Consider the following 57,671-nt stretch of genomic DNA (forward strand, 5'->3'; position numbering starts at 1 on the left):
ATTAAGTACTGCTGTTACAACGAGAGATCGCTATGAAAATGTAGAAGAGCTATTAGGAAAAGATATATATGCATTTATGCAACATATTCTTTTTAAAGTAGCGGAAGAACGGAATCTTATTTTTTATTATGATGAAGAATTATTATTTGGATTTGGTATTCATTTAAAAACGTTATTAAATCGTTTGAAGTATAAGTTAAATACGAGAAATCCTCTTTTGGCAGAAGTGAAAAAGAATTATCCGTATGCTTTTGAAATTGCGGTTCTTGTTGGAGATATCATTGGTGAATATACGGGTGAATCGATCCCTGAAAGTGAAATTGGTTATATAGCAATTCACTTCGGCGGAGCGATGAGCCGTTTGCAGGAGCAGAATCAAAAGAAAAGATGCTTATTAGTTTGTGCGACTGGTCAAGGAAGTGCACAACTATTAAAATATAAAATTTTATCACAGTTCCGAGATAAATTAGAGATTGTAGGTATTACAGGCTATTATCAATTGAAAGTAGAAGATCTTTATAAAGAAAAAATAGATTGTATTATTAGTACGATTCATATACCGAGTGGCTTGCCTGTTCCAGTTATAAAAGTGAATTCAATATTTGATGATAAAGAGATTAAATCGATTGGTCAGCGGTTGTTTACGAATGTAAATAATAGTGTGCGGCAATATATTAAGGAAGATTTAATCTTTTTAAATCATAGTGCTTCTACGAAAGAGGATGTTATTCAGTTTTTATGTGAGAAAGCTGCTGAGAAACGCTATGTACCAGAAAACTTTTATGCTTCTGTTATGGAAAGAGAAAATACGTCTCCGACAGCGGTTGGGAATTCAGTTGCAATCCCGCATCCGATGCAGTTATTAAGTGAGGAAACTTTTTTGATGTTTTGCACACTTGAAAAAGCTGTTGATTGGGGAGATAAAAAAGTACAAGTAATTATTTTATTTAGTGTAAAGCGCAATAATAATGAAGATTTGCAAAGGCTTTATGATTTTTTATATGATATTATGTCTAGTCAAACTACGATAGAGAAACTTACTCAGACCGAGGTAATTGAAGATTTTCAAGAGATTTTATTATCATTTTGAAAAAGTATATAAAAACTTCCGTTACATAACGGAAGTTTTTTATGTTTAATTGTATGCGTTTTCATAATAAGATAAAAATATAGAAAACATATAGCTTGGGGGAATTTAAAATGGCTGATATGCAAACTCCATTTGCGTTAATTTTACATGGTGGCAATGCGAGAAGCGCGGCGCTTGAAGCAATTGCTTTTGCAAGACAAGGAGATTTCGGGAATGCCGGTGAAAAGATGAAACTTGCTAGTGAGGAAATTTCAGCAGCGCATCGTATTCAAACGGATTTAATTCAAGAAGAGGCAAGAGGAAATCATGCAGAAATCAGTTTACTGTTAGTGCACGCACAAGACCATTTAATGAATGCAATTACAGTGAAAGAACTAGCTGAAGAATTTATTACTCTTCATAAACGAGTAGAAGAGAAAGTGACAGTATAAGATGTATATTTTATTATGTTGTGCAGCAGGCATGTCAACGAGTATGGTCGTAAGAAAAATGCAAGAAGAGGCAAAGAAACAGGGGAAGAATTATAAAATTAAGGCGGTTGATTCAGAACTTGTGAAACTTGAAATAAAAGAAGCCGATGTCGTTTTAATCGGTCCACAAGTGAAATATTTATTTCCAGCTGTAGAGTTTCTTGCAAACTCATACAACATACCAGTTGCAATTATAGACCAACGAGATTATGGCATGTGTGATGGTTTGAAGGTGCTTAAGCAAGCAGAACAATTAGTTTTAACATAATTATATCTTTTTAAATATAAACATTATAATGTTATAAAGTTTATTTTATTCTTTTATAGTAGAGAGAAAGAGGAGGGCTATTGATGAATGGGTTTATGAGTTTTATGGAACAAAAGATTATGCCAACAACGCAAAAGATTGCAGGACAACGACATTTATTGGCAATTCGAAATGGGGTTATTTCTACATTACCGTTAACGATCGTCGGGTCATTTTTCGTTATCTTTTTAAATTTACCAATTGATGCATATATGGAATGGATTGCACCGTTTCGCCATATTTTAGATATTCCATTCCGATTTACAGTAGGACTAATGGCCTTATACGCAGCGTTTGGTGTAGGGGCTTCGCTCGCGAACTTTTATCAGCTCAATCAATTAAGTGCAGGGCTACTATCTGTACTCGCCTTTTTACTAGCATCAGTTGAACCAATTCAAATTACGAAAGCTGTACCAGGTGTTATTGATGCAGGTCGATATATTTCAGTAGGAACATTAAGTGCAACGTCTTTATTCGGCGCAATTGTTACAGCATTAATTGCAGTAGAAATTTATCATTTTATGATTAAGCATAATATTTCAATAAAATTACCAGACAGTGTACCACCAGCAGTTTCAAATTCGTTTGCAGCATTAATTCCAACATTAGTAGTTATTCTTTTATTCTGGGGCATTCGCTACGGTTTGAAATTCGATGTAAATACAACAATTACATACTTAATCGCACCATTAAAATCAGTACTAGTAGGAAATAACTTATTCGGTGGTTTATTAACAGTATTCTTAATCGTGTTCTTCTGGTCATTTGGTATACATGGACCGGCGATTTTAGGACCAATCATTCGTCCGATGTGGGATTCAGCAATTCTTGAAAATATGGAAGTGTTCACGGCTACAGGAAATGCACATCAGTTACCAAACTTATTTACAGAGCAATTCATTCAATGGTTCGTATGGATTGGCGGATCAGGCTCAACGTTAGCTTTAGTAATTATGTTTATGCTCTCTAAATCTAAGTTCCTAAAAGAGTTAGGTAGATTATCATTCGTACCAGGTTTATTCAATATTAACGAGCCAATTATTTTCGGAGCTCCGATTGTAATGAACCCAATCTTAATTATTCCGTTCGTTATTACACCGCTAGTGACAACGACAGTATCATATTTCGCAGTTGTTTCAGGTATGATTCCACTCATGATGGCGAAACTGCCATTTACGATGTTAGCACCAATTGCAGCGGTAATTAGTACGGACTGGACAATTATGGCTGGTGTACTTGTACTTGTTAACTTTGTTATCTCGTTCGTTATTTACTATCCATTCTTCAAAATGTATGAGAAACAACAATTAGCAGGAGAGGAGAAAACAGAATGCTCGGAGCAATTATCATCTTAATTACATTCGTGGTTGGACAGTGTATTGCCCATTATTCGAAATGGGTACAAAGTAAATCTTTATTAGTGTTACTATTAGTATCAGTTTTATTTATCGGTTGTTCAATGGGTGCATATGTAATGTTAGGTCTACACTCACCGTACGTAATTATTGTACCGACAATTTTATGTGCAACGTGTTTATCTGCAAAATATAGATTTACGAGCATGGCATTAATACAACGTGTGAAGGAGATGCAAAAGCATGGAGCGTAAATTAGGAATTTCACTTTATCCAGAACATTCAACGAAAGAAAAAGATATGGCTTATATTTCCGCAGCGGCACGACACGGTTTTTCAAGAATATTTACTTGTTTGTTATCTGTGAATCGTCCGAAAGAAGAAATTGTAGCTGAATTTAAAGAGATTATTAATCACGCAAAAGATAACAATATGGAAGTTATTCTAGATGTAGCTCCAGCTGTGTTTGATCAGCTTGGTATTAGCTATAGTGATCTATCATTTTTCGCAGAGTTAGGTGCAGATGGTATTCGATTAGATGTAGGCTTTGACGGATTAACGGAAGCGAAAATGACGAATAATCCGTACGGTTTAAAAATTGAGTTAAATGTAAGTAACGATATTGCGTACTTAGAAAATATTCTTTCGCATCAAGCGAATAAATCAGCTTTAATTGGTTGCCATAATTTTTATCCGCAAAAATTCACTGGTCTTCCGTACGATTATTTCATTCGCTGTAGTGAACGCTTTAAAAAGCATGGTATTCGCAGTGCAGCATTTATTACATCACATGCCGCAAACATCGGTCCATGGGATATTAACGACGGATTATGTACGTTAGAAGAGCATCGTAATTTACCAATTGAAGTACAAGCGAAGCATTTATGGGCAACAGGGCTAATCGATGATGTCATTATCGGAAATGCTTATGCGAGTGAGGAAGAGTTAGAGAAACTAGGAAACTTAAATCGCTACATGTTACAGCTAAAAGTGCACTTTGTAGACGAAGTGACTGAAGTAGAGAAGAGAGCGACACTGCAAGAATTACACGTAAGACGCGGCGACATAACAGAGTATATGGTACGTTCTACAGAAGTACGTAAAAAGTACAAAGACTATGACTTCCCAGTGCGTGAAAGTGTGCTACAGGAAAGAGGGCAAGTTGTAATTGGAAATAATTCATTTGGTAAGTATAAAGGTGAACTGCAAATCATTTTAAAAGAAATGCCGATAGATGAACGGAAAAATATCGTCGGTACAATTGCGGAAGAGGAGCTATTCTTACTAAATTATGTAGGAGCTTGGACGCAGTTTACTTGTGTGGAATAGGGAAGATAGGGGGCGTTCCAAATTTTGGACCGCCTTTTTAATATTAAAGTACTTTTAACGTCAAAATTTGTCGGTAAATCGATATCTCTTGTCGAATCGTTGATATATTATAAGTTACGATAGATATATTCGAAAAATCGTTGATATATTGTAGGTTACGATAGATATATTTGAAAAATCGTTGATATAATTTCATTTACTATGTCATTTTTCAGTAGTTTAATAGAGTAAAAAAAGAGCCAGCCTCAATGATGAGACTGACTCTTTTTTATAACTAGTTTAATACTTTAACTGTAACTGTTTTACGTCCCCAGCTACTTGATGTGCCTTTATCTGGCATTAAAACGTCGATTTTATTACCTTTAATAGCTCCACCAGTATCACCAGCGATTGCTACTCCGTAACCTTCAACCCATACTTTTGAACCTAATGGAATGACACTTGGATCAACTGCAATTAGTTTCATGTTTGGATTAGCTGTTAAGTTGTGGCCTAAAGCTGATTTTACTTGGTCGCCTGCTTTATAACCATTTTCAAGTGGATCTGCTGTATAAGCTGTTGCTACAACACGTAACTCACGAGAAGATGATGGTGCACTTGTTTCAGTTTCTTTTGCAGCAGGTTGTTGTGTAGCTGGTTTTTGAGCTTTAGCTGCTTCTTGAGCTTTAGCCGCTTCACGAGCTTCAGCTGCTTCTTGAGCCTTAGCGGCTTGAGCTTCAGCATCTGCTTGAGCTTTAGCCGCTTCACGAGCTTTAGCTGCTTCTTGAGCCTTAGCCGCTGCTTGAGCTTCAGCATCTGCTTGAGCTTTAGCTGCTTCACGAGCTTTAGCCGCCTCTTGAGCTTTAGCTTCTGCTTGAGCTTCAGCATCTGCCTGAGCTTTAGCTGCTTCTTGAGCCTTAGCTGCTTCACGAGCTTTAGCCGCTTCTTGAGCTTTAACTTCTGCTTGAGCTTCAGCTGCTTCGCGAGCTTTAGTTGCTTCCACTGCTTTAGCTTTTGCTTGAGTTTCAGCTACTTCCTGAGCTTTAACAGCTTCACGAACTTTAGCTGTATCTTGAACTGTAGTCGTTTTTTCAACTTTAACTACTGATTGAACTTTAACTGGTGCTTTACCTGTTAAGTAAGGAACATGAACATAAGCTGTTTTTCCGTTATATTCAAATTGAATCCAATCATTCTGTACTTGGTGTGTTGTTTCAATTACATCATCTTTTTTCAACTTACCAAGAATCTCTGAGTCTGTGTTTGCTCCAGCACGTACGTTTAATACGTTTGCTGTTACGTAGTAAGTGTCTTTTGTATAGTCAGCGCTTATGAAAGCTTCTTTACCGCTATTCAATTGAACTTTTGACCAACCATTTTCTGTATGTAAAACATTTACTTTATATCCATCTAATAATTTTCCTACAACTTTTGATTCAGTAGTTGGGTTTTCTCGTACGTTTAGTACGTCAGTCGTTACGATTGTTTCTGCTTTAGCAGATGTTGTGAAAATCCCAAGACCAAAAACCGCTGCTGTTGCTATACCCATAAATTTTTTCATAATAGCCTCCATTGCATTTGTTTTCGTTGACCTCATTATAGCAACCATTATTTTCTTATTTGCGAAAAACATATAATTACAAAGCTTTCGTAACGGGTCATTAATATTCTGTAACAATTCCATAAATATCCTGATAGCGCTTCCTTGTTGTTTTTTGGCGTATTAGGGCATGTAAAACACAAAATGAGTAGTATTTCAATTACTGTAACATTAATAATGTTACAGTAATGTTTCTTGCGGATATCTATAGTGTTACGAAAACAGCTTATTTTACTGTTTAAATGAAAAAATAGTTATGGGATAATAACCTTTTTAGATGTGAAAAGATATAAATGAGGTGAAATTTAATGAAATATCGATATAATTGTTACAAAATCAGTCGAAGCATGGAAAAAATTACGCCTTGATTTTCGTCTGTTACATAGTATTTTTGCAATAATAGGATTAGATAATAGCCTTAGTACCAATAAATAATGAAGAGTATTAGAATGATAGTTGTAACGTGAAACATATATAATAGAAGAAACTCGATTTAATAGGTAAATAAAAAACGTAGGAGTGTAAACTCCTACGTTTTTGTTTATTCATATCGTAAACATTCAATTGGATCAAGTTTTGCAGCTTTGTTAGCTGGTAATAGTCCGAATGCAATACCGATTAGCATTGAAATACCTACTGCAAGAAGTCCAAGTTCTTTTGAGACAACGAGTGGCCATCCAGCAAAGATTGAGACGATCCAAGCGAAGAAAATACCGAGCATGAATCCGATGAAACCACCAAGTCCTGTTAAAATACAAGATTCGATTAAGAATTGTGTTAATACTTTACCACGTGTTGCACCAAGTGCTTTACGAATACCAATCTCGCGTGTACGTTCTGTTACAGATACAAGCATAATGTTCATTACACCGATACCACCAACAAGTAAGGAGATAGCAGCAATACCACCGAATACCATTTTCATCATACCGATTGATTCGTCTAGTTGTTTCGTAAATTCACCTAAATCTTGTGCTTCGAATTTGTGCTCAAATTTAGGAGCTTTCATTTCGTTTAAGACAGAAACAGCTTGTTTTTCTACACTTTTACGTTCTGTCGGAGAGGTCATTGTTAATCTTACAGAGTCATACTCATTTACTCCTGAAATGACAGGCGCGTTTTCAAGTGACGTATAACCTTCAGGCATAGGCATTCCGAAGTCGTTTTTCGTTTCGTATACACCGACTATTTTATAAGGCTTTCCTTTTATATCTGTGTATTGGTTTGATTCCCAACCACTAAATAATTTGTTGAAAGCTTCTTCATTTAATATAACAGCAGGGATTGCTTGGTTTAGTTCACTGTCATTTAATTCACGACCGTGAACTAATTTTATTTTCGAATCTTTCATAAAGGCGCCTGTTCCACCTTTTAAATCAAGATTTACATCTTTTGAACCAGCAGCTGCTTTTACTTTCATACTTACGTCTGGATATACATCTTTAACGCCTGGTACAGTTTGCAGACGGTTTAGCATATCAGGTGTGATTTTGGCACTATCTGTTCCGTAATCAGGGTTGTTGTAGTAAATCGTTACTTCATTATCTTTTCCTTGGCCTAATTCTTTTTTAAACTTTGCGTTTGTACCATCACCCATTGAGATGATAGTAATAATGGCACTAATACCGATAATAATACCTAACATTGTTAAGATAGAACGCATCTTATGAGCAAAGATAGAGGAAAGGGCCATGCGTATATTTTCACTCGTATTCAAAATTAACCCCTCCAATCTTGGACGATATTTCCGTCACGAATTACAATTTGACGTGCTGCAGCTTCCCCGATTTCACGATCATGGGTAATCATAATAATTGTTGAGCCTTGTTTATTTAATTCGTAAAAGAGGTCCATAATTTGTGTGCTTGTTTTCGTATCAAGTGCTCCCGTCGGTTCATCGGCTAAAATGAATTTTGGGTTATTTACGATTGCACGTGCAACAGCGACACGCTGCTTTTGCCCACCGGACAATTCGTTCGGTAAGTGAGTAGCGCGATCAGCTAAGCCTACTTTTGTTAAAGCAGCTAACGAGCGCTCACGTCTTTCTTTTTTATCGACTCCAGCGTAAATAAGAGGTAGCTCTACATTTTGAAGTGCTGTAAGTCTAGGTAATAACATGAAGTTTTGGAATACGAATCCGATTTCTTTATTACGTACGTGTGCAAGTTCTGTTTCAGACATGTTTGAAATGTTTTGACCAGCTAGTTCGTACGTACCTGTCGTCGGTTTATCTAAGCAACCGATAATGTTCATTAATGTTGATTTACCAGAACCAGAAGGTCCCATAATCGAAGTGAATTCTCCTTGGTTCAGTGTTACATCAATTCCGTGTAATATTTGAACGGACTCTGCACCATTTTGGAAGGATTTCGTGATGCCTTTTAAGTTAATCACTGGGCGACAACCTCCATACCATCTTTTAAGTCTTTTTCAGGCTTAGAGATAATTTCCTCTCCTTTTTTCACTCCAGAAACTTTTGCTTCGCTATCAGTCTCGAATTCAACAGTAACTGCTTGTTCTTTCGCTTTACCGTCTTTTACAACGAAGACAACATTTTTGTCACCTTTTTTCACGATACTGCTTTTCGGAATAATTGTACCAGTTGCTTCGCCAGATTTACTTGTTACGTAAACGTGGAAGCCGTTTTGTAGTTCGTCACTATTATCTAATGTGACAGTGAATTGGTAATTAGAAACAGTTTTATTTTCATCCATGCTCTTTAAAGGTGTAGAACCGATTTCTGTTACTTTTCCTGTCCAAGTCTTACCAGCGACAGTTTTTGAGGAAACAGTTACTTCTTGCCCAACTTTCATACTAGCAAGCTCATATTCAGAAAGTTGACCTTTTACTTTAAATTGACCAGCGTGACGAAGAGTAATTCCGCTCATACCTGTTTTTTCGTCAGCAGTTTTTACGATATCATCAATTACGCCATCAGCAGGACTTGTTACAGAAAGATTGTTTGCTTTCTCTTTTGCTACTTTAATCATTTCATCAGCTTTTTCAACTTCAAACTTTTTCATTTCAATTTGTGATTCTAATTGCGCAACTTCGGCTTCTGATGCTTTTAATGCTTCAGCAGGAAGGCCTGCATTTTTATCTTTTTGTAATTTTTGTTTCGCTGCATCAATTTGTTTTTGGAGCAACGTTACTTCTTTTTGTGCGATTTTCTTTTGCATTTCTGCTTCTGTTACACCTTGTTTCGCAGTCGGATCATTGTATTTAAATAGAAGCTGACCCTTTTTCACTTCATCGCCTTTTTTCACAGCTAATTCATATGTTCCTTTTGTTGGATCGAATGAAATAGTTTCAATTCCGTTTGGAATAACTTCGCCACCAAATTTTTGCGCGTTTTGGATTTGTTTTTCAGTTACTTTATATCCGCTATATGCCATCGCTACATCTGAACCGCCCCCAGCAAATGCAAAGTATGATCCAGCTGCAATTCCGATTGCTACTACACTAGTAATTAACACTTTATTTTTCTTCTTCATCTATTTATCACCTTTTCGTTCGTTTTAGTATCTACATTAAGTATAGAAGAGGTGAAGAATCTGACAAATCGTTTTAGCTTACAATAACCTTACAGTTTTGTAAGGTATGAATATGTAAATGTAAGGTAGAGCTTGTCCAAGTGTAAGCAAATGAATTGACTCGTCGTTTCTTTCTTACAATAATATTGTATGAAGGAGAGGAGGAAGGAAGATGGAAGCTTATTTTAGTGCGCATCCATTAAAATCGTTTATTCCATACTCAAGGCAACATGCCATTATATTATTTATTATGTTGGTGGGGATATTTTTTCTGTATCAATACCAAGATGTATTACGTCAAAGTGAGTGGAATATAACGGTTCGATATGCAATTGCATTTTTATTTATAGGTAGTGAAATTGGGCTTCATATGTGGGAGTGGAAAGCGGGGATTTTTGAGCTAGCTACTTCATTACCGTTTGAATTATGTACGATTAGTTTATTATTAGCGTCGATTATGATCGTAACGAAAAGTTACCGCATATATGAGATTGTATTTTTCACGGGAATTATTGGTGCATCACAAGCTATTTTAACGCCAAACTTGCAGTATGCTTTTCCGCATTTTCGTTTCATTGAATATTTTATCGCGCATATATTGCTCATTTGGGCACCACTCTTTATGACTTGGGTGGAAGGATATCGTCCGACAGTACAATCTATTAAACGCACAATGATATTTTTAAACATATTGATTCCAATTGTTTCGTTTGTAAATTACAAAACAGGTGGTAATTATATGTTTTTAGCTCATAAGCCAGAAACAGCTTCATTACTTGATATGTTAGGGCCGCATCCTTACTATATTATTTCATTAGAAATAGCTGCGCTTATTGGATGTTTGGTTTTGTATATGCCGTTTGCGAAAAGAGAAAGGCATGCGCATAAGGAATCACTAGGATCATAACCTAGTGATTTTTTTATATAAACATTTACAATTCAGAAAATTAAGAATAAAATTAGGGGGTAAATTATATAGAGAGAGAAGGGAAAACGTGGTCAAAAAAGTTTTTCTGAATGGGATGGAAGTGACGGTTCAATTTATTATTTCGATTTTGGGTATTATTTGTTTAGGGGCACTGCCGAAATTATTTTATGGATTTGAGCTGCATGCATCAAGGTACATACAGAGTTTAAAAGAAGTGTTTGTGAACTTAATGGATATTTCCAATTTGCAATATGTGAAAGGTAAATTTTTATTTCCGCAGTTGTTCGTCCATTATAAAGAAACGATTATTATTTTTTTAGCTGCTTTTTTTATTTCATTATTTGTAGCATTTTGTATTGTTTATGTAATTATGAGTAGTTCACCGCGTATACAACATCGAATTAAATCATTTCTTATCTTCCTAGAATCCATTCCAGATATCCTTCTTATTTTAGTATCACAAATTTTAGTTGTATGGTTTTTTAAACAAACAGGTTTTTTACCTTTTCAAATTGCTTCAATTGGAGGCGAGTCGATTAGGGGGTTGCCAATATTGTGTTTGAGCATCCCGACTACGATTATGTTTGTAAAAATGGTCGTGCTTCGTTTTGAAAATGAACTAGAAAAAGATTATGTACTATTTGCTAAGGCGAAAGGGCTGGGGCGCTTTCATATTTTAAATCGTCATATTTTACGAAATGTGTTGCTTAGTACATTATTCTTTGCGAAAACGAATATCTTTTTTATGTTATCTAATTTATATATTATAGAATGGATTTTTAATACGGGTGGTATTTTTATGTTTTTGAAATCGTATTTCGGTATTAGAGTTGAGGTTTTCATCGTTAGTGTGCTTCTTATATATATTCCGATTTTTATTTTATTTAAATTGTTTCATTATCTCATTCCGGCTGCGATGAAGGAGAGATTATAATATGTGGACGTATATAAAACGTGATAAAAGATTTTGGATAAGCATTGGGTTTCTTCTCCTATTAGTTCTTTTGAGCATCGGAAATACGTTATGGAATGATGGACATATTAGACAAGTTACATTGCAATATGATGCGGATGAAAATCCACAAGTGCCACCGTTTCCACCTTCATTACAATTTTTACTCGGGACAGATCGGAAAGGGTATGACCTGTTACATTTAGTCATTGAGGGCGCGAAGTGGACGATTGGTATATCTATTTTAATTGCGGCACTTAGAATGGTAATAGGTGTGTTTTTCGGTGTCGTACTCGGAACGTATATAAAAAGAGGATTTTCAAAAATTGAGGCTTTCTTTGATAGTTTTACAGTTATTCCGACAGTTATGATTGCGTATTTTTTTCTTCAATCTGCAAATGCATTTGGAAGCGGAGAGGAGACAACAACCTTTTTTGAAAGGGCTTCGTTTCAAGTGGTATTACTTGTACTGCTTGTAATGCCAGTTATTGCACTGTATGTTGCGAAGGAAGTTCGTAAATTGCGAACGGAAGAATTTGTTGATGCTGCGCGCATATTAGGTGGATCGAGAAGACATATTGTTATAAAACATATTTTTCCGCATCTCTATATGCCGTTTATACTCGTATTTCTTCAGCAGTTTACGCAGACTCTTACTATTTTACTGCACTTAGGATTACTTGAAGTGTTCTTTGGTGGGACTGTAATGTTTGGTGGACAAATAAAAGAGGTGGAATCTTATACGCATGAATGGTCAGGTTTAATTGGAGTATACTTTAGGTCATTAACAGTGAATCCGTGGATCCCTCTCGTTCCGATTACATTTTTTGGACTTACTATTTTTTCAGGAAATATGATTGTAAAAAGTATCGAAGAGGCGATGATGAAAGTAAGGTTAGGAGGAGAGCTAAAGAAGGATCTTGTAGAAGAGGAACAATCTGTTGTGCAGTCGAAAGAAGAGTTATTTACTTTTAAGCATACGATGTGAAAATAAAGAAAAGAAGCAAGCATGTATTTCATGCTTGCTTCTTTTCTTTATTTTGTAGAGACTTCGCCTTCCGCTTCTGTTTGCGGAATAAAGTATCCGATTATACCACCAATTATTGCTGGAACGATCCAGCCGATTCCTAAGTTATAAAAAGGAATCGTGTGTACGATATTAGCGATAAAACTTGGTATCATTCCCACATTATCAAGTGCATGAATACAGCTAATAATAAACGCTGCGATCATCGCTCCAATGTAGACAGAAGGTTTACGTTTCGTATATTTATCGATAAATGATACGAAAACTAAAATAATCGTAATTGGATATAAAATAATTAATACAGGTAAAGTAATTTTGATTAATAAACTTAAACCTAAGTTTGAAATCACGAAGCTAAAGATACAAACGTATAGTACGAGCTTTTTGTAAGAAACGTTCGTTAATACTGTTGCAAAATAGTTGGCGAATGCACTTACAACGCCGATTGCTGTTGTTAAACAAGCGAAGATAATGGCGATACTTAATAAAACATTCCCGCTTGTCCCAAAGAATTGATACATAACAGTAGCTAATAGCTGCCCACCGTTTTCGAATTGTCCTAAGTTTCCGTTTGAAGCTCCAATATAACCGAGTAAGAAGTAAACAATTGTTAAGAATAGAGCAGCGATACTTCCGCAAATGATTGTATATTTTGCGATAGATTTCTTCTCTTGTATACCATTTTGACGAATTGCATTTACAACAATTGTTGATAGTACGAGAGCCCCAATTGCATCTAACGTTAAAAATCCTTCAAGAAATCCTTTGAAAAACGGGATGTCTTTATAGTCACCGATAGGTTCTGCAAACGTCCCTGGTGAAAGAATCGCTTTTGTTGCCATAATTGCAATAATTACAAGTAAAATTGGCGTTAATATTTTACCGATATGATCTACTAGCTTGGATGGATTTAATGATAAGAAGTAAACGACTGTAAAGAAAATCGCACTAAAAACTAACATAGAATACCATTGATCTGGGAAAAGTGGTGCAATCCCGATTTCATAAGATACAGATCCAGTTCGTGGAATAACAAATAGTGGGCCGATTGAAAGATAAATAATGATAGCGAATACTGCTGCGAATTTTGGATGAACACGGCTCGCTAAAGTGTTAAAACTACCACCAGCAAGGGCAACAGCAACGATAGCAAGTAAAGATAAACCGACGTCTGTAATAATAAACCCTGTAATGGAAACCCACATATTTTCTCCGGAAGAAAGACCAAGAAGGGGCGGGAAAATCATATTACCAGCACCGAAGAAAACTGCGAATAGTAATAAACTAATCGAAAGTATTTGCGCTGGTTTTAAAGTTGTATGCATATAAAGAAAATCCTCCTAATGAGTGTTTTTGTCGAAAATTCAAATAATTTGTCGAGTAACTGTTATTATTTTAAAGGTCTGATGACTAGAAAGCAATAGGGAATTTTGAAAATATTAAAAAATAATGCATTAAATCGAATAAATATACTATTTATATGTTTAATAGGAAGGATTTAACTTTTAACATAAAAAAACACATATCGCTAGGATACGTGTTTTAAAAAAATATTTTTTTATCGCGTTCTTCTTTTAAAATTTCAACTGCTTCTCGGAAACGTTGTGAATGGACAATTTCTCGTTCACGTAAGAAGCGTAGGCTGTCATTTATATCTGGATCATCTGATAAGTTAATGAGCCATTGATATGTTGCGCGTGCTTTTTCTTCAGCTGCAATATCCTCGTATAGATCGGCAATTGGATCACCTTTAGCTTGTATATAGGTTGCAGTAAATGGAACACCAGCAGCGTTATGGTAATGAAGAGCACTGTCATGATCAGCGTAATGAGGGTCAAGACCAGCAGCTTTCATTTGTTCAGGGGTCGCATCTTTCGTCAGCTTATAAACCATCGTAGCAATCATTTCAAGGTGAGCAAATTCTTCTGTACCAATATCAGTAAGTAGGCCAATGACTTTATCAGGAATTGTATAACGTTGATTTAAGTAACGTAGTGCAGCAGCTAATTCTCCATCTGCACCACCGTATTGCTCGATTAATAATTTTGCAAGTGCGGGATTACAAGTTCCCACTTTAACTGGGTATTGTAATTTCTTTTCATAAATCCACATAGTTTCTCTCCTTTATATTTGCCATGGCCAAGGACCTTTGCTCCATTCCCAAGGGGCATTAGAATAGCTGTTTCCAAACTGTTGGAGTGGTCCGTATTTTTCTTCCATCTTTTGTTTTAATACTCTCCGCTTATAGGAAAAGTCATTAAATTGATTAATCGCGGCGGTGTCATCTGGATGTGTATCTAAATAAAGAGTGAGTTCAACTAGTACAAAGTCTAATTCTTGAAGCTCCAGTAAAAGCTGATAGTATTCTTCTGGTAGCGATTGATTCACGTCAGTAGTCACCGCCCTTTTTTATAAGGATTTTCATAATAGTCATAAAAAACAGGCCATAAAGTCCCTTTTTGTAGTGCTTCTTTTGGTGTGAATTGAGGCAAGTTTGGCGGTTGAAAGCCTAAAAATAAATTAGGAGGAGTAGAATAATATTTTTTTCCGATAGGAGGACAAGGATCGAGAGGACTATGATAGGGCACGAATGATCTCATATATTTATTCATGAATAAACCTCCTTACATGTTCATTACTACGTATTGTATTCAGACATAATGAGCATTTATGACACATATAAAAAAGTAATAAGTACAGGGGGAATGAATGTGGAGAATGTAAAGAATTTAATCGTGTTAGAAGTAAAGAACTTAAAGGAAACTCTGTATTTTTATGAAGGGATTTTAGGAATCAAGCCTAGTTTAGAAAGACCCCAATTAGATGTAACAGGGGTTTGGTATGATACTGATTCAACGAGAATTAGTTTTGTAATGAATCGTAGTTTGGGTGGGCGTGAGAAGAGTGTTACGGATGCGGTTGATGTTCTAATGTTTTCAATTTCTAACATAGAGAATTTAAAGAAGAGGTTAGTGTTTTATAAAATTGCATATACAGAAAACAAAAGTGAGAAGAGTATTGTAGTACAAGACCCAGATGGATATAAACTTCAAGTGATAGAGAAGGATGAATAAACGGAGGCGATTTAGTGGAGAGGAATTATGAAGAAAGTGCGTTGTTTGAGCATCAATTTTGGCTAAGGGTGCTTACTGATCATTCGCAATTTTTACTTGATGCATTAGCTCCGAAGGAAAAAGAAGATATAAAGAAGGCCACATATTTTCTTGAAACATTTACGAATCTTTTAAATAAAGTTCATAATGTGAATCTCATTGCATTTTCAAAAGAGGCAGAACGAGCCGCAAAGGAAATACGAACGTTTAAATTAAGTATTATACAGAAACAACTCGAGGGAAAAATCACTATTCATTTTACACCAACTTTCATCAATCATATGGTAAACGAAGTAGAAGAATATATAACGGTGTTAGAATTTTTAAAGAAAGGAGAAGTTCCGCCTGTTTTTCATGAATTACATTACCATCTCGTTTGGTTAACGGATGCGGCTGGTCATGCAGGCTCTATTTCTGGTGGATTAGATCTTGTTGAAAAAAGATTGAAAGAGAAAAGTGAAGAATTTACGAAGCACTTTGAACAATTTTACTTAAAGGCAGTTGAGATGACAGGTTATTTACGGACAGAGCTTCATCATTTTCCTGCATTAAAGAAGTTTACAAAAGATGTTTCACTTGAGTTAAAATTATTTTCGCATTTTCTCCATGAGGTTGAAGAGATGGAGTTATCGAATGAAATATTAAGTGCATTATCTGCTAGAATGGCGGATCATATGGCAAGAGAAGAATGTTATTACTTATTAAAATTAGCACAATCTTCTGGACTTGAGATGCCAAAATGTAATCCGCTTTAAAGAAAAAAGAGGTCAATTTTATTTGGCCTCTTTTTCTGTTTTATTGTCTCTTTTTATTTTTGCTTGTTCAATACTTGCCTGTAATGTCTCCATAATATTGATGATGTTTGGAGCAGGAGAGATGGTTTCGGTTTTTTCCTGTTGTTCAATTTTATTTTCGATTAATTCGGTAAGAGCTTCTTTATATTCATCTGTATATAACTCTTGTTCGAAAGGATTTGTAAGATGGTGGATTAAATTGATTGCTGCTGTGAGTTCTTGTTTTTGAATTGGATAATTTTCATTACTTGGTAAGTTAGGTGTATTTGTTATATCGCGAATTTCATTAGGGTAGTGAATAGTTTGTAATATAAGCCCATCTTCAAAGTTACGGATAATAGCTAAATGTTGTTTTTTTCTAATGGAAATATGGATAAGACCAAGTTTATTCGTACGTTCAAGAGCTTCTTTTAATAATAAATATGATTTTTCATGTCCTAGGGTAGGTCCTATAAAATAAGAGCGATCATAGAGAACAGAATCAATTTCGTTATTTTGGACAAAAGATATAATACGAATGGATCGTGGTTCATGAGCTTGTTGTAATTCAGCTAATTCTTTTTCATCCATAATAATATATTTATGAGGTGCGTATTCATAGGCTTTTACAATATCTTTATCATCAATTTCTTCATCCGTACAATCAGGAGCAAATTTTTTATATTTAATAGGTGTTAAGCATTCTTTATGAAGACTTAAAAATTTTATGTCGTTTTCTTCTACGGCACTATATAGTTTGATTCCTATATTTAATAGTCCAAGTGAAAGTGCACCTTTCCATACAGTATGCAAATGAAACATCTCCTTTCGTTCAAAAATGATTATGTATATTATGAGATAGTAAGAAATTTCCTATACGTTTTTTGTTTTTTACGAAAGGGATTGGGATATAAAATATATTGACAAGCCCTCTGAAATATTTTAATGTGAGTGTATAAAATTGTGTATAAAGGGGAGTAACTTATTACAGTAAAGTCGTCATTACAGGGAGAAACCCTCGGCTTTATTGGCAACGTTTCGTTGTTAGTGAGACCTTTACCAGCAATGGTAAAGGCCCCTTTCTGTCTTTTTGAGGACCCTTACCATATTTGGTAGGGTCCTTTTCGTATACAAAGAGAGGAGATATAAAAATGAAAAAACTTATTAGTAGATTAAGAGTTGTATTTCATATTCGCCGATTTGTTCCATTCCTATTTGACTTTTTCACTTCAAAAGAGGTTTCAATAAAGAAGAAAATTTTATCTATTGCGTTTTTAGTTGGTTATGTTGCGATGCCGCTCGATTTAATTCCAGACTTCCTGCCGTTTATCGGTATTTTAGATGATATTGGAATTGTGTTATTTATTTTGAACCGAATTGTAAAAATGGCGCCAGTTCAATTACAAGAAAAGCATAACGTAAATGTAGGATAGGAGTTAAAAATATGGAGCAAATTATTTTAGATATAATCGAGTTTTTAAAGCAGTTTTCTTATTTTGGAGTTGTGTTAGCATTAACGTTTGAATTTATTCCGGCAGAAGTAGTTTTGCCCATGGTTGGGTATTGGGTATACGAGGGTGATATGAATTTTTGGCTTGCTGTACTAGCCGGAACGCTTGGCGGAACGACAGGACCGTTAACGTTATATGCACTCGGTTATTACGGTGGTCGTCCGCTATTAATAAAATACGGAAAATACTTCTTTATTAAAGAAGAACAAATTCAAAAAGCAGATGATTTCTTTGAGAAATATGGACCAGTTGTAGCATTTGTTGGACGCTTTGTACCGGGAGTTAGAACGCTTATTTCTGTTCCATGCGGTATGGCGAAAATGAACATATGGAAATTCAGCATATATACATTTGTAGCAATGTTCCCGTTAACGACTTTGTATGTTTATTTTGGAATGAAATTAGGTCCGCATTGGGAAAAAGCAGCAGATGTTGTTGGGCAATATATGCTACCAATATTAGGAGGCGTTATTCTTATCGTTGCTAGTATCTTTGTCTATAAATATATGAAGAAAAGAAATAAAACGGAATCTATTTAGTCATTTGAATATTTTTTGAAAATAGATGAATAGTACAGGCAAAAGACTCTGAGGGACATACACATATAGGGAATATAAAAGAGAGAGGGGAAACAGCTATGTCTTGTGAGTGCTCAGGGTCAGCATTAACTTGTTGTCCAGATAAAAATTATGTGCAAGATAAAGTGTGTAGTCCGTGGTCTGCTACTGTAGTTGCAACAGCAATTGATAATGTTCTCTATACAAATAATATTAACCAAAACGTAATTGGTACTGGTTTTGTTAAATATGATGTTGGACCAGGCCCAATTACTGTAGAAGCGCTTGATTCTGCTGGGGGTACAATTGATACACAAACATTAAACCCAGGAACGAGTATTGCTTTTACGTATCGTCGCTTTGATAGTATACAAGTTGTGTTACCTGCAACACCTGCTGGAACGTATCAGGGAGAATTTTGTATTACAACACGTTATCCACTTTCATAGCAGAATAGGAGAGGATCGAAATGGGAATGAGAAGTTCCAGTTTGTCTTGTTGTTCTAATAAAACACTTGTGCAAGACCAAGTATGTACAGACTGGTCTATTACAGGTGCTGGTACTCAAATTGTATATACAAATAATATCACGCAAGAAGTATATGGTTCAGGTTACGTGAAATATGATGTAGGTGCGAACCCGATTACAGTTGATTTTTTAGTTGGTGCTACAGTAATTGATACAATTACTGTACAGCCGCAAAGTAGTGGTACTTTCACTGTACGATATTTTACGACTGTTCGAATTACTACGACAGGAACAACTGTTAATCAAGGAGAGTTTTGTATTACTGTACGTTATCCGATTTCATAAAAAAAGCATACCGTAAATGGTATGCTTTTTTTATTGAGAAAGTAATGAAATTGGTATTCTATAAGCAACATGTAAATTCGCAACAGTACTTGCCTTCTAAATATAGTGAAGGATTACTTGTTATATTGATAATATTGACCGACTGTAGGTTTTTTCCTGTGTACGATATTGTATTACCAGGAAACACAGTGAAAATATTGGTTACTGTTCCAACGATTTGAATTGTAATTGCTTCGGTGCTGCTAGTACTATTGTAAACCGAGACAGTACCTGATATAAGTAGTATCCCATCACTTTGCCATAGTATCATTGATTGTGATGCATCTTTGGCAGAGGGGATGGTGTTATTAGTTATGAGGAAATTCCCTGCAAATTCATTTGTTACTCGCTCGCAATTTGGATTTGGAGGAGGGGGCGGTGGACAAGGGTCTGGACAAATAATAGATAAAGGAGCGAAACAGCCGATATTTTTTTTATTCTTCAATACAACCCCTCCTTTTAAGTTGTTTTTTACTACTATTAAATGTAAAAGCATGGCCGATGTGTTAAAAAAAGAAGGAAATATTAAAAATTAAGATTGTCTAATAGGCTTAAACCTTAACTTATCATTAGCGTTATAGAAAAGATTATATGTGAATAGTCATAGGAAAAGAATGATCAGACTCTTTTAGACAAAAGGTGGTTGTATACAATAGTACGAGGAATGTTGGACTTAATTTCTAATTAACTGTATATTTACAAAAATCTAATAAAATTCATTTGTTATTTAAACGACATTAACATGTATTAGATAAAATAGCCCTTGTAATGAATCAATTATTATGAGGAGGATTCACGTGGACAGAAATGCTTTAAGAAAAGTAAAAGGCCTTATTGGATTATTAATGGTTTTTGTATTAGCGTTCGTATCATTTCCGTGGAGTACATCAGTCAAGGCGGAAGAGAAAAAGCAAGAAAAGGCATCAAGTGAGAAGAAGATAGTTTTTCCAGTTGTAAGTGATGTGCATATTAAAAATAGTGGAACAGATGATACGTTTCGCTGGAAAAGAGCGATCGAACAGTTTAATACATTAGCACCGAAGCAAGATGCATTTGTTATTGTAGGTGATTTCACGGATACAGGATCGGTGCAGCAATATGATCGTTTCATGCAAGTGTACAATGAAAATGCAAATAAAGATGCTGTGCGAATGAATTCTCTTGGTAACCATGATTATTGGAACGGTTTATCTGTAGAAGGTGCGCAGAAGCGTTTCTTAGAAAAAACAGGTATGGAATCAATTTATTATCATAAAGTGGTAAAAGGTTATCACTTCCTTGTTATGTCTCCAGAGAATGGAACAACTCATGGCTATTATTCGGACAAGCAAATTAATTGGTTAAAAGAAGAAATGGCAAAAGCGCAAAAAGATGATCCAGAAAAACCGATTTTTGTATTTTTACATCAACACATTAAAGAGACAGTATACGGTAGTCATGAATGGGGAACACAAGATAGCGCAAAAATTAATGCGGTATTAAAAGAATACCCACAAGTTATTACGTTTTCAGGTCATTCACATTATCCATTAGATGATCCGAGATCGATACATCAAAAAGACTTTACATCAGTTGGTACATCTTCAGTAAGTTATATGGAAGTTGAAGGTGGTAAAGTACAAGGGAATATCCCGCCAGGAGCTAGTACGTTAAGCCAAGGTTTATTAGTAGAAGTAGATGATAAAGAAGTAACGATTAATCGTCGTGATTTCCATACGAATTCTTGGACAGGCGAGCCTTGGAAAATTAAATTACCAGCAAAGAAAGAAACATTTACACATGTAGAAGATCGTGATAAAGAAAAGCCTTACTTTGCTAAGGATGCAAAGCTTGCTGTATCAAATGTAACAGAAAATGCGGCAACAGTAACATTCCCGCAAGCATTGGACAACCTCCTTGTTCACTCTTACCGTGTACAAGCTAGAGATAAGCAAACGGGTGAAATAAAAAATAAATTGTTAGCATTCTCAGAGTTTTATCGTGATCCAGTGCCGAAAGATCTTACGTTTACGCTTGCAGGGTTAGATGGCGGGAAAACATATACACTTGAAGTAGTTGCGATTGATTCATTTGGCAATGAAACCGCGCAGCCGTTAACTGCGGAAATTACTACGAAAAAAGATAATATTGACCCGAATGTGAAAGTACCAAAAGCTGATGTTTTCGATGTAAACTTTGCAGATGGTACATTTAAAGACAATTCACCATTTGGTACAAAAGGTGATATGAAGGGCAATGTGACTATTGAATATGATAAAACATTGAAGAAGAATGTTATGAAGTTAAACGGAAAAGCAAATACATTTGGATACCTTCCATTTTCAGCAGCACAAAAAGAGAAAATAGCAAATACGTTTACGTTAGAAACTGTATTTTCAATGAATGAAATTCGCGGACAAGGTATTTTGCAAAATACAGAAGGCGGCGGAATTGGATTTGAGTCTACAGGGAGTGGATATGTTGAATTATGGGCTCACATTGGTGGTAGCTATAAACGTGTTGGCGTTCAATTAGAAGCAAACAAAACATATCACTTAACAGGAACGTATAACGGAAGCGAAGTGGCAATTTACGTAGATGGTAAAAAAGTAAATAGTCAGCCAGCTACTGGGAAAGTGTATCATCCAAACGTACCATTTGCATTTGGAGCGGATCCTGATAGTAACGGAAATGGTGGTATTCCGTTAAATGGACAAATCGCGCTTGCGAAATTATATAGTAAAGCGTTAAGTTCTTCAGAAGTATTAGCGGCGTACAATGAGTTTTCTAACCGCACAAAGTTAGAGCAAGTGAACGCGTTATATGAAGAGCTTGGAAAAGTGAAAGAAGTGTTAGCTGGTACGTATGAGTTTGGTGATAAGCCAGGTCAATATTCAAAGGAAGCATTTCAAGAACTAGAGAAAAGCTATAACATTGCAAAGCAAGCATTTGAAAATGTAGGAAGTACTGGGGAACAAATTATTCAAACATATAACGAATTAAAAACAGCTAATGTAACATTTGTACAATCTAAAGTAGTAGAACAACCGAAAACACCGAAAGAAAAATTACAAATCAATATTGAATCTGCAAAAGTAGTAGTGAAAAAAGCGCAAGATGCAAATGTAACGGACGGTTCAATGAAAGCACTGATTCAAAAAATTACAGTGGCCGAAGCTGTAGTGAAAGATGTAAAAGTAAAAGATGCACAGGTAGAAACGATGAATCGTACATTAGAGTATACGATTTCACTTGTTGAAAAAAGCATAAACAAATAAGAGAGAAGAAAAGAAGCTTATCATGATAGGCTTCTTTTTTGTTATACTAAAAGTAGTATAGAATGAAGGAGCGAATAATTTGGAACAGAAAAAGCTAAAAAGAATTCTTGAATATGTATGGATTGCGGTTGTGCTCCTTGTAGGATATTATTTCTTAAAAGAGAAAAGTATTTGGGTTCTATTTTTAATGACGTTTTTATTAGCGGGTTTAGGCACGTTATTTATTAATTTCTTCTTTGATAGTTTAAATGCATGGAAGAAGAAAAAGAAGGGAACGAAGTAAAGGAGGGAATATATGCAAAAGTGGAAGCTCATATATCAGGTGATTATTTTCCTATTACTTGTAGGTATTGGAATTATTAAATACGCAACGCCAATAGGAAATTGGGCATGGTTTACAGCTTGCATCGGCATATTTTTCATTTTACAGTCGTTAACGAAAAAATATAATAGTACAGAAAAATAGCTCGCCGCTAAAACGGCGAGCTATTTTGTTATGCTTTTTTCTTTTCATCATTCGTTTTTTCGGTAGCTAAATGACTATGTTTCCTAGAGTAGAAGAAATAGAAGCATAAGCCGACTATAAGCCAAACTGCAAAGCTAATCCATGTTGTTTTAGACAAATTGATCATTAAATATAAGCAGCAAAGAATCGCGACAACTGGTAATACAGGTACGAAAGGTGTACGGAATCCACGTTTTAAATCAGGATGTGTTTTTCGTAAAATAAGTACTGCGCAGCAAACGAATGTAAAGGCTGTTAACGTGCCGATGTTTACTAAATTCGCTAGCAAATGTAAATCTAAAAGTCCTGCTAATAAAGCGGCAACAACGCCAGTAATCCACGTATTTAATAAAGGGATTTTTACTCTTTTATTTACACGTGCTAACGCTTTTGGAAGTAGACCGTCACGGCTCATTGCATACGAAACGCGAACTTGTCCATACATAACGACTAAGAGAACGGTTGTCATTCCAGTCATCGCTCCGACAGCGAGTAGTCCTGCAATTGTATCCTCACCAACGAAATGCAATGCAAATGCAACTGGATCAGAGACGTCTAATTGCGTATAAGGAACCATACCTGTTAAAACGAAAGATACAATCATATATAAAACAGTACAAATAAGAAGAGAACCGATAATACCAATTGGTAAGTCACGCTGCGGTTTTTTCGTTTCTTCTGCAGCGGTTGCGATTGCATCAAAACCTAAAAAGGCGAAGAACACAGTGGCAGCCCCAGTAATAATACCGTCGTATCCGAATGGGATGAACGGTGTCCAATTTTCAGGTTTTACATATTTTGCACCTGCTACGATAAAGGCAATGATAACAGCTAGTTTAATAAGAACCATAATATTATTAATGCGTGCACTTTCACGTATACCAAAACTTAAAAGGCCAGTAATAAGAAGTAAAATGCAGACAGCTGGTAAATCGATGAGACCACCTTTTCCTACGCCGGGGGCCGAGGCGATTATGGCGGGCAGGTGTATATTGAACCCTTGTAGTAATGATTGCAAATAACCAGACCAACCGACAGCTACTGCTGCAACGGCAAGTAAATATTCGAGCATTAAACACCATCCGACGATGAAGGCGACGACTTCTCCGACTGTCATGTATGCGTAAGTATACACACTTCCTGAGACAGGAATAGAAGAAGCAAATTCAGCATAACAAAAGGCTACACAAGCACAAGTAAATGCAGCAATAAGAAATGATAGCATAATACCAGGACCAGAATGTTTTGCTGCAACAATACCTGTTAATACAAAGATCCCTGTCCCAATTACGGCGCCGATCCCTAAAAACGTTAAATCAAGTGCAGTTAATGTTCTATCTAGCTGCTTTGGTGATTCAGTACTAAGCGCTTTTTTTCGTAATAATGACTTCACTTTGGACTCTCCCCCCGTTTTTTCATTTCCATAACTGCGACTATAGTATGAGCCCATTAAAAAAGAGTAAGTAAGTGGAGGTGCAGTTATGGTATGTAGTTTTTTAAAATTGCTGGATTAATCTTAATATAATTCAGAATATTTTGTCAAATAAAAATATGACAAATAAAATGCGGATCAATAGGGGAAACTACTTGCAGAAATGGACGGGGGTTAACGACCCACTGATTAAAGTTAAAGTAGGAGCAGATGCTATGTTATTTTATTTTGAACTTGTCGTCATTTTACTTTGTACGAAATTAGCTGGTGACATTAGTGTGAGACTGGGTCAGCCTTCTGTACTTGGTAAGTTAATTGTTGGTATTATTATCGGTCCGGCTGTACTCGGTATTATTAATAGTTCTGAACTAATTGATGAACTGAGTGAGATTGGTGTTTTGCTACTTATGTTTATGGCAGGACTTGAAACAGATTTAGAAGAGTTAAACCGGAATTTGAAATCTTCATTTGCAGTAGCGGCTGGTGGAATTATTTTTCCTTTCATCGGTGGTTATGTAACAGGATTGCTGTTTGGATTAATACAGTCCCATGCCATTTTTTTAGGGTTATTACTTTGCGCAACATCGGTTAGTATTACGGTCCAGACGCTACGTGATCTAGGAAAAATGAATACGAGAGAAAGTACAACAATTTTAGGTGCTGCCGTATTTGATGATGTCATTGTCGTTATTTTATTGGCATTTGTAATGAGTTTTTTAGGAACACAAGATGTGAATATAACACTTGTCATTGCAAAGAAAATTATTTTCTTTGTAAGTATTGTTTTTATTGCTTGGAAAGTCGTTCCTTGGATTATGAAAATGCTTGTACCGCTTCGTGTAACAGAAGCGTTAATTAGCGCGGCTCTTATTATTTGCTTTTCTTTTTCTTATTACAGTGAAATGATGGGAATTGCAGGTATTATTGGAGCATTTGCCGCGGGAATTGCTATTTCTCAAACAGAGTATAAGCATGAAGTGGAACATAAAATTGAACCGATCGCTTATGCAATATTTGTTCCAGTATTCTTCGTAAGTATCGGAATGGAAATTACATTTCAAGGCATTGGAAGCCAGCTTTGGTTCATTATTATTATGACTCTCATTGCGATTTTCACAAAGTTAATCGGATCTGGTTTAGGAGCAAGGCTGACAGGGTTTAACCTCCAATCTTCTATTAGTATTGGCGCGGGGATGGTATCACGTGGTGAAGTAGCGCTTATCATCGCTGCAAATGGACTTACGGCGAATTTATTAGCGAAAGAAAATTTCACAGCGATTGTTATTGTTGTTATATTGACGACGATTATTACACCGCCACTTTTGAAGAAATATTTTGTATAGAGAGGAAGGGCTTATCTGATGTAGGTAAGCCCTTTTTTTATTCCTAAAAGCAATAGTCATATAGCATGAAGGGTTTGTAATTATGGTAAAATCTATGTATGTGATATGACAAGGAGAGGGAAGTGTGAAGATTACGAAGGAGAAGGTTATCGGTGTAATTGTACTTATTGCAGTATGTATACCATTTACTGCATGGAAAGAATCAAAAGTGAAAGATTTTCCGGTTTCTATTTTTTCGAAAGAAGCAGATGGTGAGTACGATCAGAAGCTGAAATATACTGCTTTTTTACCTGATGTTACGATTTGGATGAACGGTTGGAAAGAGAAGTGGACAGAAGGAGAAAGAACTGTTTATCAAAAAGGGAACCGCATTGTAAATGTGTTTCATCCTCCTGGCGATGATGGTTTTTACCTTCTTGAAGCAAGAGAAAATAAGTGAACGCAACCGTAAGAAGTGGAGGTTAAATAGTGAAAGCTTCAACGTTACTATTTAAAATTGAAAGTAATATGGATCAATTTTCACCAGCTGAGAAGAAGGTTGCCATGTACATAATGGAGAATGCAGAGATTGTACCGAATTTAACGACGAAAGAAGTGTCAACGAATGCAGGCGCAAGTGAAGCGAGTGTCGTTCGCTTTTGTAAATCGATTGGAATCGGAAGTTTTAAAGCATTTAAGATAGCACTCGTTCGTGAATTAACGATTGCTGATTATAATATAAATGATTTTTCAGTGATGAATACGGAAGATGGACCGTACGATTTGTTTAATAAAGTTACTTATGTGAATAAAGCTGCAATTGAGGCGAGCGTTACTGCGATAGATAAGAAGGAACTTGAGAAAGCTGCAGATCGTATTGTCAATGCGGATAAAATTATATTTTACGGAGTAGGCGGATCAGCTACGCCAGCAATGGACGGGGCTTATAAATTTACGCGGCTCGGATTTACAGCGATGATGCTATCTGATTTTCATATGATGTTGCCGCTTGTGACAAATTTAAAAGAGGGCGATATATTTGTTGCGATTTCAACATCTGGTCGAACGAGAGATGTGCTTGAAATGGCGCAGTATGCAAAGAGACAAGGTGCAACTGTTATTGGAATTACGAAGCTAGATCAATCATCCCCCTTATATAAAGAAGCGGACATTCGTCTTTGTATGCCAGATGTAGAACAAGATCATCGTATTGCAAGTATTGCGTCGAGAATGACGCAACTGAATATGATTGATGCTTTATATGTGATTACTTTCAACCGAATTGGCAATAAAGTATTGGATCAATTTATGGAGACGCGAGAAGAAGCGTTGCGGTTACGGAAGTTAAAGTAGAAGAAAAGATGAGGAGACTCATCTTTTTTATTATCTTTGACACAAATATGTCATGTTGTGAAATTTTATTTCATAAAATAAGAAAGAGTTATTGATTTTTAGTTTCTTAAAGTTATAATAAAAGTGTGAAATATAATTTCAAGGAGGGTGGCAATATGTTAGAAAATTTATCGACAGAACATCGTAATGAGAAAACAATGAATTTGGATGAGATGAGCATAAAAGAAGTGTTGCAAAGTATGAATGAAGAAGATCGAACTGTTGCGTTAGCAGTTGAAAAAGAGATAGAACAAATTGAAAAGGTTGTACAGACTGTTATTAAATCTTTTGAAGAAGAGGGACGTTTAATTTACATTGGTGCTGGTACGAGTGGTCGTTTAGGTATTCTAGATGCAGTGGAATGTCCGCCGACATTTGGCACGGATGATAAAATGGTGCAAGGATTTATAGCAGGTGGATTGAAAGCGTTTACTAAAGCGGTGGAAGGTGCCGAAGATCGCGAAGAGTTAGCAGAAGAAGATTTAAAAAGTATTGGATTAAATGAGAAAGATACAGTGATTGGAATTGCTGCAAGTGGCAGAACTCCTTACGTAATTGGCGGCTTGAAATACGCACAGAGCGTAGGAGCGAGTACAGCGAGTATTTCTTGTAATAAAAATGCTGAAATAAGTAAATATGCAAAGTTAAATGTGGAAGTAGAGACAGGTGCAGAAATATTAACAGGATCAACGCGTTTAAAAGCTGGTACAGCACAAAAATTAGTGTTGAATATGATTTCAACAGCTTCGATGATTGGTGTAGGAAAAGTATATAAAAACTTAATGGTAGATGTTCAATCCACAAATGAAAAGTTAGTAGAACGGTCAAAACGAATTATTGTGGAAGCAACAGGCGCCAGTTATGAAGTAGCGACAGAGTATTATGAAAAGGCAGAACGTAACGTAAAAGCTGCCATTGTTATGGTGTTGTTGCAGTGCGAATATGGGGAAGCACTGGAGAAACTAAAATGCGCAAAAGGGTTTGTGAAGAAAGCACTATAAAATAATAGGGAGGGGGATTCTATTATGAAGAAAGAAGAGAGAATGGCCAAGGAAATTTCGGAGCAACTTGGAGGAATAAAAAATATTCGTAGTATTGCTCATTGTATGACGAGACTACGTTTAACGCTTCATGATGAAAGTAAAGTAAATATGGACCTTTTGAAAAAAGTTGAAGGCGTTATGGGTGTTATAGAAGATGAGACGCTTCAAGTTGTCGTTGGTCCAGGAACAGTAAATAAAGTAGCAGCTGAAATGGAAGGCTTAACAGGACTACGAATTGGTGAGGTAGCAGATCATCACCTTGAAGATATTGGGCAAGAGATGAAATCAGAGATTAAGAAGAAAAATAATACACCGGTGAAAAACTTTTTACGAAAAATAGGAAGTATTTTCATCCCATTAATTCCGGGGCTTGTTGCGTCAGGAATTATAAACGGGGTTGCTAACTTTGCGAAAAATGCTGGTGCTGATCCAAATGCAACGTGGTTACAAATGTTACTACTCATTGGCGGCGGTATCTTTACATTCTTAGGAATTTTAGTCGGCTGGAATACAGCGAAAGAATTTGGCGGGACACCGGTTCTTGGGGCAATTGCTGGTATTTTAATTTTCAACCCGGCGATGGCAAACGTAAAATTGTTTGGTGAAGCATTAGTGCCCGGACGGGGCGGATTGTTTGCAGTTATTTTTGCAGCATGGCTTATGGTTGTAGTGGAAAGACAAGTTCGAAAAGCAGTGCCAAATGCAGTTGATATTATCGTGACACCACTCATTACTGTATTAGTTGTAAGTATCGTAACGATGTTAGCCATTCAGCCATTAGCAGGTTTCTTATCAGATGGTATTACGAGCGGAATTAATACTATTTTAAATATTGGCGGAGCATTTGCTGGCGCAGTACTTGCGGGAACATTTTTACCTCTCGTTATGGTCGGATTGCATCATGGTTTAACACCAATTCATATGGAATTTATTAATCAAACACACGTAACACCTTTATTACCAGTACTCGCAATGGCTGGTGCTGGCCAAGTGGGCGCAGCAATTGCGATTTATGTGAAAACAAAAAACAAACGACTTCGAAATGTAATTAAAGGTGGATTGCCAGTTGGCTTTTTAGGAATTGGTGAGCCGCTATTATACGGGGTTACATTACCACTTGGGAAACCGTTTATTACTGCTTGTTTAGGAGCAGCTGTCGGTGGTGCATTCCAAGCAGTTATGCAAACAGCTTCTCTTGGGATTGGCGTATCAGGGCTATCTTTAATTCCGTTAATTGCTGACAATAAATATTTACTATATTTCTTAGGTTTAGTAATTGCATATGCTTTCGGATTTATCTTTACGTACTTCTTCGGATTTAAAGAAGAAATGGCAGAAAACATATAGAGAAAGGGATTCCTTTCTCTTTTTCTATTAATAGAAAGGGAGATTTATATGATCGGAGTTTCCATTTATCTTTCAAAAGAACGAGTAGAGAAACAAAAAGAGTGGCTAAAAGTAGCGAAGGAAAATGGGTTTACATCTATTTTTACATCACTGCACATTCCAGAAGATGATCCAAATACGTATAAAGAGTTAATTCAAATATTAGGGAAACAAGCTCTTGCACATGAAATGGAGTTAATGGTTGATGTTTCTCCAAAATCGTTACATCATTTAGGGCTAACATATGAAAATGTGGAAGAACTATTGGACTGGGGCATTACCGGTTTAAGAATGGATTACGGCATTGCGCCAAAAGAAATTGCAAGCGTATCTCATAAGATGAAAGTAGCTTTAAATGCGAGTACGATTACAAAGTCATTTTGGAAAGAGTTACTTACAGAACATATACGAGTAGAGAATGTAGAAGCGTGGCATAATTTTTACCCACGTCCAGAGACAGGACTAGCAAGGTCCTTCTTACAAAAGCAAAATCAATATTTACAGGAGTGCGGAATAAAAACGATGGCATTTATTCCAGGAGATGCGGAAAAACGTGGTCCGTTATATGAAGGTTTACCGACGTTAGAGAAACACCGCAATATGCGCCCGCTTGAAGCGTATTTAGAACTGGTTCAAGATTGTGGCGTCGATAAAGTGTTGATTGGGGATATAAGCGCAGGTTTGGAAAGCATGCAAGAAGTAGCTAGTGCGAGTAGAGGGATTATTCCATTGCGTTACAAATCATTTATAACTGATAAAGAAGTATTAAAAGTGGTGGAGCAAGTGCATACAAATAGACTAGATCCGGCTCGTGATGTTATTCGATCTGTAGAATCAAGGGAAGGAAATAGAGTGGTGTTACAGCCGATGCATACAATTGTAAGAAAGAAGGGCAGTATTACAATTGATAATGAATTGTACGGTAGATATGCAGGGGAGATGCAAGTTGCCACACATGATTTACCTGTAGATGAGAAAGTGAATGTTGTTGGAATGGTTGTGGAAGAGGACGTTTCTTTACTGCCTTATATTGGCGCTGGAAAAATGTTTCAACTTTTTTTATGCGATAGAATAAAAGCTTGAATTAGCGCTATTTTGTAAGAAAACATTATCCGTAAAACGGATAATGTTTTTTGTTTTCTTTAAAAAAGTATTTGACGAATGAAATAAAATACCGTATTGTTTTGACTTGTAAATAAAAGTTCACCATAACAAAACAAAAAGGAGAGTTCAAAATGAATCAATATATTGGGAATTTAATTATTCGTATCGTGTTAGGAGTTACGTTCTTTGCACACGGTTTAGCAAAATTTCAATCAGGTATCGATAATGTAGCAGGATGGTTTACAAGCATCGGTTTACCAGGTGGCCTTGCATACGGCGTAGCAACTGTAGAATTAGTTGGTGGTATATTATTAATTATCGGTTTAGGTGTACGATATGTAGGATTGTTATTCGCTCTTATTTTAGCTGGAGCTATCGTAAAGGTAAATGGAGCAGCAGGTTTATTAGGAGATGGAAAGAATCCAGGATATGAATTAGATCTTGCATTATTATCAATGGGTGCGTATTTATTCGTAGTAAAAGCAGAAGGATATGTAGATCGTTTCTTAAAAGAGAAAGTAATGAAAACGAAGTAAATTTTATTTATAAATTGTTGACTTGAAGAATTATTGTAACTATAATGATTACAACTGATGAATTACGAATGAAATAATTTAAATATTTTTTTACACAAGATGTAACTGCATTGGTTACGTCTTGTGTAAAAATAAATAAACGGGAGGAAGTAATATGCCTAAATCAAATTTAGAAATTATTCAAAGCACGTATGAAGGATCAGCTTCTTCGAATGCAAAGCATTTAGCAGAAGCCCTCTCTGAAAAAGTGGAATGGACAGAGGCAGAAGGTTTCCCGTATGGCGGAACATATACAGGCGTAGAAGCTATAATGGAAAATGTATTTAGCCGTTTAGGATCAGAATGGGATGATTATAAAGCAAGTGTAAATACATATCATGAAGTAAACGGAAAAGATGTAATTATTGCTGAAGGTATGTATTCTGGAGTTTATAAAGAAACAGGAAAATCATTTGAAGCAGAATTTGTTCATGTATGGCAGCTTGAAAATGGAAAAATCGTGAAGTTTAAGCAGTATGTAGATAGTCATATTGTTAGGGAAGCGATGAAGAGCTAATGCTTTTTAAATGGATTGTAGGTATATGTATTACCATTATGGTAATCATCTCTTCTATAGTTGGCGGAAAGAAATTGCTTGCATATGTGGAAAAAGAAAATACAAATATTCAAACCGAGCGAGCGGCAAACGAAAAAGAGAAAAAAGCTGCAGAAGAAGCCCCGCAAATTAGTGAAGGTGAAATTATTTCTACTATGCATAAAATGGTGCATCAAAAGGTAAAATCCTCTGAAAAATGGGGATTTGTAGAGATGACAAAAAAGGAAATTTCTAATGTAAAAAGAGATATTGAAAATAGTACAGGTTTTCAATATAAAATGAAGTTATTTTCTATTATAAATAGATGGGAAAAAGGAGATTTTTCTCAAACTGTTGAGGAGCATAACTTTTTATGGAGCCTTCAAGGTGGAGATACTGGCAAGGCGACGGAACGTTTATCGCCAGAAGAGGAAAAGCAGTATATAAAAGAAATGAAGAGTAAATAAAAACATCGCCAACCTAGATGACGATGTTTTTTTATTAAGAATGTTTTCGCATTAAAGGTCTAACAGGCTGAACGGCAACAGTTTTGAAATGAGAAAATAAATAACATCCTGTTACAACGACAATTGTCCCTAAAATTTGTATCCACGTTAATTCTTCTCCGAGGAATATGAATGCTAAAATGGCTGTGAAGATTGGATTGAAGTTTAGAAAAATACCTGATGTAGTTGCGCCTAATTTTTGTACACCAATATTCCAAAATACCATACAAAGAACTGTCGAAATAAGCCCAGTATATAAAAGTGATGTGATGAAAGAAGTATTTATATTTGAAACAGTGAAGCTACCTATGTTAAACGGTAGTAATAAAATAACGCCGAAAATACCAGAGTACAACGTTGCCATAAGTGGTGTAGTTGTTTTTGTTGCCCATTTACTGCAAACAGAATAGATTCCCCAAATACAAACTGCTGCAATCATCCATAAATCACCGCTATTAAAATGTAGTGAAAATAAAAGCGAGAAATCACCTTTTAATAGGACGAGGATAACCCCGAAGAATGAAAGAATCATGGATAGGATTTGAAGTGTATTTACTTTTTCTTTTAGAAATAATACTGAAAATAATGCGATTGAAATTGCATTCAAAGTAGAGATAAGACCTACATTCGTAGCGGATGTTTTTTCTAATGCTAAAAATTGAAAGATGTTAAAAAGAGCGACCCCTGAAATTCCCATCAATATTAACGGAAGTATTGCGGTACGTGGTGGAAGGATTTTCTTTTCTTTAAACCATACCATTGGTAATAAACAAACAATCGCAATCATCCATCTTAAATTTGTCAGTGTCATCGGCGATGCATGATCGACGAGTGATTTTCCAACGACAAAATTTCCTCCCCATAATAAGCTCGTTAGTAATAGTAAAAAGACGTAAAAATAAGGCATGCTAAAATCCCCTTTTTTGTAATCAATACGAATTGTAAATAATTTTAGCATTTTTCTTTATTGTGTAATATATTCTTTTGTATAATGGTGAAAACTCGATAAAATATTTAGTTATGAATGATATTTAAGGAATGATATTCAGTTTTGTGTAAGGTATAAGGTGTTTTTTCGAATAATCATCGGTAAGAAAAAAGGGGGAATTGTAATGGAGTCGTCTGTTATTAAAGTGTTGGATGATTTGGATGTACAAATTTTAGATATATTGCAGAAGGAGTCACAAGTAAGTAATGCAGAGCTGGCACGTCGCGTTAATTTATCACCGGCTGCGATGCATGCAAGAATAAAAAGGTTAGATGGGGAAGGGTTCATCGATAAGCAAGTTGCGATTTTAAATCAAGAAAAGCTTGGGTTTGATTTATTATGCTTTATTTTTATGAGTACAAATATTCATCAATTTGACAAGCTGGAAGTGTTGGAGAAAGAATTAGAATCGATGCCGGAAGTGTTAGAATGTCACTGTTTAACAGGAGAGTACGATTATTTATTAAAGGTTGCAAATCGTGATCGTAAAGAACTGGAGCAGTTTATTAGAAAGCTGAATAAGCTTGGTATTACAAGGATACAGACAAGTTTAGCACTTCGTGAAATTAAATATTCGACGGTATTGCCGATACGAGATGAGGAACCGAGCATCAATTAGATTGCTTGGTTTTTTGTTTGCATAAAGTGATTGACGAGGAGAAAAGAGAGCTGTATTATTATATAAAATTATGAATTTAAATTCATTTAAAGTTATAAATATTAATATCGAGGGCAAGGGGATGTAATATGAAAATCTTTAATGCGGTGACGAGTGATGTGAAAGAAATTTATAGTCTTATTGAGGTTTATGCAAAAGAGGGAGTGGTTTTACCACGTTCTCTTTTGTCTCTTTATCAATATTTGCAATGTTTATATGTTATGAAAGAAGACGAGAGAATTGTTGGAGTTGCTGGATTGCATGTATTAGGAGAAGATCTTGCAGAAATACGATCGTTAGTAGTTTCGCATACATATGCAGGGAAAGGGATAGGGCGTATGCTCGTAAATCATGTAATGGAGGAAGCTACGAAAATAAATGTAAGAAGAGTAATTTCCTTAACATATGAAACAGTATTTTTTCAAAAGTGTGGATTTGATTTTATAAACAAAGAAGCGTTGCCAGAGAAAGTATGGATTGATTGTAGACATTGTCCAAAGGTGGATTATTGTGATGAAGTGGCGATGGTGCGGTATGTTGGATGAAAAATTTATAGGGAAAAAGTTCCCACTATTATTTACATATATAGTGGGAATATATATTTCCATAAGAAATGGACAGGTTATTAAGAATTTGAATTCTTTTGTCTCACGGCAAAATTATAAAGTGGATCTTTAAGTTCATAGTTATACGTTAAACCGTCGACAATTCCTACAACTTTATCATTATCATAAAGGTCGAGCATAAATTGTGCCATTTGTTTTGCAGTGTGGAATTTTGGTACAACATTATCGTATTGGAATTCATCAATATCAAATGAACGCTTCGCAAATTCTGTTTCAGTTGCAGCAGGAGCTAAAACTTTTGCTTGCAGTTTTGCGCCTTGTTCTTTCAGTTCGTGAGACAGCCCTTCTGTAAATGCACTTACATAGAATTTCGTAGCGCAATACGTAACAGCATCAGCAATAATCGTGTATCCGCCGCCCGATGAAACGTTAATAAGCTGTGTTCCATCAACCATTGAATAATCTCGAACGAAAAGAGAAGAGAGTATTGTTAGTGCTTCTATATTTACATGTAACATCGTTTCGATTTTATTTAAATTTTGTTCAGCAATTGAGGCGAAATTACCAAAACCTGCGTTGTTAATCCACGTTTCAATTTGAAAAGCTTGTAGGCTTTCATAAAGTTTATAAACATCTTCAGTAACAGATAAATCAGTTCTTCGAATGACAACATCCAACTCCGGATGCATTTCGTTAATTTTCAATTTTAATCCGTTTAATTCTTCTTGTCTTCGAGCTACAAGTACTAAATTTTTTCCGCGAGATGCAAATGCTAAAGCTGCTTCATAACCAATTCCGGAACTTGCGCCAGTAATAACCGTGTATTTCATATAAAATCCCCCTAAATTCAAATTCATTTATGGTTAGATTGTATTTGTTAGAGTATACTCTAAGTCAAATGTTTTTTATAAATTTGATACGGTTATAAAATATATGAGGGTAAGCCTGTGAAGGGAGTTTTAGTATGTACACAATTAGCCAGGTAGCAAAATTATTAGGCGTGAGCACACATACACTACGTTATTATGAAAAGGAAAATATATTAATTGCAAATCGTGATACAAATGGAAATCGACTTTACGAAGAGTCACATATAAAGTGGTTGCAGTTTGTAATGAAATTAAAACAAACGCAAATGCCAATAGCGAAAATAAGAGAATACGCTAGATTATATACAGAAGGGGTGCATACAACAGAAGCTCGTTTACAGCTCCTAGAAGATCATAGGAAATCTATTCAGATTCAAAGAGAAAACTTAGAGGTTACAGAGAAGATGCTTGAGAATAAAATTATTGCATACAAAGGCTCATTGGAAAATAAATAGATGTTGTTATGTGATGAAAAATGGATTTGATCTATGAGTATTTCATCATAGTGTGCGGATAAATAAAAAAGAGCAGCTAGCAAAAGCTAACTGCTCCATTCAAGGGATCTCTCCAAGGGGGAGTGGAGAAAATATTATGTTACTAGCATTATTGACAGATTATTAGGAAATATACAAATCGGATGAAAGAAATTTTAAATAAACTTTCGGTATTGACAATTTTTAAAATGTTCATGTACAATACATATGAATGACATTCAGTCATTTTTTATGGCAGGATGCAGTTAGCTTAGAAATGGAACAAATACAATGATAAATGAGGATGATATTTGTTTTTATATAGTATTGATGAAAGAGTATATTTTTTTAAAACAAAAATGACTGATAGTCAGTCATAAGAGGTGAGAGGTATGAAAAATAGAGCTTGGTTATATGTCATATTAACATGTATCTTTGAAATTTTTTGGGTGTTTGGTTTTAATACGGCTAATACTTGGTGGCATTGGATTATTATTTTAGGAGTTATCGCTGTTGATTTTCACTTCCTTTCTAAAGCGTGTGAACATCTTGCAACAGGAACTGTATATGCTATTTTCGCTGGAGCTGGTACGGTAGGTACTTTCTTAATGGATGTATTTCTTTTCGGTGGAAGTTTCAGCGCAGGCAAACTATTCTTCATTCTTATGGTAGTAGCCGGCGTTATCGGTTTAAAGTTAGCTGACAATAAAGAAGAAACTGTGGAAGGAGCTGCTTAAAAATGGGTTGGTTTTTCGTATTTTGTGCTGCAATTAGTGAAATAGTCGGTGTGATAGGACTTAAAATGTATAGTAAAGATAAGACATTAGCCAATGGTGCGATTTATATAGGTGGGTTTGCTACATCCTTCGCATTTTTGTATACTTCCTTCTTATTTTTACAAGTAAGTGTCGCGTATGCGGTTTGGATTGGTATCGGAACAGCAGGTGCAGTTTTGTTAAACATGTTCTTGTTTGGTGAGTCGAAAAGTAAAGCGCGTATCATTAGTGTGTTTCTTATTGTATGTGGAGTGACAGGATTAAAGGCACTTTCTTAAAGGTATATTGTATTTTTATCTCCTAATTGTTTATTAGGAGATTTTATTATAAAAAAATGATTTCCTCTTAGAGTTCACTATCATTGACAGTACAATCGATTATCTTATAAAATGAGTGACAGTCATTCAATATGCGTGTGAAAGGGTTTAGATGATGAATAAAAAAGAGAAAATTGTCTATGCAGCTATTGAAGTGTTTCAGGAAAAGGGCGTCGAAAAAACGAAGATTTCTGATATCGTGAAATTAGCTGGCATTGCGCAAGGAACTTTCTATTTATATTTTCCTTCTAAGTTATCTGTTATGCCTGCAATAGCAGAAGTGATGGTTGAAAAGATGATACTTGCAGTGAAAGAAAAAGTGCAAAACGATGCGCCTTTCTCAAGTAAAGTGACGCAAGTAATAGATGCGGTGTTTCACTTTATAGCTGAATATCGTGAAATACAAGCTTTAATGTATGCTGGTCTTGCATCTACAGAACATATAAAAGAATGGGAAGCTGTGTATGAGCCCCTTTATATGTGGCTAAGTGAATTTTTAAATGAGGCAAAAGAAGCTGGTGAAATTCGTGATTCGGTTCACGCAGAGCGAACAGCGAAGTTATTTATCGCTCTAGTTGAATCAGCAGCGGAACAAGTGTATCTATATGATCATAAAGATGATGAGCAAGTCGAGCTACAAAAGGCAGAAGTACTAGATTTTTTAACACATGCACTACATATAAAGAAATAGTGAGATGAACCTGTCTGAAAAGGTAGGTTCATTTTTGAGGAAAACTGAATGATAGTCATTCACCTAATGCGTATGTATGTGTGGAAGGATAGTGTGAAATTCTAACGAGTAGGGGGCATCTCTACTCATGACTAGCCCACAAATAGAAGGATAGAGAAAAAGCTTCTTGGGCATTATTTTTTGAGAGGAACTTACGGGAAGAGGTGTTAAAAAGTGAAGAAACCGATAAAAGAACAAAAGATGGTATTGGTCATTCTTTTGAGTAATATATTTATCGCTTTTTTAGGGATTGGATTAATCATTCCGGTTATGCCGTCCTTTATGAATGATATGGGTTTAACAGGGAAGACGATGGGATATCTCGTTGCAGTGTTTGCAATGGCACAGCTCATTACTTCACCTATTACAGGCCGGTGGGTTGATCTTTACGGTAGAAAGAAAATGATAATCATTGGATTATTTATTTTTGGTGTTTCAGAGCTTCTTTTTGGATTAGGAAAAGATGTATGGATGCTTTATGTAGCAAGGGTATTAGGCGGAATTAGTGCTGCTTTTATTATGCCTGGTGTTACGGCATATGTTGCGGATATTACATCTATTCAGGAACGTCCAAAGGCGATGGGATACTTATCTGCGGCTATTAGTACTGGATTCATTATAGGGCCTGGAATCGGCGGATTTATTGCAGAATACGGTATACGTGTGCCGTTTTTCGTTGCAGCAGTAATTGCTTTTATAGCATGTGTGATTTCGATCTTTATTTTAAAAGAACCGTTAACGAAAGAAGAACTTGCAGAGATTTCTTCTAATACGAAAGAATCAAGTTTTATTGGGGATTTAAAGAAATCATTACATCCAATGTATGCAATTGCATTTATTATCGTATTTGTACTCGCATTCGGATTATCAGCGTATGAAACAGTGTTTAGCTTATTCTCTGATCATAAATTTGGTTTCTCGCCGAAAGATATTGCGGCAATTATTACAATTAGTTCAATCTTTGGGGTAGTTGTGCAAGTATTTATGTTTGGCAAATTGGTAGACATGTTCGGTGAGAAAGTGTTAATTCAAATATGTTTAATTGTAGGTGCAGTATTAGCATTCGTCTCAACTGTAGTCTTTAATTATTGGATTGTACTTCTCGTTACTTGCTTCATTTTCTTAGCATTTGATTTACTTCGTCCAGCTTTAACGACATTTTTATCAAAAGCAGCCGGAAAAGAGCAAGGATTCGTCGCTGGTATGAACTCGACTTATACGAGTTTAGGAAATATCGCAGGACCAGCGATGGGCGGAATATTATTTGATATGAATATTCATTATCCATATGCATTTTCAGGCGTTGTTTTAATAGTTGGTCTCGGCATTACATTTATGTGGAGAGAGAAACAGTTGGCTGAAAGTTTTGCGAAGTAATAAAACCCCTTACGACGTGAGGTAAAGTGACCCCCGACAACGGGACACATATCAAAACACCTAAACCATCTGTTCCTTAAATTCTTTAGGGGATAGGTGGTTTGATTTTCATTGAATTTTCACATAATTGTAGTAATGAATGTATTCTAGCACAATCTTTCGCACAGTTTGGATACTTTTGTTATCTTTTGTGAATCGAAAGCTTCACTTTTTAAATGGCCAAAGAAGCTTTCCATGACGGCATTATCATGGCAATTTCTTTTACGGGACATGCTGGTGATGATGCCGTTTTGTTTGGCATACGCTTGAAATTCCTTCGCAGTATAAATACTTCCTTGATATGAGTGAAGGATGACATTTTTTACTTTTCACCCTCTCATTGCTTGTTTCAATGTCTTCGTCGCTAATGTCAGTGTTTGTAATTCGTTGATGACACAACTAATAATTTCGCGATTAAGGGCATCCATGATCGTTGATAAATACAAGGTACGCTCTCCAAATAAGAGATACGTCACATCCGTAAACCTGGATGTATTGAATTGGCACTCCAATCGATGAGGGGCTACCATTGGTTCCGCACCATTGATATATTTCTTTTTTTCGACGTCCTTTACTTTCTCTTCTAAATGGGATACCACCCGCATTTTAACGAAAGTATACGCTAAGCAAATTTTGACATAAAAAAAGCCGATTATTCTACTCTAAGAAATTTTCGGCTCTAATTCGTTATAGGTTAGTTGTTACTTTGTGTGCTTCATATTCTTTCACTATTTTATAAAATTATTTTTCTTCAGTTTTAATAATTTCATAAACTTAACTCCTGTTATTTCTCTATTTTTCTACCTTGGATAAATTTCTTCTGTAAATATTTTGCATATAAAATTATCTCTTTACATTTGCTACCATAATTATACCGCTACAAACTAATGTTGATTTCCCAATAATCTGTTTTAATATTAAAATCTTAAAAGTAATTAATCTTTTATAGGAAGATATTTTTAAGCACATTTATTTTGCTTAAAGGTATCTTTAAATAGCATAAGTGAACAAGACTTGCTGGAAGTAATGAAATAAGAGCAATATTTAAAATAAGATTGCAAAATGCAGAGAGTTTAAAAATTTAATGAAAAATTTATATTTGCCCTACATTTTATTTAATTAATTTTCTCTATCTTATATATGTTGGAATTCATATAATACCTTTCTGTTAAAGAAGGAATTGTACTAAGTTACGCATTAGATAAAAAGTGATAATGAAAGGTAAATGTATAATGAAAAAAATAAAAAAGTTAATTGTTCCAATTAGCTTCAGTTTATTGCTAATTGGATGTAGCGGTAAAGAATTGAATGGGAATTGGAGATTAGAGGATAATGACACTACTTGTCCGGTTTCTTACCAGTTTGATAAAAAAATCGAAGTTAATCCAGAAAATAAAAAAAAGAAAACTATATGGTTAATAGAGATGCATACTCAAAAAATATCAAATGAATATAAAAATGCAGGGACATACACTTGGCTTGATAATGAATGGATAAATATTGATTACGGCAACAATTTTACTCAAAAACAAAAAATGGTACAAAATAAAGACAAATTGACAATTTATTTTCCATGGGTAGAAAAAGTATGTACGTATAAAAAAACAAATTAAGATGCCTTCAAAATTATAGAAGAAACTATGGATTGATAAAGAAACTTTAGATGGATGGCTAAAAAGTAATCTAGATATTATATATATTTGATATGTATGTAATGGAATACGAGCTGGTTTTGCTTGTTATCTATTCAATGATACTTTATTCCAAACTTGACTGTATGCGATAAGTTCTATTTATAATGGAGCTACATTTTCAATGAAGGAAAATATTAGAATGACGCTAGTAAGGTATTTAAAAATATTCTTTATTAGAGACATTCTGCGCTTTCCTCCTGAAAATGATAAGATTTCAATGTAGAGACGTGGAATTTTATAGCCATTCAAAAAATACTAAAAGAATTTGTCTTTTTAAGGGAATGATAGGAATTCAAACTATTTTCAAAAAGAATGAATTACACATTAGTAATTTTGCAGATGAAATTAATAGAGTGATCAATTTTTTTATTTGAATATAAGGAAGAAAAAGAAGAGGTAGGATAAAATGAAGCCGATTACAATTCTAATAGCTGATGATGACTTGAAGATTGCTGAATTAATTGAAATACATTTAAAAAAAGAAGGATACCAGGTTGTAAAAGCAACTGATGGAGAAGCCGCAATTGAAATTATTCAATCGCAGGCAATTGATTTAGTGGTTTTAGACATCATGATGCCAAAAATGGATGGTTATGAGGTGACGCGTCAAATCCGTACTAAACAAAATATGCCAATTATTTTCTTAAGCGCGAAAACATCTGATTTTGATAAAGTGACGGGTCTTGTACTAGGTGCAGATGATTATATGACGAAACCTTTTACACCAATTGAATTAGTTGCACGTGTGAATGCTCAACTTCGCCGATTTTTTACGTTAAATCAGCCGAAAGTAGAAGAAACATCTGTTTTAGAGGCTGGAGGCATTGTTATTGATTTTGAGAAAAGAACGGTACATGTATACGGAGAACGAATTGATTTGACACCAAAAGAGTTTGATATTTTATATTTATTGGCAAGTCATCCGAAAAAAGTATATAGCCTTGAAAATATTTTTCAGCAGATATGGACAAATGATTATTATGATGATAACAATAATACAGTTACGGTGCATATTCGTACTTTACGAAAGAAACTTGGAGAAGATAAAAGGAAGAACAAGTTAATAAAAACGATATGGGGAGTAGGTTATACTTTCAATGGCTAAAATAGTAAAAAGTTTTAGGTTTAAAATGATTGCCTTGTTTGCACTAAGTATGATGTTAGCAGCTTTCGGAACATATATAATTTATAAAACATTAGGGTTCTCTTTTAGAATGATGGTTAGTCATGAAGACTATGTAGCAAATAGAGTGGTTGGGGGAAGTATTTATTTCTCTTTCCTTTCCTTCACTTTGCTATCTATTTTATTCTTTTTCTTTTTAACGAAACCTTATTTAAAGTATTTTGATGAAATTTCTAATGGCATTCATCATCTCTCTAAAGGAGATTTCACACATAAAGTTTATATTTCATCAAATGATGAATTCAGCGATATTGCACGCGCAATTAATATTGCAAGTGAAAAATTAAAAGAGGCGGTTGAACGAGGAGACTTTGCAGAAAGTAGTAAAGATCAACTTGTTGTTAACTTAGCTCATGATTTAAGAACACCATTAACATCTGTCCTAGGTTATTTAGATTTAATTCTCAATGAGAAAAACTTAACTGCGGAACAAATTAAATATTATTCTACAATTGCATTCGCAAAATCACAACGACTTGAAAGTTTAATTGATGAGTTATTTGAAATTACACGAATGAACTATGGTGTACAACAAATAGATAAAAAAAATATTAATATAAGTGAATTGCTCGTGCAATTAGATTTGGAATTATATCCATTATTAGAGAAAAATCAATTAGAGGCTAGATTACATGTTGCACCAAATTTAACTATCAACGGTGACGGGAATTTGTTAGCACGAGTATTTGAAAATCTTCTAACAAATGCGGTTCGATATGGAAATAATGGGAAGTTTGTTGATATGAATGGATACATTGAAGATGGAGACGTTGTTGTACAGATTATTAATTATGGAGAAAGTATACCAGAAGAAGAGTTACCTTATCTTTTTGATATGTTTTATACAGGTGATAAAGCAAGAACAGTACAGAAAAATAGTACGGGTCTTGGATTATTTATTGCTAAAAATATTGTTGAGAAACATAATGGGAAGATTTCTGCAGAAAGTAATGTAGTGAGAACAATTTTTGAAGTGAGATTACCAAAAGAAGAGAATTGAAAAATTTAATAAATATTTAATTATTACCCCACTTTTTATTTAATTAATTTCTTCTATCCTATTTATAGGTTAGGCCAAAGAGAAATTACTAATAAAAGGTGGGGCTTTTTATATTGCGAAAAGTATACGCCTAGATTTTTATCACAATTTGATTTTAAAAGAGATATGTTAATACTTTGAAATCTAATTTATATATAATTTCTAAAAATGTTAACTAATTATACAAACGGAAATAATGGTCTCCAAAAATAAAGTACAAGAAATAGTGAGGATAATATGAAGACAGTAAATAAGGTAGTCATTGTTGGTGTATTAACAGTTGGTATAGGAGCTGGGGCTTATATGAATTTTGCCGGAAGTTCTGAACCAGTTATGACCTATAAAACATCTGAAGTACTAGAAAAACAAATCGAAAATCAGCAAAAGTTTGCTGGTGAAGTGATTCCAAATGGAATGGAGATCATTTCATTTGATCCAACAAAAGGTACGAATGAACTAGCTGTTAAAAAAGGCGATGAAGTAAAGAAAGGACAGCTTCTGTTTAAATACAATGATCCAACTGTTAAACAAGGTGTAACAGAAGTGGAAATGCAAAAGAAAATTGCACAAAAAGAAGTAACATTACAACAAAAACAAATTGATGCAGCAAAACAAAAGCTACAAAAAGATAAAAATGCTGGTCTTTCTGCAGAAGCAGTAAAAGCGTCAGAGATTGAAATTCAACAATTAGAATCACAGCTTGAAATGAAGAAGTTTGAAGTAGAAAAAGCGGATGAAATGATTAAAGTAGCAAAAGAGAAAGTAAACACACTTTCTGTTATGAGTCCTGCTGACGGTGTAATTGATGATATTATTACAGCTTCTAATGAAAGAAACGGTATGAGCGGAATTACACTTCGCCATGCAGGTCCATTTAAAGTAGCAGGTCAAATGTCTGAATTTGAACTTGCTAATGTAAAAATTGGACAAGAAATAACAGTTTCATCAAAAACTGTAGCGGGTAAAACATGGACAGGAAAAGTAACAGAAATTGGTTCTACACCATTAAAAAGTATGGATGAAAACAAAACAGTTTCTAGTTATCCATTTACTGTGACGTTAGACAATAGTGAAGGCTTACAAAATGGTTTCCACGTATACGTAGAAACTAAATCAGGCGAAGCAAAGGGTACAGTCATTCCAAAGACCAGTATTTTAAAAAAAGGTGATAAAAACGTTGTCTTTGTTGTAAAAGACGGAAAAGCAAAAGAACAAGTTGTTACGGTTGAATTTGAAACAAGTAATGAAGCAAAAATTTCCGGAGTGAAAAAAGGAGAAAAAATTATCTCTAGACCTACTGTAAATCTAAAAGATGGTATGGAGGTTGCCACGCAATGATTAATTTACAAGGCATTACAAAATCTTTTCAAAATGGTGAAGAATCCATTCAAATATTGCACGGAATTGATGTAACGCTAAATCAGGGAGATTTCACTTCTATCATGGGGCCTTCTGGTTCTGGTAAATCAACATTAATGAATATTATTGGGTGTTTAGATAAGCCTACGACAGGTTCCTATGAATTAGCTGGACAAAATATTTCAAACATGTCTGAAACCGAGCTTGCGCATGTTCGTAATAAAGAGATTGGATTCGTATTTCAAAACTTCATGTTACTGCCACGACTTACAGCGTTGCAAAACATTGAATTACCACTTATTTATGCGGGAGTCGATAAAAAGGAAAGACAAGAGCGTTCATTAGCAGCCTTAACAAAAGTTGGTTTAGCTGATCGCGCTACCCACTTTCCAAATGAATTGTCAGGTGGACAAAAACAACGCGTTGCAGTTGCACGCGCAATTGTAAATAACCCGAAATTTATTTTGGCAGATGAACCAACAGGTGCACTAGATACGAAAACAAGTGAACAAATTGTAAATCTATTTTATGAATTAAACAAGCAAGGTTCAACGATTATTATGATTACTCACGATCGTGAAATCGGGGAAGCCGCAGCACGTCAAATCGTTATTCGTGACGGAAACATTGTTCAGGATTGGAGAGAATAAAATTGAATATACATGAAAATATACGTATGGCTATCTCTTCTATCTTTGCCCATAAAATGAGATCTATTTTAACGATGCTGGGAATTATTATTGGAATCAGTGCGATTATTACAATTCTCGCAACGGGGGATGGAAATACTGCAAAGATGCAAAAAGAGATTGAAGAGAGCCGCCATATGGATGAAATTAATATAGAGTATATCAACCCAGATTTTCCGCTGGAAATAGCAAAGATTACACCAGATATGGTAAAGCAATTAGAAGTAATACCAGGTGTAAAGGATGTGTACCCACATGTGAATATGGACGTAAAAGCATATGTAGGTTCAAAAGAAGCTTCTCTTAATTTAAATGTGGGAACAGGTAATTTTATGCAGGATCACAAACTACGAATGATACACGGGCGTGAGTTAACAGAGACTGAGCTGGAAAAACCAATTCCTGTTTTGATTATCAGTGAAGCTCTATTTAAAAAACTATATGATACATGGGAAAATGATTTATATATAGATATAAAAGGAAAACCATATAATATTGTCGGGGTGTACAAATATGATAATATATGGCAATCAAATGTGTATGCAGGATATACCTCGGTTGACAATGCACCGTTGATCTCAGGTGTTGAGGAATATAATGCAGTGACCATTAAGTTATCTTCTTCTAGCGAGCGAGAAATTGTAGGGAAACAAGCTGTATCTGTATTAAATGGATTGAAACCACCAGAATTTGAGCATCTATTTACAGTAGAGGATGAGACAAAAAACGATTTGGTCGTAGAAGAATCATTAGATACGATGAAAATGGTATTCACTGGTGTTGCTGGAATCTCTTTAATCGTAGGTGGTATTGGTGTGATGAATATCATGCTTGTATCTGTTACAGAGCGTACACGTGAAATAGGTGTTCGAAAAGCACTTGGTGCAACGAGAAGGGAAATATTAATGCAATTTCTTATTGAAGCTTGTATTTTAACAGCATTAGGTGGAGTAATTGGTTTTGTGTTAGGTATTTTCTTTGCTTGGGTATCGGCAATCGTAGGTGGATGGCCACTTGTTATTTCAGTAAATCTAGGTCTACTATCTGTTGGAATATCTATATTGATTGGCATTGTCTCTGGTATACTTCCAGCAAATAAAGCAGCTAAACTAGACCCAATTGATTGTCTACGATATGAATAATAGTTGTAGGTGAAAGATAAGATATTCTAGAAAAGAGTAAATACCCATATGGGTATTTACTCTTTTTGAAAATAAGGATTTTCATGGTATAAGCAAAAATCTAAACAATCTTAACTCTAATTTTATATAGATTTCTTGGCTGTAAATACTAAGAGGAGAGAGGAATATAAAATGAAAACAGTGCTAGAAGCAAAAAATATTAAAAAAGTATATGACACAGGTGGAAATACATTTGAAGCGTTAAAAGGAATTAACTTACAAGTACAAGAAGGAGAATTTGTTGGGATTATGGGCCCTTCTGGTTCAGGTAAGACAACTCTATTAAATGTTCTTTCGACAATTGATCATGTGACGAGTGGTGAGATTTTAATAGATGGAAAAGATATTGTAAAAATGAGTGATGATACGTTGGCATTATTTCGGCGCAATCATTTAGGTTTTATTTTTCAAGATTATAACTTATTAGATACGTTAACGTTCAAAGAAAATATCGCATTGCCTCTCGCTTTATCAAAGGTGAAGGTTAGTGAAATTGATCGGCTTGTTCTTGAAATCTCTAAGAAGTTTGGCATGGATCATATCTTAAGTCAATACCCATATCAAGTATCTGGGGGACAGAAACAACGCTGCGCAGCATCACGTGCCATGGTTACGAATCCGAGTATGATTTTTGGGGATGAGCCAACTGGGGCGCTTGACTCTAAATCAGCAACGGATTTATTAGAAAGTATGAAGTCATTAAATGAATATGATAACTCAACCATATTAATGGTAACGCATGATGCGTTTGCGGCAAGTTATTGTAAACGAGTGATTATGATTAAAGATGGTGAATTATATAAAGAATTACACCGTGGAGAATTAACACGTAAGCAATTCTTCCAACAAGTCATTGATGTAATGTCTTCCATTTCTGAAGATAAGGCTGATGATCTTATCTAATATGGCCATTTATAACATAATGTGTGATTAAAACAATGTATATTTTGTAGAAATAGTTTTTAGGAGGTTAAAATAAATGACTTTAATTGAAATCGTTCAACGAAATATAAGGCGAAATTTTAAGGAGTATATACTTTATTTTGTATCTTTAGCTTCGAGTATGCTGATTTATTTTATATTTGCGTCACTTCGATATAGTACGCAAATAAAAAAAGAAATGCTTAATAATGTAATGATTAATAGTGTTCTTCAGTCTTCAAAAGTGATACTTATTATTTTTATAGCCATATTTATTATTTACTCTACTAATTTTTTTATAAGAAAACGTAAAAAAGAGATAGGGTTATATTCTTTACTAGGTATTACTAAAAAACAAATTGGTACGATGTTATTTTGTGAAACATTAATAATGGGGGGCGTAGCTTTAATAGTTGGGATATTGATTGGCAGTATAAGTTTTAAGTTATTTTTAGAACTTCTAATGAGTTTGATGAAATTAAATGTGCCAATTACGTTCGAGTTATCTATAAAGGCCATAATAGACACAATTATTGTTTTTTTATCGATTCTATTATATACAGCTTGGAAAAACTCGCGCTTAATTTATCAATTTCCATTAATTGAAATGTTCCAAGCGAATCATAAAGGAGAGAGTATGCCAAAAGGATCTAAATATTTGGCATATATAGGTCTTATTTTAATTGGCTTTGGTTATGTTTTAGCATTCTTTTTTCGCGAAGTCGTAAAATTTGTGCAGAACCCTGAGGACCCTATGCGTCCGCTAATGGATCCTAAAATAATCCCGTTATGTATTTTGATTGCGATTGTTCTTGCAACCTACTGTCTATTCACTTCTTATACAGTTATTGTATTAAAGAAAATTAAAAGTAAGAGCAATATCTATTTTAACGGTATGAATATACTAAATATTTCACAGTTGTTATATCGAGTAAAAGGAAATGCCAAATTACTTGCGACTATTGCTATCTTAAGTGCCACAGCTTTAACGGCAGTTAGTACAGTTGTATCAGGATATTATGTAGGGCAATCTGAAACAAATGAAGATTTTATGCAACTGTATGGAGTTACATTATTTATTGGAAGCTTTTTGGGAATTATATTTGTACTAGCAACTGGTTCTATTATTTATTATAAACAACTATCTGAAGCACATGCTAATCAGAAATACTATGAGGTTCTTCGTAAGATAGGTGTTACGAAAAAAGAAGTAAGAAAGTCAATTTCGAAACAAGTTAGCTTTAGTTTTATTTCACCTATAATAGTCGGACTTACTCATAGCTTATTTGCTTTACCAATAATAAACAACATGCCTATATACAGTATTATGATTCCTATTTCCATTAGTTCTATTGCATATTGCATAATCTATTTTGGATATTATATATTAACTGTTAATTCGTATTTTAGAATTGTGTATAAATAATAAATTCTTTTGATATTGCGTAATAAAATTAGGAAATACAACCTATCAAGTTCTAAAGAATAATGAAATGAACAAAAGCCGATACCCTTAACGTGTAGGGAATCGGTTTTTTCTATATGGGGTACCGCCACATCGCTATCAAGCTAAGAAAACAAAATTCCTCCTAAAATGAAAAAATAAGCTATTCTTTCTGTAGAATCGTAGGAAAGGATGGCGTTTTTTAATTTTTATAGATACTTTGTGGTAACCTCAAGTAGGAGGATTTAGCACAGTCAAATAATAATATCTTTTGTCTAGAAAGGAGAATGTTTTTTGAAATATAAATTAAGAAAAAAATTAAGCGTGTTTTTTATAGGGTTACTAGTACTAGTACTAATCGCTTCTATTTTCGTTTATTATAAGTTTCTAACACCTTCAGCAGATATTCAACAATACAAGGCATATTATGCTCCAAAAACAACACAAAAAGTATTGAATCACGGTGAGGTAAAGGTCACATTCTTAGGAACATCATCTTTACTATTTGATGATGGAAATACGCAATTAATGATTGATGGTTTTATTTCTAGGCCATCCTTACCAAAAATATTGTTCAGCAATATAAAAACAGATGAAGATACTGTGGATAAAATTTTTAATCAAATAGGGGCTGATAATAATAAACTTAAGGGATTATTTATTGCACATACACATTATGATCATGCGTTTGATTTAGCTTACATAGCTAAACGAACTGGAACACATGTATATGGTTCAGAGTCAGCAATTAACATAGGTATTGGTGGTGATATAAATAAGAACCAGATGTCTGTATATGAAGTAAATAAGGCTATGAAGTTTGGTGATTTTACTGTTACTGTCCTTCCATCGAAACATTCACCAACCTTTGATGAAGGAGAAAAAATAAAAAAGCCACTTAAACAACCAACTAAAGCACTAGATTATCATGAAGACTCTTCATATGATTACTTGATTACGTATAATAATAAAACTTTCCTTGTTAAACCAAGTGCTAACTATATAGAAGGTGTATTAGATGATATTCGAGCTGATGTCCTGTTTTTAGGAATAGGGGGATTAGGAAAGCAGGAAAGTAATTTCCAAAATATGTATTACGAGCAAGCTGTACGAAAAGTACAACCGAAGCTTGTTATTCCAATACACTGGGACGATTTCACCAAACCATTGACAGATACACTTGAAGCAATGCCTAAATATGCGGACAATACTAAAAATGGATTAGATTTTATAATTCAAAGGACAAAAGCAGATAAAATTGATCTTCAAATACTACAAGGTGTTAGAAGTATTTACTTCTAAAAAAGGGATCCACCACACCTCTATCAAGTTAAGAAACATAAAAAACGATAATAATGAACTTCCGTGCTAAAAAAGCTACAAAATTTTCGTTTAGGGACAATCTGTTCTGTTAGCTTGATGGCGATGTGTCTGTACCCCTATATCATCTTTCAGATCTTCCGTTCGTTGTAATCAACGATAAAATGTGGAAGGGGTAATTCTAATACGTTACGCAATTCTTTTACCGTTATTTTTGTTTTTAAATTTTTCCATAAAGTAACTACAGTTTCTGATTTCAGCCCCTTTCGATTTCCAGATAATTTCTCCATACAAGTAATTTTGTTTTTAGGTGTTTATTTTCTATACGTAGCTATTCTAATTCACTGAGCTCTTTTGGTCTTTTTCCATAAGAATATTGTTTTCCTACAGGTTGTTGAAACTGATACGTTCGATCTGTACGATACCATTTCATCTATATCTTAATTTGGGAAACATTTTTAATCCCGAGTTTCTCCATAATGGTCCAATTGGAATACCCATCCTTTTTCATTTCAATCACTTTCCACTTTACTTCTTCTGGGTAATGAACTCTTATTTTTTTCATGTACCACTATTCGGGTTCACTTCACTTTAACGGTAAGGCTTTTTTGTTTTATAAGCTTAATCCAAACCGTTTTAATTCAATAAAAATCCCCTCTAATTGCTTTCCTTTATCCGTTAATGTGTACTCTACACGAGGCGGAACTTCTGGATATACTTTTCTCGTTATAATGCCTTGAGACTCTAATTCTTTTAGTCGAAGCGATAATGTTTTTGGACTAATACCATCCATTGATTTTTGTAAATCACTAAAGCGTAATGTTCCTTCGATAAGAAGATCACGAATGATTAAAAACGTCCATTTTGTACTAATTACATCAAGCGTTTTAGCGATGGGACAAGGTATGCCAGGTAAACCTTTCGTTAATTCAACTGGATTTATATCGTTCATGGAACTAGCCTCCATAAAATTTTTTTGGATGAATTTGCTTTATAGTATCACAAAACTATACTTTTGGTAACTATATGAAAAAAATATCACTACTTCCATAAAGGAAGTTAGTGCATATACAATAGCAATACGAAACAAAAAGGATTTATATAAGGAGGTGGTGATTTCCATGGGGATAAAAAAGTTATTTAGATTTCTTAGTTTGTTTGTTATTTGTATTGTGCTTGTAGCATGTGGTGTGGAACAAAAAACTGAAGTTCAGTTATTAAAAGAAATGCCAAAGCCAAAAGCAATGACAATTGATCCCTCACTAAGTAAAAAAGAAGCGACAGAAATGGTTCATGTGGCGCAGCGTTTTTATGCATTTTGGGATACAGGTAAGGAGGAACTTATTCCGCAGACTGTTACTAAAGATTTCTTCGATAATACATTGCCGAAAGGGCGACCACAAGGCATTGAAGGATTAAAGTTTGCAGCGCAAAATTTTCGTAAAGTTGTGCCTGATATACATTGCGAGATTGAAGACTTATTAGTTGTTGGTGATAAAGTAACGGCCCGTCTTTCTTTTACAGGAACGCATAATGGTAAGAAAATTAATTTTTTTGCAATTGATATTTTACATGTGAAAGACGGAAAGATAACAGAAGATTGGCATTTAGAAGATAATCTTACACTACAGCAGCAACTCGGCTTAATAGCTGAAGAGTAGATCATATAAGGGAGAGGAAAGCGATGAAAAATATATTTATTATAAATGGACATGAAAAATACGGTACAAAGGAAGGACGATTAAATAAAACGTTAGTAGATTATATGGTTACTGTATTAGGCGAGAATCATTATGTGAAAACAACAACGATTCAAGATGGTTACAATATTAAAGAAGAACAGGATAAATTTTTATGGGCCGATGTTATTATTTATCAAACACCAATTTACTGGTTTAGTGTTCCAGGCTTATTTAAAACGTATATGGATGAAGTATATGAATACGGTTTGTTCTTTAAAGGTGCAGATGAATATGGAACAGGTGGTTTATTAAAAGAGAAAGAGTATATGTTCTCTACAACTTGGAATGCACCTGAAAAAGCATTTGGAGATAAGACGAAGTTCTTTGAAGGAGAAAGTTTAGAATCAGCGCTTAGTCATTTACACCGCGTGCAAAAGTTTCTCGGTATGAGTCCGTTAAAGAGTTTTGCTTGTTATGATGTGGTGAAGAATCCGGATATAGAGAAGTTTTTAGTGAACTTGAAAGATCACTTAGATGGAGTAATTAAATAATAGTATGTGAAGAAGGTACTGCTAAGGATGTAGTACCTTCTCCTTTTATAATGACTCACATTTTAAGACATGGATGGCTGTATCCATAACTTCGCAAAATTTGCCCAACCGAATGAATCAATTGTTACGTTTTTTAAAGAAGAAGGGTATGTTTTTCTTTTTAGAACGTGATAGTTAAATAAAATGATGTGTTCTGCTTGTAAAAACTCTTCAATCTCATACATGAGTTCATAGCGCTTTTCTTTATTTTCTTCTAGTAAAAATGTATCTAGTAAACAGTTAATTTGTTTTTCGTAGTGCGGGTCCATGAACCGATTTACGAAGCAACTTTTATTTTTAAATACATTTAAGAATGCAATTTCATGATTGGCAGCAAATACTTCTCCCATGAAAATAATATCAGCATGTTTATCAATAGAGCGATTCATATAATCTGAAACGGGAAATGGGTGAAGCTCTACTTGTATACCTAAACTTTCACATCGTTCTTTTAAGAAATATGCATCATTTGCACTATCTTTAAATGCGAAGAAGTAAATATGTATCGTTTCTCCATTATATGTACTCTTTTTCAAATACTCTTTTGCCTTTTCTAAAGAGTAGGATCTTCTTGTTGCAAGGCGGCTTCTATCAGGGAAAAAGCTTGATGCAGCAATTGTCCGTCTACCCTCTATGTTACGAAGTATCATTTCAACATCATATAGTTCTCTCCAAGCTTTTCGAAAGTAAATGTCGTGATGAGGACCAGTTTTTTTAAAGTTGAAGCTAGCATAAATACAACCTATTTCTTCTATTTGTATATCATGCCTTTCATTTTCCTCTTCGTTTGGTAGTTCATAATCAGCATTTATTTGCACATGGTCAGGAATACCCCAAAATTCAATACGGTCTAATAACGCGCGCTCTTTAAAATAATGGGTGAACGCTTCGAGTATGATATTATCTTCAGAGCAATGAGCAAGTTTGAAAGGTCCAGTACCTATATAATGATGATTTTGAATACTCGTATCACGCGGTAAAATTGCGAGCTGCATTGAACTTACATAGTGTAAGAAAAATAAATTTGGTTTCGCTAAATGGAATCGAATTTGTAGTGGTGATGGCGTTTCAATTTGAACGATTTCTTCTGTTAACCATTCGAAAGGAGAGTAAACTTCTTTTAGTCTTTCAAATGAAAATTGTACATCTTTAGAAGTTAAAACTGTTTCGTTATGAAAATATACATCCTTTCGTAAATAAAAAGTCCACGTAAGCCCGTCTTCACTTAATTCCCACGTATGCGCAATGTGAGGCTCCATTTTTTCAGTAACATCGTTATAGACGACTAATGTATCAAAAATTTGACTCGTAAGATGGCTCTCTGTAGTTACAGCCACAAAAGCCGGATCTAATGGGAATATCTTTCTCGATATAGGAATCTTTAATACGTCGTACATATCATTTGAAGGTTCGTATCCAAAATGATGATGTAGTTTATTTTCTATCTTTTTTTGAAGTGCGAGGGGGAGGGGTTCTTTTAAAAGAAGAAAGATATCTTTTAATTTTTCTTGCGCTAACAGTTCATCTGTATAGGACTCAATCGCTTCTACGAAATTATGTATAAATAGAATTTCCGTTTTATTTCCGCGGCCTCGCCCTGGAGTCCAGCTAATTAATTGCTCCTCGCTCATTTTCTTTAATAAAATCTTTACGTTTTTCGTACTGCAATATAAAACATCCGCTAATTCTTGTAAGCTATTTCGCATATGTTGTTGATCTTGTACATGTAGTCTTAGTCTAATGTAATAGTCCATAATTTTCATATATACACTTCCTTCTATCATAAAAGGGGAAACTCTTTAGAATATTCTAACCTTTTTCTTCCTTTTTTTCAAAGTAAAATAAGTAAGCATAAGGAGGGGAAACAATGGGATTTTGGAGTATGCATCGAAATATAAAAATTAGAATTATAACATCGTTTTTAACACGTACTGTGTCCACGATGATTTTTCCATTTATGGCGATTTATTTTTCCGTAAAGTTAGGTAGCGCGATTGCTGGTGCGTTACTACTTATTAATGTCATAGCTTCATTAGTAATTGGTTTATACGGTGGATATGTTGGAGACCGGCTTGGGCGTAAAAAGGTTATGATTATCGGTCAAAGTATACAAGTCATTTCCATTGCTTGTATGGGAGTTGCGAATTCGGATTACGTTGACTCACCGTGGTTAACATTTATCTTTATGCTAGTGAATAGTTTAGGATCGGGACTTATGAATCCTGCGACAGAAGCGATGTTAATTGATGTGAGTACACCTGAAAATCGAAAAGTGATGTACAGCATTAATTACTGGGCTATTAACTTATCCATTGCGATTGGAGCGATATTTGGAGGATTACTATTTGAAAACTATAGACTACAATTGTTTATCGTATTAACGCTTGTTGCCATTATGACTTTATATGTGATGGCTGTGTATATGGAAGAAGTGTATGTAGCACGAAAAACGATGGAGAAGAAAAATGTATTAAAAGATATGGCAGATAGTTATAAAGTCGTGATGAAAGATAAAGCATTTTTAATTTTTTGTGCAGCGAGTATATGTACATTATCGTTAGAGTTTCAAATTAATAATTATTTAGGGGTACGTTTGCAGAAGGAATTTGAAGCGGTGCACTTTTTATTCGGGAATGGTTTTACGTTTGATTTAACAGGTATTCGCATGCTGAGCTGGATTTCTGCAGAGAATACAATTTTAGTTGTGTTATGTTCAGCACTTCTTATTAAAATGCTGAAAAGCTTCAACGATTTGAAAATCTTATATGTAGGCTTATTTATTTACACGATTGGATTTACAATACTCGGAACGAGCAATAGCTTATGGATTTTATTAATTGCAGGGCTTTTCCAAACAGTAGGCGAGATGATGTATGTGCCAGTGCGTCAATCTATTATGGCAGATATGGTGCCAAATGAGGCAAGAGGTTCTTATATGGCGATTAACGGAATGGTCTTTCAAGTGGCAAAAATGAACGGGGCATTAGGTGTTATGCTAGGTTCATTTATTGCATCTTGGGGTATGAGTGCTCTGTACTTTATCGTTGGTATGAGCAGTATTTTATTATTTATGAAGGCGATAGGGAAAGAGAAGTATGAGGGGGAGGTTTCTCAGATTGGATAAAACGATATGAAAAGCGATGCTAGAAATCGCTTTTCATATGGCTTTTAAAACGGATCAACTTCAGCTAAATCAGGATTGCTATTTGGGTTTGTTAATAAGACTTTCAGCTCACCTACTTCAGAGAGCGCAACGAGGATATAACCACTAATAAGGACGACGAGTCCGATGACCCTTAATGTTTGCAGTGTAATATCACGGCTATTGTTTTCGGAGTTGTCTTGGGGCGTTGAAGGTGGATTGTTATTCATAAATAAGGCTCCCATCTTTTGTATTTATATATGTGCGAAATCATTATTTAACTTATGGATAGGAATTATATAGTCATTTTCACTATATGAGAACTGCCTATGAAAAGTGATAAGGAATTTTGGGGCGAGAAAAGGGGGGAATCCAAAAGATTATTAAAACTGAACTTTTGGATTCCCCCCTTTTTTATTTATCCTGCTATTTGTGGTGGTCGGATTTCCTGCAAACGACCAGTTGGTGAGGGATAATTAATCAGTGGTGGATGAATAAAACCCCACTGATTAATTATTTTCATGTAAATAAAAGGAGGTTAGTTAACCGAAGTAGTTATCCTAATATACGCAACGATTCTTCAATAAACGCTGGGATGTCCTCTGGCTGTCTACTTGTTACTAGCTGATTTTGACATACGACAACCTCTTTGTCATGAAAGTTCCCGCCGGCATTTTTCAAATCGACTTCAATAGATTTATATCCAGTTACATCGCGTCCTTCAAGTGTTTGTGCAGTGATGAGTAGCTGAGGTCCGTGACAAATAGCGAAAACAGGTTTTTCCGCATCCATAAATGCTTTACTAAAGCGAACAAAACGTTCATCGGCACGAAGTATATCTGGAGAAAATCCACCCGGTATGAAGAGGGCATCAAAGTTCTCTGGAGAAACATCATCAATACTTTTATCAATCACGACTTCACTTTTTCCTTGCTTACCGTGTACCGTTTTACCTTTTTCTGCTTCAATAGTTGTTAATTCATATCCCTTTTGTTTAAAAGCTTCTGCTGGCTCTGTGTATTCTGTGTCCTCGAAATAATCCGTTATTAAAATAGCAATTTTTTTACTCATTCTAATCCGCTCCTTATATTATATTATCGGCTCCAGAATCTTCCTTGGGCAATGCCTTCTATAAATGATTCAATTGAAGTATTTGTTAAGTTGTAAACTCCTGCTCCATCCAGTTTAATCTTACTATGGTCCAAAGCATGAGGATTACTAAGGACATGAGCTATCGGTTTAAAATGTTTAAAAGTAGTTTCTGCAAATTCTAAAACAGGGGGTTGAATGACAGACTCACTACTAAACACTAATACTGCATCAAAAAGGGAGGAGTCTGTTGTTGTATAAGTATCAGTTACTTTAATGGAATCATTGAACTGATAAATTTTATTATCTATGATGCTATAGTTAATTCGGTGTTGTACAAAAGCTTGAATCCATTCGGACAGAAGTGAGACGCTTGGGTCACCATTTAATAGAATTGCAACATTTTTGGAATCAGATTTAAAAATAGTATTGGACATACTTAGTGCAGGTGATTTTGCATCTGAATTTACTTCGTGATTTACCTTAGGTAAAGGAGCTCCAATAATGTTAGCGACTTCTTGTGCTAATTGACGATCGACGTGGTTTAGAAGAGCAATTACATTTGCCTTCACCATGTCTGATTTACACTTCCCAACTTCAAAGCAAAAAGCTTCTTTTATGTGCTGCTTTTCAATAGGGCTCATACTATTGTAGAAAAGTTTAGCCTGAGAATAGAAGTTAAGAAAGCTTTTACTGCGACCTCTAATTTTATGCCCATCAATCTTTTCTTGATAATGTTCATATCCTCCTTGTTCGGCTTGGACGGTTGCAGGTTGATTGTTATTTAATCCATTAGGATGATAGCTTGTTTGACCGCGATGAATCTGCATTTGATGCATACCATCACGTTGATTATTATGAAAAGGACATACAGGCTGATTAATAGGAATTTGATGGAAATTAGGGCCCCCTAAACGAGATAATTGTGTATCTGTATAGGAGAATAATCTTCCTTGCAGAAGAGGGTCATTTGAAAAATCAATACCTGGTACGACATGACCAGGGTGAAAAGCTACCTGCTCTGTTTCAGCAAAGAAGTTATCAACATTTTTGTTCAGTGTCATTTTACCAACTAATTTTACGGGAACTTCTTCTTCTGGCCATAATTTCG

Annotated in this window: 65 protein-coding genes and 2 pseudogenes (2 of these 67 cut by a window edge); 47 read left to right on the forward strand and 20 right to left on the reverse strand. The window is 34.9% G+C overall.

The features are described from left to right. The 6 genes from DN400_RS09750 to DN400_RS09775 all read left to right on the forward strand — a co-directional run. Positions 1-1,090, forward strand: partial view of a BglG family transcription antiterminator gene (locus tag DN400_RS09750; protein ID WP_065228337.1) — the 3' portion only. The gene continues 851 nt to the left of window position 1, outside the view; 1,090 of the gene's 1,941 nt are visible here — the last part of the coding sequence; its start codon lies off the left edge, out of view; it ends in the stop codon at positions 1,088-1,090. A gap of 110 nt (positions 1,091-1,200) precedes the next feature. Further along, positions 1,201-1,521, forward strand: coding sequence for a PTS lactose/cellobiose transporter subunit IIA (locus DN400_RS09755; RefSeq protein ID WP_048564417.1), 321 nt, complete (start codon positions 1,201-1,203; stop codon positions 1,519-1,521). Between the two features lies 1 nt (position 1,522). Further along, complete coding sequence (locus DN400_RS09760; RefSeq protein ID WP_000275643.1) at positions 1,523-1,828, forward strand: PTS sugar transporter subunit IIB; 306 nt, start codon at positions 1,523-1,525, stop codon at positions 1,826-1,828. 83 nt (positions 1,829-1,911) lie between these two features. After that, positions 1,912-3,222, forward strand: coding sequence for a PTS sugar transporter subunit IIC (locus DN400_RS09765; RefSeq protein ID WP_147801654.1), 1,311 nt, complete (start codon positions 1,912-1,914; stop codon positions 3,220-3,222). Then, on the forward strand, positions 3,198-3,476 hold the full coding sequence (locus tag DN400_RS09770; RefSeq protein ID WP_000900046.1) for a hypothetical protein: 279 nt from the start codon (positions 3,198-3,200) through the stop codon (positions 3,474-3,476). Before DN400_RS09765 ends, DN400_RS09770 begins: the two co-directional genes overlap by 25 nt. Further along, positions 3,466-4,551, forward strand: coding sequence for a DUF871 domain-containing protein (locus DN400_RS09775; protein ID WP_025118403.1), 1,086 nt, complete (start codon positions 3,466-3,468; stop codon positions 4,549-4,551). Before DN400_RS09770 ends, DN400_RS09775 begins: the two co-directional genes overlap by 11 nt. Positions 4,552-4,825: 274 nt before the next feature. Here the strand turns inward: DN400_RS09775 and entC are convergent, their stop codons facing one another. The 4 genes from entC to DN400_RS09795 form a co-directional block, all read right to left on the reverse strand. Beyond that, positions 4,826-6,214 (reverse strand): cell wall-binding protein EntC, encoded by a 1,389-nt coding sequence (gene entC / locus DN400_RS09780; RefSeq protein WP_065228338.1) that lies wholly within the window; start codon positions 6,212-6,214, stop codon positions 4,826-4,828. A 457-nt stretch (positions 6,215-6,671) separates the two neighbouring features. Next, a complete protein-coding gene (locus tag DN400_RS09785; protein ID WP_404978291.1) occupies positions 6,672-7,823 on the reverse strand; it encodes an ABC transporter permease in 1,152 nt (383 codons plus the stop codon). Between the two features lie 26 nt (positions 7,824-7,849). Continuing rightward, complete coding sequence (locus DN400_RS09790) at positions 7,850-8,524, reverse strand: ABC transporter ATP-binding protein (RefSeq protein WP_000609100.1); 675 nt, start codon at positions 8,522-8,524, stop codon at positions 7,850-7,852. Then, positions 8,521-9,624, reverse strand: coding sequence for an efflux RND transporter periplasmic adaptor subunit (locus tag DN400_RS09795; RefSeq protein WP_065228339.1), 1,104 nt, complete (start codon positions 9,622-9,624; stop codon positions 8,521-8,523). The genes DN400_RS09790 and DN400_RS09795 overlap by 4 nt, the downstream gene beginning before the upstream one ends. 211 nt (positions 9,625-9,835) lie before the next feature. Here DN400_RS09795 and DN400_RS09800 point away from each other — a divergent pair, with 211 nt between their 5' ends. The 3 genes from DN400_RS09800 (at position 9,836) to DN400_RS09810 (ending at position 12,531) form a co-directional block, all read left to right on the forward strand. Then, a complete protein-coding gene (locus DN400_RS09800) occupies positions 9,836-10,570 on the forward strand; it encodes a YwaF family protein (protein WP_000388713.1) in 735 nt (244 codons plus the stop codon). A gap of 88 nt (positions 10,571-10,658) precedes the next feature. Continuing rightward, complete coding sequence (locus DN400_RS09805; protein ID WP_016082747.1) at positions 10,659-11,525, forward strand: ABC transporter permease subunit; 867 nt, start codon at positions 10,659-10,661, stop codon at positions 11,523-11,525. A 1-nt stretch (position 11,526) separates the two neighbouring features. Then, positions 11,527-12,531: an ABC transporter permease gene (locus DN400_RS09810; protein ID WP_065228340.1), complete on the forward strand. Its 1,005-nt coding sequence runs from the start codon at positions 11,527-11,529 to the stop codon at positions 12,529-12,531. 47 nt (positions 12,532-12,578) lie between these two features. On the opposite strand, the gene brnQ2 is transcribed toward DN400_RS09810, so the two are convergent. From brnQ2 to DN400_RS09830, 4 genes are all read right to left on the reverse strand, one after another. Further along, positions 12,579-13,895: a branched-chain amino acid transport system II carrier protein BrnQ2 gene (gene brnQ2, locus DN400_RS09815; protein ID WP_065228341.1), complete on the reverse strand. Its 1,317-nt coding sequence runs from the start codon at positions 13,893-13,895 to the stop codon at positions 12,579-12,581. A gap of 217 nt (positions 13,896-14,112) precedes the next feature. Then, complete coding sequence (cotJC, locus tag DN400_RS09820) at positions 14,113-14,682, reverse strand: spore coat protein CotJC (RefSeq protein WP_000265273.1); 570 nt, start codon at positions 14,680-14,682, stop codon at positions 14,113-14,115. 12 nt (positions 14,683-14,694) lie between these two features. Further along, positions 14,695-14,958: a spore coat protein CotJB gene (locus DN400_RS09825; RefSeq protein ID WP_001076510.1), complete on the reverse strand. Its 264-nt coding sequence runs from the start codon at positions 14,956-14,958 to the stop codon at positions 14,695-14,697. 8 nt (positions 14,959-14,966) lie between these two features. Continuing rightward, positions 14,967-15,182, reverse strand: a complete 216-nt coding sequence (locus tag DN400_RS09830) for a spore coat associated protein CotJA (RefSeq protein ID WP_001046257.1) — start codon at positions 15,180-15,182, stop codon at positions 14,967-14,969. 48 nt (positions 15,183-15,230) lie between these two features. Between DN400_RS09830 and DN400_RS09835 the strand changes: the two genes are divergently transcribed. Both DN400_RS09835 and DN400_RS09840 read left to right on the forward strand, forming a co-directional pair. Further along, complete coding sequence (locus tag DN400_RS09835) at positions 15,231-15,644, forward strand: VOC family protein (RefSeq protein WP_072939912.1); 414 nt, start codon at positions 15,231-15,233, stop codon at positions 15,642-15,644. 14 nt (positions 15,645-15,658) lie between these two features. Then, on the forward strand, positions 15,659-16,438 hold the full coding sequence (locus DN400_RS09840) for a DUF2935 domain-containing protein (RefSeq protein ID WP_000440991.1): 780 nt from the start codon (positions 15,659-15,661) through the stop codon (positions 16,436-16,438). Positions 16,439-16,456: 18 nt separating this feature from the next. On the opposite strand, the gene ku is transcribed toward DN400_RS09840, so the two are convergent. Further along, positions 16,457-17,269, reverse strand: a complete 813-nt coding sequence (ku, locus tag DN400_RS09845; RefSeq protein WP_065228343.1) for a non-homologous end joining protein Ku — start codon at positions 17,267-17,269, stop codon at positions 16,457-16,459. Between the two features lie 338 nt (positions 17,270-17,607). Here ku and DN400_RS09850 point away from each other — a divergent pair, with 338 nt between their 5' ends. The 4 genes from DN400_RS09850 to DN400_RS09865 all read left to right on the forward strand — a co-directional run bounded on the left by DN400_RS09850 (position 17,608) and on the right by DN400_RS09865 (position 19,338). Beyond that, positions 17,608-17,889, forward strand: a complete 282-nt coding sequence (locus DN400_RS09850) for a YkvA family protein (RefSeq protein WP_000733837.1) — start codon at positions 17,608-17,610, stop codon at positions 17,887-17,889. Positions 17,890-17,900: 11 nt separating this feature from the next. Next, the gene (locus DN400_RS09855; RefSeq protein WP_000435017.1) at positions 17,901-18,506 is read left to right on the forward strand and encodes a DedA family protein; all 606 of its coding nucleotides are present in this window, start codon (positions 17,901-17,903) and stop codon (positions 18,504-18,506) included. 98 nt (positions 18,507-18,604) lie between these two features. Then, complete coding sequence (locus DN400_RS09860; RefSeq protein ID WP_065228344.1) at positions 18,605-18,973, forward strand: DUF3992 domain-containing protein; 369 nt, start codon at positions 18,605-18,607, stop codon at positions 18,971-18,973. A 20-nt stretch (positions 18,974-18,993) separates the two neighbouring features. Then, on the forward strand, positions 18,994-19,338 hold the full coding sequence (locus DN400_RS09865) for a DUF3992 domain-containing protein (protein WP_000525814.1): 345 nt from the start codon (positions 18,994-18,996) through the stop codon (positions 19,336-19,338). 58 nt (positions 19,339-19,396) lie between these two features. Here the strand turns inward: DN400_RS09865 and DN400_RS09870 are convergent, their stop codons facing one another. Next, positions 19,397-19,780, reverse strand: a complete 384-nt coding sequence (locus DN400_RS09870) for an S-Ena type endospore appendage (protein ID WP_232292655.1) — start codon at positions 19,778-19,780, stop codon at positions 19,397-19,399. On the opposite strand from DN400_RS09870, the gene DN400_RS29830 reads away from it, so the two are divergent. The 4 genes from DN400_RS29830 (at position 19,665) to DN400_RS29370 (ending at position 23,100) form a co-directional block, all read left to right on the forward strand. Continuing rightward, on the forward strand, positions 19,665-19,913 hold the full coding sequence (locus DN400_RS29830) for a hypothetical protein (RefSeq protein WP_033657453.1): 249 nt from the start codon (positions 19,665-19,667) through the stop codon (positions 19,911-19,913). The two genes, DN400_RS09870 and DN400_RS29830, sit on opposite strands and share 116 nt — an antisense overlap. Positions 19,914-20,174: 261 nt before the next feature. Then, the gene (locus tag DN400_RS09875; protein WP_065228345.1) at positions 20,175-22,634 is read left to right on the forward strand and encodes a LamG-like jellyroll fold domain-containing protein; all 2,460 of its coding nucleotides are present in this window, start codon (positions 20,175-20,177) and stop codon (positions 22,632-22,634) included. A 79-nt stretch (positions 22,635-22,713) separates the two neighbouring features. Further along, a complete protein-coding gene (locus DN400_RS09880; RefSeq protein WP_000435796.1) occupies positions 22,714-22,917 on the forward strand; it encodes a hypothetical protein in 204 nt (67 codons plus the stop codon). Between the two features lie 12 nt (positions 22,918-22,929). After that, complete coding sequence (locus tag DN400_RS29370; RefSeq protein WP_001174835.1) at positions 22,930-23,100, forward strand: hypothetical protein; 171 nt, start codon at positions 22,930-22,932, stop codon at positions 23,098-23,100. Between the two features lie 28 nt (positions 23,101-23,128). Here DN400_RS29370 and bcaP read toward each other — a convergent pair whose 3' ends face one another. Next, positions 23,129-24,589, reverse strand: coding sequence for a branched-chain amino acid transporter BcaP (gene bcaP / locus DN400_RS09885; RefSeq protein ID WP_153592908.1), 1,461 nt, complete (start codon positions 24,587-24,589; stop codon positions 23,129-23,131). 101 nt (positions 24,590-24,690) lie between these two features. Here bcaP and DN400_RS09890 point away from each other — a divergent pair, with 101 nt between their 5' ends. The 9 genes from DN400_RS09890 (at position 24,691) to DN400_RS09930 (ending at position 32,395) form a co-directional block, all read left to right on the forward strand. Beyond that, complete coding sequence (locus DN400_RS09890) at positions 24,691-25,914, forward strand: cation:proton antiporter (RefSeq protein WP_043936780.1); 1,224 nt, start codon at positions 24,691-24,693, stop codon at positions 25,912-25,914. A gap of 124 nt (positions 25,915-26,038) precedes the next feature. Further along, on the forward strand, positions 26,039-26,353 hold the full coding sequence (locus DN400_RS09895) for an outer surface protein (protein WP_098907959.1): 315 nt from the start codon (positions 26,039-26,041) through the stop codon (positions 26,351-26,353). Between the two features lie 29 nt (positions 26,354-26,382). Further along, entirely contained in the window at positions 26,383-27,246 is an 864-nt protein-coding gene (locus tag DN400_RS09900) for a MurR/RpiR family transcriptional regulator (protein ID WP_000648167.1), read from the forward strand. 155 nt (positions 27,247-27,401) lie between these two features. Further along, on the forward strand, positions 27,402-28,286 hold the full coding sequence (gene murQ, locus DN400_RS09905; RefSeq protein ID WP_000892347.1) for an N-acetylmuramic acid 6-phosphate etherase: 885 nt from the start codon (positions 27,402-27,404) through the stop codon (positions 28,284-28,286). 24 nt (positions 28,287-28,310) lie between these two features. Further along, positions 28,311-29,675 carry a PTS transporter subunit EIIC gene (locus DN400_RS09910; RefSeq protein WP_072939902.1) on the forward strand — a complete coding sequence of 455 codons (1,365 nt, stop codon included), beginning with the start codon at positions 28,311-28,313 and terminating at the stop codon, positions 29,673-29,675. A gap of 48 nt (positions 29,676-29,723) precedes the next feature. After that, positions 29,724-30,797: a DUF871 domain-containing protein gene (locus DN400_RS09915; protein WP_097997695.1), complete on the forward strand. Its 1,074-nt coding sequence runs from the start codon at positions 29,724-29,726 to the stop codon at positions 30,795-30,797. 152 nt (positions 30,798-30,949) lie between these two features. Then, positions 30,950-31,354 (forward strand): DoxX family protein, encoded by a 405-nt coding sequence (locus tag DN400_RS09920; RefSeq protein WP_001077751.1) that lies wholly within the window; start codon positions 30,950-30,952, stop codon positions 31,352-31,354. A gap of 154 nt (positions 31,355-31,508) precedes the next feature. Then, positions 31,509-31,910 carry a nuclear transport factor 2 family protein gene (locus DN400_RS09925; protein WP_059304115.1) on the forward strand — a complete coding sequence of 134 codons (402 nt, stop codon included), beginning with the start codon at positions 31,509-31,511 and terminating at the stop codon, positions 31,908-31,910. Next, entirely contained in the window at positions 31,910-32,395 is a 486-nt protein-coding gene (locus tag DN400_RS09930; protein WP_000897996.1) for a PRK06770 family protein, read from the forward strand. Before DN400_RS09925 ends, DN400_RS09930 begins: the two co-directional genes overlap by 1 nt. A gap of 34 nt (positions 32,396-32,429) precedes the next feature. Here DN400_RS09930 and DN400_RS09935 read toward each other — a convergent pair whose 3' ends face one another. Next, positions 32,430-33,341 (reverse strand): DMT family transporter, encoded by a 912-nt coding sequence (locus DN400_RS09935; protein WP_001146242.1) that lies wholly within the window; start codon positions 33,339-33,341, stop codon positions 32,430-32,432. A gap of 205 nt (positions 33,342-33,546) precedes the next feature. On the opposite strand from DN400_RS09935, the gene DN400_RS09940 reads away from it, so the two are divergent. Together DN400_RS09940 and DN400_RS09945 are read left to right on the forward strand one after the other, a co-directional pair. Further along, a complete protein-coding gene (locus tag DN400_RS09940) occupies positions 33,547-34,041 on the forward strand; it encodes an Lrp/AsnC family transcriptional regulator (RefSeq protein WP_000446096.1) in 495 nt (164 codons plus the stop codon). A gap of 128 nt (positions 34,042-34,169) precedes the next feature. Beyond that, on the forward strand, positions 34,170-34,625 hold the full coding sequence (locus DN400_RS09945; RefSeq protein WP_000689151.1) for an N-acetyltransferase: 456 nt from the start codon (positions 34,170-34,172) through the stop codon (positions 34,623-34,625). 80 nt (positions 34,626-34,705) lie between these two features. Here DN400_RS09945 and DN400_RS09950 read toward each other — a convergent pair whose 3' ends face one another. Beyond that, the gene (locus tag DN400_RS09950; protein WP_147801655.1) at positions 34,706-35,476 is read right to left on the reverse strand and encodes an SDR family NAD(P)-dependent oxidoreductase; all 771 of its coding nucleotides are present in this window, start codon (positions 35,474-35,476) and stop codon (positions 34,706-34,708) included. Between the two features lie 134 nt (positions 35,477-35,610). On the opposite strand from DN400_RS09950, the gene DN400_RS09955 reads away from it, so the two are divergent. From DN400_RS09955 to DN400_RS09975, 5 genes are all read left to right on the forward strand, one after another. Further along, positions 35,611-35,970 (forward strand): MerR family transcriptional regulator, encoded by a 360-nt coding sequence (locus DN400_RS09955; RefSeq protein WP_065228353.1) that lies wholly within the window; start codon positions 35,611-35,613, stop codon positions 35,968-35,970. A gap of 410 nt (positions 35,971-36,380) precedes the next feature. Then, positions 36,381-36,725, forward strand: a complete 345-nt coding sequence (locus DN400_RS09960) for a DMT family transporter (RefSeq protein WP_000796018.1) — start codon at positions 36,381-36,383, stop codon at positions 36,723-36,725. A 2-nt stretch (positions 36,726-36,727) separates the two neighbouring features. Beyond that, positions 36,728-37,042 carry a DMT family transporter gene (locus DN400_RS09965; protein ID WP_000539671.1) on the forward strand — a complete coding sequence of 105 codons (315 nt, stop codon included), beginning with the start codon at positions 36,728-36,730 and terminating at the stop codon, positions 37,040-37,042. 151 nt (positions 37,043-37,193) lie between these two features. Then, on the forward strand, positions 37,194-37,772 hold the full coding sequence (locus DN400_RS09970) for a TetR/AcrR family transcriptional regulator (RefSeq protein ID WP_001996782.1): 579 nt from the start codon (positions 37,194-37,196) through the stop codon (positions 37,770-37,772). 213 nt (positions 37,773-37,985) lie between these two features. Further along, positions 37,986-39,188, forward strand: coding sequence for an MFS transporter (locus DN400_RS09975; RefSeq protein ID WP_000742945.1), 1,203 nt, complete (start codon positions 37,986-37,988; stop codon positions 39,186-39,188). Positions 39,189-39,296: 108 nt separating this feature from the next. Here DN400_RS09975 and DN400_RS09980 read toward each other — a convergent pair. Then, positions 39,297-39,790: pseudogene (locus tag DN400_RS09980) on the reverse strand (DDE-type integrase/transposase/recombinase); the annotation flags it as partial. Between the two features lie 669 nt (positions 39,791-40,459). On the opposite strand from DN400_RS09980, the gene DN400_RS09990 reads away from it, so the two are divergent. The 9 genes from DN400_RS09990 (at position 40,460) to DN400_RS10030 (ending at position 50,039) form a co-directional block, all read left to right on the forward strand. Then, the gene (locus DN400_RS09990) at positions 40,460-40,840 is read left to right on the forward strand and encodes a hypothetical protein (RefSeq protein WP_065228354.1); all 381 of its coding nucleotides are present in this window, start codon (positions 40,460-40,462) and stop codon (positions 40,838-40,840) included. Between the two features lie 487 nt (positions 40,841-41,327). Further along, on the forward strand, positions 41,328-42,026 hold the full coding sequence (locus tag DN400_RS09995; protein WP_065228355.1) for a response regulator transcription factor: 699 nt from the start codon (positions 41,328-41,330) through the stop codon (positions 42,024-42,026). Continuing rightward, the gene (locus tag DN400_RS10000) at positions 42,019-43,104 is read left to right on the forward strand and encodes a HAMP domain-containing sensor histidine kinase (protein ID WP_001074331.1); all 1,086 of its coding nucleotides are present in this window, start codon (positions 42,019-42,021) and stop codon (positions 43,102-43,104) included. Before DN400_RS09995 ends, DN400_RS10000 begins: the two co-directional genes overlap by 8 nt. 276 nt (positions 43,105-43,380) lie before the next feature. Beyond that, positions 43,381-44,481 (forward strand): efflux RND transporter periplasmic adaptor subunit, encoded by a 1,101-nt coding sequence (locus DN400_RS10005; RefSeq protein ID WP_065228356.1) that lies wholly within the window; start codon positions 43,381-43,383, stop codon positions 44,479-44,481. After that, positions 44,478-45,152 (forward strand): ABC transporter ATP-binding protein, encoded by a 675-nt coding sequence (locus DN400_RS10010; protein ID WP_000609180.1) that lies wholly within the window; start codon positions 44,478-44,480, stop codon positions 45,150-45,152. Before DN400_RS10005 ends, DN400_RS10010 begins: the two co-directional genes overlap by 4 nt. 2 nt (positions 45,153-45,154) lie before the next feature. Beyond that, positions 45,155-46,333: an ABC transporter permease gene (locus DN400_RS10015; RefSeq protein WP_001020777.1), complete on the forward strand. Its 1,179-nt coding sequence runs from the start codon at positions 45,155-45,157 to the stop codon at positions 46,331-46,333. 171 nt (positions 46,334-46,504) lie between these two features. Beyond that, a complete protein-coding gene (locus tag DN400_RS10020; protein ID WP_000859666.1) occupies positions 46,505-47,275 on the forward strand; it encodes an ABC transporter ATP-binding protein in 771 nt (256 codons plus the stop codon). Positions 47,276-47,351: 76 nt separating this feature from the next. Then, on the forward strand, positions 47,352-48,719 hold the full coding sequence (locus tag DN400_RS10025; protein ID WP_065228357.1) for an FtsX-like permease family protein: 1,368 nt from the start codon (positions 47,352-47,354) through the stop codon (positions 48,717-48,719). Positions 48,720-49,031: 312 nt separating this feature from the next. Further along, entirely contained in the window at positions 49,032-50,039 is a 1,008-nt protein-coding gene (locus tag DN400_RS10030) for an MBL fold metallo-hydrolase (RefSeq protein ID WP_000875674.1), read from the forward strand. Between the two features lie 174 nt (positions 50,040-50,213). On the opposite strand, the pseudogene DN400_RS10035 reads toward DN400_RS10030, so the two are convergent. After that, a pseudogene (locus tag DN400_RS10035) lies at positions 50,214-50,622 on the reverse strand (IS3-like element ISBt2 family transposase); the annotation flags it as partial. Positions 50,623-50,670: 48 nt separating this feature from the next. Continuing rightward, positions 50,671-51,009, reverse strand: coding sequence for a winged helix-turn-helix transcriptional regulator (locus DN400_RS10040; protein ID WP_000997917.1), 339 nt, complete (start codon positions 51,007-51,009; stop codon positions 50,671-50,673). Positions 51,010-51,178: 169 nt separating this feature from the next. Here DN400_RS10040 and DN400_RS10045 point away from each other — a divergent pair, with 169 nt between their 5' ends. Next, positions 51,179-51,718, forward strand: a complete 540-nt coding sequence (locus DN400_RS10045) for an ester cyclase (protein WP_147801656.1) — start codon at positions 51,179-51,181, stop codon at positions 51,716-51,718. 23 nt (positions 51,719-51,741) lie between these two features. Beyond that, positions 51,742-52,290, forward strand: a complete 549-nt coding sequence (locus tag DN400_RS10050; protein WP_147801657.1) for an NAD(P)H-dependent oxidoreductase — start codon at positions 51,742-51,744, stop codon at positions 52,288-52,290. 62 nt (positions 52,291-52,352) lie between these two features. Here DN400_RS10050 and DN400_RS10055 read toward each other — a convergent pair whose 3' ends face one another. Beyond that, complete coding sequence (locus DN400_RS10055) at positions 52,353-54,113, reverse strand: SgrR family transcriptional regulator (RefSeq protein ID WP_147801658.1); 1,761 nt, start codon at positions 54,111-54,113, stop codon at positions 52,353-52,355. A gap of 83 nt (positions 54,114-54,196) precedes the next feature. Here DN400_RS10055 and DN400_RS10060 point away from each other — a divergent pair, with 83 nt between their 5' ends. After that, complete coding sequence (locus tag DN400_RS10060; RefSeq protein ID WP_065228358.1) at positions 54,197-55,453, forward strand: MDR family MFS transporter; 1,257 nt, start codon at positions 54,197-54,199, stop codon at positions 55,451-55,453. A gap of 44 nt (positions 55,454-55,497) precedes the next feature. On the opposite strand, the gene DN400_RS10065 is transcribed toward DN400_RS10060, so the two are convergent. From DN400_RS10065 to DN400_RS10075, 3 genes are all read right to left on the reverse strand, one after another. Next, positions 55,498-55,701: a hypothetical protein gene (locus DN400_RS10065; protein ID WP_001063872.1), complete on the reverse strand. Its 204-nt coding sequence runs from the start codon at positions 55,699-55,701 to the stop codon at positions 55,498-55,500. A 325-nt stretch (positions 55,702-56,026) separates the two neighbouring features. Next, on the reverse strand, positions 56,027-56,542 hold the full coding sequence (locus tag DN400_RS10070) for a type 1 glutamine amidotransferase domain-containing protein (protein WP_000037522.1): 516 nt from the start codon (positions 56,540-56,542) through the stop codon (positions 56,027-56,029). Positions 56,543-56,565: 23 nt separating this feature from the next. Then, on the reverse strand, positions 56,566-57,671 hold the 3' portion of the coding sequence (locus tag DN400_RS10075; protein ID WP_001036530.1) for a catalase. The gene runs 892 nt beyond the window's last position; 1,106 of the gene's 1,998 nt are visible here — the last part of the coding sequence; its start codon lies off the right edge, out of view; its stop codon occupies positions 56,566-56,568.

The sequence above is a fragment of the Bacillus sp. AR8-1 genome, assembly GCF_008042345.1.
GTDB lineage: Bacteria > Bacillota > Bacilli > Bacillales > Bacillaceae_G > Bacillus_A > Bacillus_A cereus.

Coding starts and splice junctions, on each gene's coding strand:
- DN400_RS09890 (WP_043936780.1), top strand. CDS start 24,691: ATGACAAATAAAATGCGGATCAATAGGGGAAACTACTTGCAGAAATGG.
- DN400_RS09800 (WP_000388713.1), top strand. CDS start 9,836: ATGGAAGCTTATTTTAGTGCGCATCCATTAAAATCGTTTATTCCATAC.
- DN400_RS09765 (WP_147801654.1), top strand. CDS start 1,912: ATGAATGGGTTTATGAGTTTTATGGAACAAAAGATTATGCCAACAACG.
- DN400_RS09770 (WP_000900046.1), top strand. CDS start 3,198: ATGCTCGGAGCAATTATCATCTTAATTACATTCGTGGTTGGACAGTGT.
- DN400_RS09955 (WP_065228353.1), top strand. CDS start 35,611: ATGTACACAATTAGCCAGGTAGCAAAATTATTAGGCGTGAGCACACAT.
- DN400_RS09960 (WP_000796018.1), top strand. CDS start 36,381: ATGAAAAATAGAGCTTGGTTATATGTCATATTAACATGTATCTTTGAA.
- DN400_RS09940 (WP_000446096.1), top strand. CDS start 33,547: ATGGAGTCGTCTGTTATTAAAGTGTTGGATGATTTGGATGTACAAATT.
- brnQ2 (WP_065228341.1), bottom strand. CDS start 13,895: ATGCATACAACTTTAAAACCAGCGCAAATACTTTCGATTAGTTTATTA.
- DN400_RS09965 (WP_000539671.1), top strand. CDS start 36,728: ATGGGTTGGTTTTTCGTATTTTGTGCTGCAATTAGTGAAATAGTCGGT.
- DN400_RS09865 (WP_000525814.1), top strand. CDS start 18,994: ATGGGAATGAGAAGTTCCAGTTTGTCTTGTTGTTCTAATAAAACACTT.
- DN400_RS10050 (WP_147801657.1), top strand. CDS start 51,742: ATGAAAAATATATTTATTATAAATGGACATGAAAAATACGGTACAAAG.
- DN400_RS10065 (WP_001063872.1), bottom strand. CDS start 55,701: ATGAATAACAATCCACCTTCAACGCCCCAAGACAACTCCGAAAACAAT.
- DN400_RS09850 (WP_000733837.1), top strand. CDS start 17,608: ATGAAAAAACTTATTAGTAGATTAAGAGTTGTATTTCATATTCGCCGA.
- DN400_RS09970 (WP_001996782.1), top strand. CDS start 37,194: ATGATGAATAAAAAAGAGAAAATTGTCTATGCAGCTATTGAAGTGTTT.
- murQ (WP_000892347.1), top strand. CDS start 27,402: ATGTTAGAAAATTTATCGACAGAACATCGTAATGAGAAAACAATGAAT.
- DN400_RS09810 (WP_065228340.1), top strand. CDS start 11,527: ATGTGGACGTATATAAAACGTGATAAAAGATTTTGGATAAGCATTGGG.
- DN400_RS10025 (WP_065228357.1), top strand. CDS start 47,352: ATGACTTTAATTGAAATCGTTCAACGAAATATAAGGCGAAATTTTAAG.
- DN400_RS09930 (WP_000897996.1), top strand. CDS start 31,910: ATGCTTTTTAAATGGATTGTAGGTATATGTATTACCATTATGGTAATC.
- DN400_RS09755 (WP_048564417.1), top strand. CDS start 1,201: ATGGCTGATATGCAAACTCCATTTGCGTTAATTTTACATGGTGGCAAT.
- DN400_RS09855 (WP_000435017.1), top strand. CDS start 17,901: ATGGAGCAAATTATTTTAGATATAATCGAGTTTTTAAAGCAGTTTTCT.
- entC (WP_065228338.1), bottom strand. CDS start 6,214: ATGGAATTGTTACAGAATATTAATGACCCGTTACGAAAGCTTTGTAAT.
- DN400_RS09760 (WP_000275643.1), top strand. CDS start 1,523: ATGTATATTTTATTATGTTGTGCAGCAGGCATGTCAACGAGTATGGTC.
- DN400_RS09995 (WP_065228355.1), top strand. CDS start 41,328: ATGAAGCCGATTACAATTCTAATAGCTGATGATGACTTGAAGATTGCT.
- DN400_RS10010 (WP_000609180.1), top strand. CDS start 44,478: ATGATTAATTTACAAGGCATTACAAAATCTTTTCAAAATGGTGAAGAA.
- DN400_RS09915 (WP_097997695.1), top strand. CDS start 29,724: ATGATCGGAGTTTCCATTTATCTTTCAAAAGAACGAGTAGAGAAACAA.
- DN400_RS10060 (WP_065228358.1), top strand. CDS start 54,197: ATGGGATTTTGGAGTATGCATCGAAATATAAAAATTAGAATTATAACA.
- DN400_RS09945 (WP_000689151.1), top strand. CDS start 34,170: ATGAAAATCTTTAATGCGGTGACGAGTGATGTGAAAGAAATTTATAGT.
- DN400_RS10070 (WP_000037522.1), bottom strand. CDS start 56,542: ATGAGTAAAAAAATTGCTATTTTAATAACGGATTATTTCGAGGACACA.
- DN400_RS10020 (WP_000859666.1), top strand. CDS start 46,505: ATGAAAACAGTGCTAGAAGCAAAAAATATTAAAAAAGTATATGACACA.
- DN400_RS09860 (WP_065228344.1), top strand. CDS start 18,605: ATGTCTTGTGAGTGCTCAGGGTCAGCATTAACTTGTTGTCCAGATAAA.
- DN400_RS09950 (WP_147801655.1), bottom strand. CDS start 35,476: ATGAAATACACGGTTATTACTGGCGCAAGTTCCGGAATTGGTTATGAA.
- DN400_RS09920 (WP_001077751.1), top strand. CDS start 30,950: ATGAATCAATATATTGGGAATTTAATTATTCGTATCGTGTTAGGAGTT.
- DN400_RS09835 (WP_072939912.1), top strand. CDS start 15,231: ATGAGCATTTATGACACATATAAAAAAGTAATAAGTACAGGGGGAATG.
- DN400_RS10000 (WP_001074331.1), top strand. CDS start 42,019: ATGGCTAAAATAGTAAAAAGTTTTAGGTTTAAAATGATTGCCTTGTTT.
- DN400_RS10005 (WP_065228356.1), top strand. CDS start 43,381: ATGAAGACAGTAAATAAGGTAGTCATTGTTGGTGTATTAACAGTTGGT.
- DN400_RS09925 (WP_059304115.1), top strand. CDS start 31,509: ATGCCTAAATCAAATTTAGAAATTATTCAAAGCACGTATGAAGGATCA.
- cotJC (WP_000265273.1), bottom strand. CDS start 14,682: ATGTGGATTTATGAAAAGAAATTACAATACCCAGTTAAAGTGGGAACT.
- bcaP (WP_153592908.1), bottom strand. CDS start 24,589: ATGGGCTCATACTATAGTCGCAGTTATGGAAATGAAAAAACGGGGGGA.
- DN400_RS09830 (WP_001046257.1), bottom strand. CDS start 15,182: ATGAATAAATATATGAGATCATTCGTGCCCTATCATAGTCCTCTCGAT.
- DN400_RS09775 (WP_025118403.1), top strand. CDS start 3,466: ATGGAGCGTAAATTAGGAATTTCACTTTATCCAGAACATTCAACGAAA.
- DN400_RS10055 (WP_147801658.1), bottom strand. CDS start 54,113: ATGATAGAAGGAAGTGTATATATGAAAATTATGGACTATTACATTAGA.
- DN400_RS09990 (WP_065228354.1), top strand. CDS start 40,460: ATGAAAAAAATAAAAAAGTTAATTGTTCCAATTAGCTTCAGTTTATTG.
- DN400_RS09935 (WP_001146242.1), bottom strand. CDS start 33,341: ATGCCTTATTTTTACGTCTTTTTACTATTACTAACGAGCTTATTATGG.
- DN400_RS09910 (WP_072939902.1), top strand. CDS start 28,311: ATGAAGAAAGAAGAGAGAATGGCCAAGGAAATTTCGGAGCAACTTGGA.
- DN400_RS10040 (WP_000997917.1), bottom strand. CDS start 51,009: ATGAACGATATAAATCCAGTTGAATTAACGAAAGGTTTACCTGGCATA.
- DN400_RS09795 (WP_065228339.1), bottom strand. CDS start 9,624: ATGAAGAAGAAAAATAAAGTGTTAATTACTAGTGTAGTAGCAATCGGA.
- DN400_RS10045 (WP_147801656.1), top strand. CDS start 51,179: ATGGGGATAAAAAAGTTATTTAGATTTCTTAGTTTGTTTGTTATTTGT.
- DN400_RS09785 (WP_404978291.1), bottom strand. CDS start 7,823: ATGGCCCTTTCCTCTATCTTTGCTCATAAGATGCGTTCTATCTTAACA.
- DN400_RS29370 (WP_001174835.1), top strand. CDS start 22,930: ATGCAAAAGTGGAAGCTCATATATCAGGTGATTATTTTCCTATTACTT.